Consider the following 56,644-nt stretch of genomic DNA (forward strand, 5'->3'; position numbering starts at 1 on the left):
AGCGCCCACTGCGTGGCCGTCTCGGCTGATTCGTGTTGGTCACTTCGGACTCCTTCGAGACTCAGGCGGAATGGTTGTTCGTCGTGCGGTCACGGGCGGCTGCTGCCGCGATCCCGTGGCCCCCGTCGGGAGGCTCGCGCGCGGTTCCGGTGCTTCGAAGCGGTCGAGCTCGCCGTACCAGCGGTCGACGCGGTCGGTGAGTCACGTCGATACCGGCGGGCCCTTTTCCGGGGTGTTCTCCGGAGATCGCCGCGTTCGACCGGCCAGGGCGTCGCAGATCTCGGTGGCCGCGGGCGGGGCGTCCCGGCGGATCGCCCCGACCGCGACGAACACCAGCATCGACACCAGGACCGGCGAGGCCACGGTGATCGCCTCGCTCATCGACCACGCGTACTTGGTCAGGCCGTAGGTGATCAGTCCGGCGGCCCACGAGGTCAGCGCGGCTGTGGGGCCGATGTGGCGGAACGGGCGCAGCATTCCCAGCATCAACGGGATCGAGATCGGTCCGATGAGCGCTCCGACCCAGGTCAGGATGATGCCGAGCACGCCACCGAGCGCCTCGGCGTTGACGGCGATGACCACGCTGAGGAACACGAACACCACCGTCAGCACGCGGCCGGCCAGCAGGCCCTGCCGGTCGGTGAAGCGCGCGGCACGGTGCGAGATCTTCGGCAGCACGTCACGGGTCATGACCGCCGAGATCGCGGTGGCGTCGGAGGCGGCCATGGCCATGGTGTGGGAGAAGAACCCGACCAGGACCAGCCCGAGCAGCCCCGAGGGCAGGAACTCCAGAGCCATCCGGGCGTAGGCGTCCTCGGAGTTCGCCACGTCCACCAGCAGTGGCGCGGCGAACATCGGCAGCATGAGCACCAGCGGCCACACCAGGTAGAGCGCACTGGACAGCAGGGCGGTCCGGCGAGCTTCGATCGTGCTGCGGGTGGCGATGTAGCGCTGGGCCAGGTTCCACATGCCGCCGTTGTATTCGAAGGTCTTGACCAGCATGTACACCAGCACGAAGTAGCCCGGGTAGGAGCTGGTGGTCGGGCTGGTGTGCCCCTCGGGCAGCGCCTCCCAGAACGTGACGTAGTTCAGACCGATGTCGGACAGCGCGGTGCCGACCACGGCGAGCATGGCGAAGGCGGCCACGGCCTGGATCACGAACTGGCCGAGTTCGGTCAGCGCGTCCGCCCACAGGCCACCCGCGGTGCAGTAGACCAGGGTGACCGCCGCGGTGGTGACGATGCCCCACACCAGGGGAATCCCGGCGAACTCGGTCATCAGCAGGGCCACCGCCGACCACTTCGCCGCCACGTCGAAAACCTTCAGCGTCGACCCGCTCCAGGCCAGCACCTGCTGCGTGCTGACGTTGAACCGGCGGGCGAGGTACTCCAGAGGGGAGGCGATGTCGTAGTGCACGCGCAACCTGTTCCACTTCGGAGCGAACAGGAAGGCTCCGATCCCGGTGCCGATCGCCAGCGGGAACAGGAACACCACGTACGAGACGATGCCCTGGTCGTAGGCCACCCCGGCGTAGGCCACGAAGATGACGGCGCTGTACCCGGACATGTGGTGCGAGATCCCGGCCAGCCACCAGGGCATCCGGCCGCCGGTGGTGAAGAAGTCCGCCGCGTCGGAGACCTGGCGGTGCGACCACACGCCGATGACGAGCATCACCAGGAGATAACCGGCTATGACCGCCCAGTCGAGTGCGTGCATGTTCCCTTCCCTTCCGCACGCGGTCGTGAGAGGTCCCGCGTGCGGTGTCGGCGCTGCGAGCGTCGATTCCCGGCCGTTACAGCCGGAATGCCTCGCGCGGTTGGCGAACGACGAGGTCGTGCAGTACCTCCGCCGCCGCGTCCTCGTCGATGAGGTGTTCGGCGACCAGCCCGGCCAGGTGGGCCGCGTCGACCCGCCGTGCCGTGTCGTGCCGGGCCGGGATCGAGCAGAATCCACGAGTGTCGTCGATGAATCCCGAGGTGCGGTGGAATCCGGCGGTCTCGGTGACCGCGTCGCGGAATCGGCGCATCGCCCGTGGCGCGTCCAGGAACCACCACGGAGCGCCGAGGTAGACGGACGGGTAGAAACCGGCCAGCGGAGCGAGTTCCCGGGAGAACACCGTCTCGTCGAGCGTGAACACCACGGTCCGGAACCGGGGGTGCGTGCCGAAGCGCTCCAGCATCGGCCGCAGGGACCGGGTGAACTCCGCGGCGAGCGGAATGTCGTGGCCGGTGTCGGGACCGTACCGGCGCAGGGTCTCGGGATGGTGGTTGCGCCCGCTGCCGGTGTGCAGCGCCAGCACCATGCCGTCCTCACTGGACATGCGGGCCATTTCGCCCAGCAGGTGCCGCGAGAGCGTCGCCGCTTCCTCCGTGTCAGCGGTTCCGGCGCGCGCCGCGTCGAACAGCCGGGACGCTTCGGCTTCGTCCAGGAACTCCATGCGCGCGTCCGGGGCGCTGTGGTCGGTCGTCGTCGCCCCGTTCTCCCGGAAGAACTCGCGACGGGACTCCAGCGCTCGGAGCGTTCCGCGGTAGTCACCGGTGTCGATCCCGCCGGCGGCGGCGAGCCGGTCGAGGGCGCGCGGCCATTCCGGGTTCGTCGCGTCGAGGTAGGAGTCCGGCCGGAAGGTCGGGACCACGCGGCCGTGCCACGTGGGGTCCTCCGCGAGAGCCCGGTGATGCCGGAGGTCGTCGGCCGGGTCGTCGGTGGTGGCGAGCACTTCGATGCCGAAGGACTCGTACAGGGCGCGGGGGGACAGTCCGGGTTCGGCCAGCTTGGCGACCAGTTCGTCGTACAGCGCGTCGGCGTTGTCCGCCGACGGTTGCACGGTCACGCCCAGCACGTCGTGGAGTTCGGCTTCCAGCCATTGGCGTGAAGCCGTTCCCAGGAAGAAGTGCCAGTGCGAGCAGAACCGTCGCCACACCTCGCGCGGCGCGGCGGTTTCGGTGCCGTCGCGGTCGGCCAGTCCCAGCTCGGACATGGTGACGCCGTGCGCGTGCAGCAGCCGGGTCACGTAGTGGTCCGGCGTGACCAGCAACGTGGCCGGGTCGCCGAACGGCTGGTCGCGGTCCAGCAGCGCCGCGTCGATGTGGCTGTGCGGGCTGATGATCGGCAGGTCGCGGACCGCCTCGTGCAGCCGCCGCGCGATGGCGCGTTGCTCGGGTTCGGCGGGGAAGAGCCGGTCCGGATGCGGCCGGAGGGGCTTGTTCCCGGACATGGCCCGCGACGCTCCGGAACGAACGGTGGGGTCTGCCTCGGACCGCGCGGCCGGGCTGGTGGTGTGAGCCATGCCGGGAAGGATCGGACGCGAAAGTGACCCCGACAACAGTTTGCCATTATGTGCCATCGCGGTCACGGAAGAGGCGCTACGCCGTTACCGGCGCGGCGGAGCGAATCACCTCCGGTGGCGCGGGTCCGGCCGTGGCGGGCAGGGAACACCCGTCTCCGAGTCTGCCACGAACTCGAGTGGTGCGGTCCTGATCCACCGGATCGGCCGCCGCGGTCGACGACCGCGGCGGCCGATCCGGCTCGAGGCTCGATCAGTCGGTGAGAGCCAGTTCGGTCAGCAGCGCCCGCACCCGGCGGTCGATCTCGTCGCGGATCGGGCGGACCTGGTCGACGGGCTTTCCGGCGGGGTCGTCGAGCTGCCAGTCGAGGTAGCGCTTGCCGGGAAAGACCGGGCACGCGTCGCCGCAGCCCATGGTGACGACCACGTCGGAGGCCTCCACCGACGCGGTGTCGAGCTTGGTGGGAGACTCCCGGCTCAGATCGAGGTCGAGCTCGGCCATGACCTCGACCACGGCCGGGTTGATCTCCTCGGCCGGGGTGGATCCGGCCGAGCGCACGGTCACTCGGCCTCCGGCGTGGTGAGCCAGCAGGGCGGCGGCCATCTGGGACCGGCCGGCGTTGTGCACGCAAACGAAGAGCACTTCCGGGCTGGACACGCGGTCTCTCTCCTTGGGTTCTCGTCGGGCAGCGTTCATCACGTGCTCGGACGCATCATGGGCGCGGGGCGTGCTCGGTGTGTCGGGTCGAGGTGAACCACCGCCGGGCGGCCAGGGAGACGTAGACCAGCGCCACGAGGACGGGGACTTCGATGAGGGGACCCACGACCCCGGCCAGGGCTTGGCCGCTGGTGACGCCGAAGGTGGCGATGGCCACGGCGATGGCCAGTTCGAAGTTGTTGCCCGCGGCGGTGAACGCCAGCGTCGCCGAGCGGTCGTACGGCAGGCCGAGGCCCTTGCCGAGGGCGAACGAACCGGCCCACATGATCGTGAAGTAGGCCAGCAGCGGCAGCGCGATGCGGGCCACGTCGAGCGGCCGGCTGGTGATGGCCTCGCCCTGGAGGGCGAACAGCACGACGATGGTGAACAGCAGCCCGGCCGGTGCCAGCGGGCCGACCTTGGGCAGGAACCGGGCCTCGTACCACTGACGTCCCCTGCCGCGCTCGCCGAACCGGCGGGACAGGTAGCCGGCCAGCAGCGGGATGCCGAGGAAGATCAGTACGGACCGGGCGATGGACCAGGCCGAGACGTCCAGGCCGACGGTGTCCAGCCCGAGCCAGCCGGGCAGCGCCGACAGGTAGAACCAGCCGAGTCCGGCGAAGGCGATCACCTGGAACACCGAGTTCAACGCCACCAGCACGGCGGCGGCCTCGCGATCACCGCAGGCCAGGTCGTTCCAGATGATGACCATGGCGATGCAGCGCGCCAGCCCGACGATGATCAGCCCGGTGCGGTACTCGGGCAGGTCCGGCAGGAGGGTCCAGGCCAGCGCGAACATCACCGCGGGGCCCACCAGCCAGTTGATCACCAGTGAGGACACCAGCAGCCGCTTGTCGCCGGTGACGGTGTCCAGCCGGTCGTAGCGCACCTTGGCCAGCACCGGGTACATCATCACCAGCAGGCCGATGAAGATCGGCAGGGAGACCCCGGAGGTCACGTGCAGCGAGTTCAGCGCCGTGTTCATGCCGGGCACGAACCGCCCCAGCAACAGCCCGGCGATCATGGCCGCGCCGATCCAGACCGGCAGGAACCGGTCCAGCAGGGACAGCTTGCCCACCACCGAGCTCTCGGCGGTGCCGGCCGACTCGGTCCGCGTCTCGGTCCGACTCATGACGACACCACCGATTCCTCGGCCGGAACCAGCACCTCGGACAGCACCGCCAGCATCTCGGTGCGCACCCGGTAGTAGATCCACGTGCCCCGGCGCTCACCGGTGATCACTCCGGCCTCGCGCAGCACCTTGAGGTGGTGCGAGATCGTCGGCCCGGACAGCTCGAACGCCCCGGTCAGATCGCACACGCACGCCTCACCACCGGCGTGCGAGGCGATCAGCGACAACAGCCGCAGCCGCACCGGCTCGCCGATGGCCTTGAACGCCCGCGCCAGCTCCCCGGACTGCTCGGCGCTCAACGGTTGACGCATCAGCGGTGAGCAACACAGCTCCCGCTCGTCACCGGATTCCTGCTGATTCGACATAACTCTATATTGACATCCGTCTATCCAGGGAACAAACTTGACCCCGTCCGTTGTTTCGACAAACATCTAGACAGGGGGTCCGGGATGTCCCGCACACAACTCGCCCTTCGCGTGGGCGACCTGCAGGGCTCGATCGACTTCTACACCAAGCTGCTCGGCGTCGAGCCGGCCAAGCTCCGGCCCGGTTACGCCAACTTCGCCGTGACCGATCCTCCGCTGAAGCTCGTCCTGCTGGAAGGTGAATCCGGTCAGGACACCGCGATGGACCACCTCGGCGTCGAGGTCGCCGAGACCGACGACGTGCACGCCGCCACCCGGCGGCTGTCCGAGCTCGGCCTGTTCACCCGGGTCGAGGACGACACCACCTGCTGCTACGCCACCCAGGACAAGGTCTGGGTCCAGGGACCCGGTCGTGAACCCTGGGAGGTCTACGCGATCACCGACGACTCGCCCTCCAGCGGGCAGGAAGGCCCCGCCGCCGAGCAGGTCGCGTGCTGCACCGACCAGGCCGAATCCGTCCGGTGAGCGCCTCGACGTGAAGACGTGGCCCCGTCCGCTCCGGGCGGGGACGAGCGCGGTGATGCGGTACCGGCCGGGTGCGTCCGCAGTGCCGGAGCTCACCGACCGCACCGCGGCGGTGCGGTCGGTGAGCTCTTTTTCGCGCTCTCTTTCGCGAAGGCCGTGGTGGGCGGGCTCGGTGCGGAACGGGTGCGGAGAGGCCTCCCCTCTCGAGGAAAGCCTGGCCTTGGTTAGGGTAGGCAAACCTAGCAAGGAGGGAGCGTCATGGGCGTGAGACGTCGTAGCGGGATGGTGCTGGGGGCACTGATCAGCACCGTGATGGTGCTGGCGGGCTGTTCGAGCCCGGCCTCGCAGGAGCGGAGCGGAGACCCCGGAAGCGGTTCCTGGGATCCGGTGACCGTGTCCACCGCCTTCGGGGACGTGACGATCCCGGAGAAGCCGCAGCGGGTGGTCGCGCTCGGCTGGGGTGACGCTGAGGTAGCGTTGGCGCTCGGCGTGCGGCCGGTGGGTGCCGCGGACTGGCTCGGCGTCGGTGGTGACGGCCTCGGACCGTGGGTAGAGCGGCGATACGCGGGCGAGCCGCCGCCCATGCTGGGCACGATGCGCGTGGACATGGAGCGGTTGGCGGCGCTGAAGCCCGACCTGATCCTGGACACCAGGGCCAGCGGTGACCCGGCCCGCTACGAGCGGCTCACCGCTCTCGGCGTGCCGGTGGTGAGCATCCCGAAGGGCGCGGAGTCCTACGCGACCTCGTGGAAGGACCAGCTCGCTCTGATCGGCACAGCGCTCGGCGAGAAGGCCGAGGCGCGGCGCTTGCGCACGGAGCTGGAGACGAAGCTGCGGCAGGCCGCGCGGGCGAACCCGCAGTTCGCGGGGGCGACGACCGTGGTCGGTGCGCGCACCGCCAACTCCTACAGCGCCTACGTCGAAGGCACCAGCCGCGTGAACTTCATGCGCGCCCTGGGGTTCCGCAACTCCCCGGCGGTGCAGCGGTTGTCCACCGGGAAGTTCTCGGTACCGATCTCGCGGGAACGGCTCGACCTGCTCGATGCCGATCTGACCGTGATGACGACGATCGGCGTGGGTACCGAGGTGCTGCGCGACGACCCGCTGTACCGGGCGGTGCCCTCGGTCGCGGCAGGTCACTCGGTCGTGCTGGAGGAGCCGGCTGTGAAGCAGGCGTTCGCCAGCGGCTCCGTGGTGGGGTTGTCGTGGGTGGTGGACCGGGTGGTGCCGATGTTCGCCGCCGCGATGAACCGCTGATCGACTCGTTCGGGGCCGCTCCGGTGGGCCGGCCGCGATGTCCGGACTCGGCCGCCCGGGCGCGACCAGGGCGTTTTCGCGCACCGTTCCGGCGCTGTTCGTGTGATCGCGAGAGCGCGCGGCTGTGTACGATCAAGCGAGAACTTCCGAGCGCGGTGGAACAGGACGACGATGCAGGCACTGCCCGAGGGCCCCTACAGCTACGCGCCCCGATGCGAGGTGTGCGACGAACGGGCCGCTCTGACCGAAGATCGAGCGCGGACGCTGGTTGCGGCCTCGGGCGAGCGTTTGACCTCGTACTCCTGTCCGATCGAGCTGTCGATCTGGCACGTCTGGTACCCGGCCGCGGAACACGCGAAGCAGGGGCCGACCCCGTAGCGGTCCGGGCTACGCCGGGCCCGTGGAGCCGCGGATCACGAGGTGGGCCTCGAAGTTCACCGCGGTCGGAGCCGTGTTCCGCCCGGTGATCCGGGAGTGCACGAGGTCCACCGCGCACGTGCCGAGCCGCGCGGTCGGGCCGGTGATGGTCGTCAGCGCGGGCACGGTCAGCTCCGCTCCGAAGATGTCGTCGCAGCCGATCAGGCTGAGATCCCGCGGCAGTCGGGCACCGCGGTCCTGGAGGCGCTGCAGGGTTCCGATGGCGAGCAGGTCGTTGTAGGCGATCACCGCCGTCGCCTTCTCGGCGGTGATGGCGTCGGCGGCCTCGTGGCCGCTCCGCAGGGTGGGGGCGAACGGACCGAGGAGCACCGGGTGCATGCCGAGCAGCATCGCCTCCTCGTGCATGGCCCGCCAGCGATAACCGTTCATCCACGAGTTCCGCGGGCCGGACAGGTAGGCGATCCGGCGGTGTCCGAGCGCGGCGAGGTGCCGCACGGCCTGCCGCATCCCGCTCGTGGTGTCCCAGACCAGGCTCGGAATCCCCGCGACCTCCCGGTTGAGCATGACCAGCGGGCGGTGCCGGCCGAGCCGCTGGACGATCTCGTCGGACAGCCGCGACGTCGCGAGGATGCCACCGCTGGTCGAGGCCAGCACCTGCCTCAGGTTGTTCGCCTCGACCCGTGGTGACTCGTCGCTGTCGGTCAGCGTCAGCGTGTAGTTGCGCTCGATGGCCCGCTGCTGGGCCGCCTTGATCATGGTCGTGTAGTAGGGGTTGGAGATGTCGGGGACCACCAGCATCAGGGTGCGGGTGCGTCCCGGAGCCTCCGCTCTGGCCAGCGGCCGGGGCTCGTACCCGAGCTCCTCGGCGGCGGCCCGGACTCGTTCCCTGGTCGTGGGGTTCACGCGCCCGGGGTTGCTGAACGAACGGGACACGGTGGAAGTGGCCAGGTCACATCGTCGCGCCACGTCGTGGATCGTGGGACGTTGCTGGTTCAAGTTCAACTTCTGCTCCGCCGAGATGGAGCCCCTCCGACCGCAGGAGTCGGCCGGAGGGCTCGCGGTCCGTGGTCAAAAGCCGTACATGCGGTGGCGGGCTTGGTGGTAGGTGTGCCGGATCTCGTCGCCCCGCTCGGGGTGCGTGGCCTCGTGGCGGGTGCAGTGCAGCGGCCACTCGGGTGGTGTGGCCGTTCCGGCAGCGGCCCACGCCGCCTGCTTGGCGGCTCCGAGTGCGACGTACTCGGCCGGGTCGGGGACCTCCACGTCGACGCCGAGCAGCGAGGGGGCGATCGCCTGAACGGCCTTCGACTGGGCGGCTCCCCCGATGAGCAGGACTCGCCGGGATTCGGCACCGACGCCACGCAGCGCCTCGATCCCGTCGGCGAGGCCGCACAGCATCCCTTCGACGGCGGCGCGCGCGAGGTTCTGCGGCGTCATGTTCGCGCCACGCATCCCGAAGAGGGTTCCGGCCGCGTCCGGGAGGTTCGGCGTGCGCTCTCCCTCCAGATAGGGCAGCAGCGTCAGGCCTCCCGCTCCCGGTTGGGCCTGGAGCGCGAGTTCGTCGAGCCCTGCGAGGTCGGTGCCCAGCAGGTGCGCCGTGGCGCCGAGTACCTGTGCCGCGTTGAGCGTGCACACCAGCGGCAGGTGACGACCGGTGGCGTCGCAGAACCCGGCCACCGTGCCGGTCTCGTCGAAGCACGGGTCCTCGGTGACGGCGAAAGCGGTCCCCGAGGTGCCCAGTGAGACGACGACGTCACCCGGTTGGATACCGAGTCCCAGCGCACCCGCCATGTTGTCCCCGGTTCCGGCGGCGATGCGGGCGCCGTCGAGGCCGTCGACCCCGCTGACACGGTCTCCCGTCTCCGCGGGCCCGACGACGTCCGGTAGCCGGGGCTGCCGTCCTCCCATCGCCTCGGCGAGCAGCTCGGGAAGCCACGTGCCGGAGGTGGGTGAGAAGTAACCGGTCCCCGAGGCGTCACCGCGGTCGGTCCACGCCCGATCCGGGCGTCCGGCCAGCTGCCAGCTCACCCAGTCGTGGGGCAGGAGCACCCGGTCGACGCGATCGGCGTTGCGCGGCTCGTTCTCGGCGAGCCACGCCACCTTGCTCAGGGTGAAGCTCGCGACCGGGACGGCGCCCGTGCGGTGTGCGAGGGTGGCGGCGCCGTGGTGGTCGGTGAGCGCTTCCGCCTGCTGTGCCGACCGGGTGTCGTTCCACAGGAGAGCGTCGCGCACGGGATCGCCGGCGCCGTCGACGGCGACCATGCCGTGCTGCTGACCGGCCACCGCCACGGCCTCCACGGGTCCGGGGACCCGGGGGAGCACGTCCGCGATCGCGGTTTGCCCGGCGTGCCACCACGCCCACGGGTCGACTTCGGTGCCCTCCGGGTGGGCGGCCTTGCCGTGTGCGACCACCTTCCCGGTCTCGGCGTCGACGGCGAGGACCTTGGTGGACTGTGTCGAGGAATCGATGCCCAGGACGAACATTGCTGACCTTCCCCTAGCGAGATCACCGCGGGCCGCCGGGCACCCGGCGGCCCGCGGTGATCTTCCCTCCGATCACGTGTTCTGGACACCCATGAGGTGTTCCAGGGCGAGCTGGTCGAGCTTCTCGTAGTGCATGCTGCGCTCGGCCGAGGCTTCGGGGTCGAAGCCCTCGTCGGAGTTCAGCAGCTCCTCCGGCTTCTCACCGTCGGCGGCGGTGGGCCGGGACAGCTCGGACACGCGGGAGTCCTGCAGCGCCTGCTGGACCCTCGGGTCGGCGCGGAAGGCGGCGGCGCGGTCCTTGAGGATCAGGTAGTTGCGCATGCACCCCGCCGCCGAGGCCCACACGCCCTCGTCCATGTCGGTGCGCAGGGGCTTGAAGTCGAAGTGCCGCGGACCGGCGTAGCCGGCCGATTCGAGCAGGTCGACGGTGAAGAAGGCGCTCTTCACGTCCCCGGCGCCGAAGCGCAGGTCCTGGTCGTACTTGGCGCCGTGCTGACCGTTGAGGTCGAGGTGGAACAGCTTGCCCGACCACAGCGCCTGGGCGATGCCGTGGGTGAAGTTGAGCCCGGCCATCTGCTCGTGGCCGACCTCGGGATTGACCCCGACCATCTCGGGGTGCTCGAGCTGTTCGATGAACGACAGGGCGTGGCCGACGGTGGGCAGCAGGATGTCCCCGCGCGGCTCGTTGGGCTTGGGTTCCAGGGCCACGCGGAGGTCGTAACCGCGTTCGCGGATGAACTCGCAGACCAGGTCGATGCCTTCCTTGTAGCGGTCCAGCGCGGCGCGGACGTCGATGGCGGCGTCGGACTCGGCGCCTTCACGCCCGCCCCAGGCCACGAAGGTCCGAGCGCCCAGCTCGGCGGCCAGCTCGACGTTGCGCAGCATCTTGCGCAGGGCGAACCGACGTACCTCGCGGTCGTTGGCGGTCAGGGCGCCGTCCTTGAACACCGGGTGGCCGAACAGGTTGGTGGTCACCATCGGAACGACCATGCCCGTGCTCTCCACGGCCGAGCGGAAGCGGGAGACGATCCGGTCGCGCTCCGCGCCTTCGGTACCGAACGGAACCAGGTCGTCGTCGTGGAACGTGACTCCCCACGCACCCAGGTCGGACAGCCGCTCCACCGCCCGCACCGCGTCGAGCTCCGGGCGCGTGGCGGGCCCGAAGGGATCGTTGCCGCGGAAGCCGACGGTCCACAGGCCGAACGAGAACTTGTCCGTCGGTGTGGGGGTGTAGTCGGTCATCGGTTCTCCTCGTTTCTGGTCGGCGTGGCGGCGGGCCACGCCGGGATGTTCGTGATCGTGCCGCCCGGTCACGCGGTGTCCTCGGACTCCGCCTTCTCGGTGCTGCTCGGGGCTCGGAGGGGGTCCTGGAACACCTCCTCGACGATCACGCTGGTTCCGCCGCGGACCGCGGCGGTGAAGCCGAAGGCCGAAGCGGTGATGCGGCATATCGCCGCCTCCCCCGCGATGGCCCGGCTCCGCAGCTCCCGCATCGCGGTCGGCACCACGTAGGGGCCGACCGTGGCGAAGTAGCCGCCGAGCACGACGGTGCCCGGGTTGAGCATGTTGACCGCGACCGAGATGCCGATCCCGAGCCACCGGCCGATCTCGTCGAGTCCGGTCAGGGTCCGTGGTTGTCCGTCCTCGGCGCGCCGCAGCAGTTCCTGCGCCTGTTCCTCGGGATCCCGTGAGGTCTCGGCGAGGTCCGGAGCGGCCGCACGGATCGCCGCGGCCAGGCCGATCTTGGTTTCCAGGCAGCCGGCCCGCCCGCAGCCGCAGGTCCGCCCGCAGGGGTCGACCGGGATGTGCCCGATTTCGCCGCTGAACCCGTCCGAGCCGCGCAGCAGTCGTCGGTCGGTGATCAGTCCGGCGCCGATACCGGTCTCACCGGTCAGGTACACCAGGTTGGGCGTGGCGTCGGGATCGCTGCCGAACTCGGCGAGCGCCGCCAGGTTGGCCTCGTTGTCGACGGTGATCGTGGTGTCGGCGGGCAGGTCGAGCCGTTCGCGCAGCCACTCGGCGATCGGCACGTCCTGCCAGAGCAGGTTCGGCGCGTAGCGGACGGTGCCGCTCGGCACGTCCACGAGTCCCGGAGCCGCGACGCCGATACCGGCCAGCCGCGTGTTCGAGCGCTCCAGCTCCGCGATCGCCTCGCGGGCGAGCCGGGTCAGCTCCGCGACCGCGGAGGAGGCACCCGCCCGGATCGCGTCGAACCCGATTCGGTGATCGACCAGCACCCGTTCGGCCAGGTCGACTCCGCGCACGGCGAGGTAGTTCGCGTTGATCTCCAGTCCGAGTGCGGCCACCGACCCGCCGTCGAGCTCCAGCAGTCGGCCGGGACGGCCGACGTTGCCCGCCTGCCTGCGGCCGCTCTCCCGGATCAGCCCTCGCTCGATCAGCTCGGTGACGAGGCTGGAGACCGTGGCCTTGGTCAGGCCGGTCCGCGTGGCCAGTCCGGCGCGGGAGTGCGTCCCCGGCAGTCGAACCTCGCCCAGCACCCGGGCGAGGTTGACCCGCCGAACGGCGGCCTGGTCCACGAGCCCACGCCCGATGTCGCGGGTGCTCGCATCGTCGTCGCGCACTCGACCCCCTCTCGGATAAGGATTGCCATCAAACTAACTCAGAACACACTTGTGCGCCATACCTCATGAACACGGATTACTGCGGCCGAGTGATCCGGGATCGTCGATGGCGATGGCGTTCTTATCAGGGAATATACCTTCGGTGTCTTGACATCGGGGGAACGACTTGCGACTCTCGTCACAATCCACTTGGTATATCCATTGAACTAATTGGACGCTTTTCGGTGGTGGCATCACGAGTCCCGGGTGCTCCCGGAGCGATCCCGCCGCACCGTGGACCGTGAGGAGACACGAGGTGTCAGAGCACTACGACCGACGCACGTTCCTGCGCGGCGCGAGCGTGGCGGCCGGTGCCACGATGTTGCCGCTCGCACCGGGAACCGGACATGCCACCGCCGGCGATCCCGATGCCTACATCACCGACGAGGCGGGGCCGGGACGCTTCCCCCTCGTGGCGGACGGGCAGGCCGCACCACTCGTCGTCAGCGGAAGCGATCACCCGGGTGTGGTGCGGGCGGTCGACGACCTGCGGGCCGATCTGGAGGCGGTCACGGGGGCCGACCCCACCGTCCTCACCGACCGATTGCCGCGGCGGGAGGAAGTCGTTCTCATCGGGACCGTCGGCACGAGTCCGCTCGTCGACGCGCTGGTGTCGGCGGGCAAACTCGACGTGGGCGGCGTCGCGGGGGAGTGGGAGACCGCTGTCGAGCAGATCGTGCAGAACCCGTTTCCCGGTGTCCGGCGCGCCTTCGTGGTCGCCGGGAGCGACCAGCGGGGGACCAGTTTCGGCATCTACGACGTGTCCCGGCAGGCCGGGGTCTCTCCCTGGTACTGGTGGGACGACGTCGCGCCCCGGGAGCACGAGGCGCTCTACGCCCTGCCCGGACGGCACACCCAGGGGCCGCCCGCGGTGAAGTACCGCGGGTTCTTCGTCAACGACGAGGCCCCGGCGCTCGCCCGTTGGGCGCCCGAGTACTTCGGCCCCGGTCACGCGCCGGGGCACCCGGGCGGATTCACCCACGAGTTCTACGCCAAGGTCTTCGAGACCATGCTGCGCCTCAAGGCCAACTACCTCTGGCCCGCGATGTGGGGCAAGGCCTTCGCCGAGGACGATCCGCGGAACTACGCCACCGCGAAGCACTACGGCATCGTGATGGGCACCGCCCACAACGAGCCGATGATGCGCGCCATCGACGAGTGGAACCGGCACGCGGTGCCCGCCGAGCGCGACAGCGACGGCACCGTCGTCGAACCCGGCCACGACCCGTACGGCGGGACGGGGGAGTGGAGCTTCCGGCGCAACCGCGCCGCGGTCGAGGCGTACATGGCCGAGGGGATCCGCCGGATGCACGAGCGGGGTTTCGAGGGAGTGGTGTCCCTGGGAATGCGGGGCAACGGCGACTTCGCGCTCGGCGACGACGCCTCCAAGGAGCTGATGCGCGAGATCCTCGACAGCCAGCGCCGGATCCTGCGCGCGGAAACCGACACGCCGCTGACGGAGATTCCGCAGGTGTGGACGCTCTACAAGGAAGTGCAGCGGTACTGGGACGAGGGCCTGCGTCCACCGGACGACGTGACGGTGCTCATCTCCGACGACAACTGGGGCAACATCCGCAAGCTGCCCGACCAGGACCTCCCCGAACGCGCCGGCGGCTACGGGTTGTACTACCACTACGACTACGTCGGCCGCGGTCGCAACTACAAGTGGGTCGACACCACCCCGCTGCCCAACGTCTGGGACCAGCTGCACCAGGCGTACAGCTACGGCGTGGACCGGCTGTGGGTGGTCAACGTGGGTGATTTCAAGGGCATGGAGCGGCCCCTGCAGTTCTTCCTCGACTACGCGTGGAACCCGTCGCGCTGGCCGGCCTCCCGGATCGAGGAGTGGGAGCGGTCCTTCGCGGAGCAGAACTTCGGGCCGCGCCGGGCGAATCCCGTCGCCGAGGTCCTGCACACCTACGCCGCGCTCCAGTCCCGGCGGAAACCGGAGCTGCTGAACCGGCGCATCACCGTCGACCCCGACAAGGACCTGGCCACGGACCCGGAGGCGGTGGTCTACGACGATGCGGCCAGCCCGTTCAGCCTGACCAACTACCGGGAGCTGGAACGGGTGACCGAGGAGTGGCGGAACCTGGCGGAGCGGAGCCGCCGCGTCGCCGACTCGTTACCCCCTTCCCGGCGCAGCGGGTACTACGAGCTCGTCGGGTACCGCGTGGAGGCGACCGCGAACCTGTACGAACTCCGCGAGGCCGAATTCACGAACATCCTGTACGCCGAGCAGGGCCGCACCGTCGCCAACGAGCTCGCCGCCACCGCCGAAGCCCGCTTCGCCGACGACCGGGCGATGTCGGACCACTACAACAGCACGCTCGCGGGCGGAAAGTGGCACGGTTTCCAGACGCAGCCGAAAATCGGTTACGGCGACGTGGAGCGCTACGGTCCGCAAGCCTCATGGCAGCAGCCGCAGCGCGACAACAAGGCCATCCCCGACGCCATCTTCCCCCCGGTGCGACGCCTCGAAACGCCCGCGGCCGCGGAGATGGGCGTGGCCATCGACGGGTCCGCGAAGTGGTGGCCCCGTGCCGCGGAGGATCCGGTGCTGCCCGCTTTCAGCCCGTTCCAGACGCAGCCGGCGCAGTACATCGAGGTCTTCAACCGCGGTACCGCCGCTTTCGACTACGGGATTCGGCCCTCCGTGCCGTGGGTGACCGTGACGCCGAGCCGCGGTCGCATCACCGAGCAGGTACGCGCCACCGTGCACGTCGACTGGAAGCGGGCGCCCGAGGGAACGACTCACGTGCCCATCGAGGTCACCGGATCCGACGGCCGCAGCGTCGAGGTGCGGGCCGTCGTGGAGAACCCGCGCCTGCCCCGGGGAAAGCGCGGAGGATTCATCGAGGCCAACGGGTGCGTTTCCGTCGAAGCCGAGCACTACACGCGCGCGGTCGACACCCGCTCGGTCTCCTGGAAGCGAATACCGGGGCTCGGCCGGAACGGATCGGGAATGGAACCCCTCCCGGTCACCGCACCGCGTCAGCGACCCGGCGGCAACGGCCCCCGGCTCGAATACGGCATGACCCTGTTCACCACCGGCCCCGTCGACGTCACGGCGTACCTGTCCCCGCGAAACGACGCCCTCACGACGCGGGGGCCGCGGTACGCGATCTCGATCGACGACGCGGAACCCGCGGTGGTGGACATCGTCACCGCCACGGGTGCCGACGCGACGGAGATGAACCGGCAGTGGCAGCGCAACACCTCCGACAACGTCAACCGCACCACCACGCGGCACTCGATCGCCGAACCGGGAGCCCACACCCTGAAGTTCTGGATGGTCGATCCGACCGTGGTGGTGCAGAAGATCGTCGTGGACACCGGTGGGGTCGAGTTCAGCTACCTCGGGCCCCCGGAGAGCCTGCGTCATGACTGATCACGCGGGCGTCCGCACCCACGACTTCGGCACCGCGCATCGATAAGCGCTTTTCCGGAAACACGTTTCGCCACGACGGGCAGGAGCCTCACATGACAGCAACCGCCGACACCGCCACCGGCACCATGCGTGCCGCGGTCCTGACCGGACCGTCGACTGTCGCGGTGCAGCACCGTCCCGTACCCGTACCCGCTCGGGACGAGGTGCTCGTCCGGGTCGGCTCCGTCGGGATCTGCGGTTCCGACGTGCACTACTACCGGCACGGTCGCATCGGCAGCATGATCGTCGACGGTCCGCTGGTGCTCGGTCACGAAGCCGGGGGACGCGTCGTCGACACCGGCGACGACGTCGACACGGCCCTGCTGGGACAGCGCGTCGCTCTCGAGCCCCAGCGGCCGTGCAGGCGGTGCCACCACTGCAAGGGCGGGCGCTACAACCTGTGCCCGGAGATGGAGTTCTTCGCGACACCGCCGATCGACGGCGCTTTCTGCGACTACGTCACCGTTCCCGCCGACTTCGCCCATCCGGTCCCCGACACCCTCTCCGACGAGGCCGTCGCGTTGCTGGAGCCGCTGTCCGTCGGGGTCTGGGCCTGCCACAAGGGCGACGTCGGGCCGGGATCACGGGTCTTCGTCACCGGAGCCGGTCCGATCGGGGCGGTGACGGTCCAGGCCGCACGTGCCGCCGGAGCCACCGAGATCATCGTGTCCGACCCGGTCGCCTCGCGCCGCGAACGCATGCTCGATTTCGGCGCGTCCCGGGTCGTCGACTCGGGCACGTTCGTGCCCGACGACCTCGACGCCGACGCGTTCATCGACTGCTCCGGAGCGACTCCCGCCGTGCTCGGCGGCATCCGGGCGGTGCGCGGCGGTGGGGCCGTCGTCCTCGTCGGTCTCGGAGCGGAGGAGATGCTGCTGCCGGTCCAGTACCTGCAGAACAAGGAGATCACCCTGACGGGGACCTTCCGCTACGTCGACACCTGGCCCGCGGCGATCAGCCTGGTCACGTCCGGTCGCATCGACCTGGATGGGATGGTCACCGCCCGGTATCCGCTGGAGCGGGCCGAGGACGCCCTCGCCGGTGGCGACGACCCCCGCGGGATGAAAGCCGTCGTCACCGTCAGCGAGGAAGGGGCCTGATCCCCGGGGGTGGAAATCCGGTTTCGCGCGAGACCGGGTAACCACCCGACGCGGGCGAACGGTTGCTTCGGTGGCCGTGACGACGGAAGTGCCGCGTCGCGACGGTCGGGTGGTCCGGTGGACCGAACGGTCAGACCGCGGGTTCCCCGCGGTAGTGGCCGAAGGACCAGAGGTTGCCCTCGGGGTCCGCGATGCAGAACTCGCGGTTCCCGTAGTGCTGGTCGGCGATCTCGCCGACGATCTTGGCGCCGGACCGCTTCACGCGGTCGTAGAGCGCGTCGACCTGGCTGGTGACCACGTACGTTCCCGCCGTGCCGGGTTCGCGCGACCACGTGCCGTGCGGCTTGTGGGAGCCGAGCATGATGCCTCCGCCCTCGGGCCAGTCGAGCTGGGCGTGAGCCACGCGATCCCCGTCGGCGTAGACGGCGGTCCTGACGAAGCCCAGCGTCTCGACCAGGAAGTCGATCAGGGTCGGTGCGTCCTCGGCCTGCAGCGTCGGCCAGACGGTGGGGGCTGGGATGTTCTCCGAAGCGCTCATGTGCCCCAGTCTTCGCCGTCGCGGTGCGCACCGGCTTGGATGTTTCGGCGTTCCTCGGCCAGCCATCGGGTCGGACTGGTGCCCACGTACTGCTGGAAGTCGTGGACCAGGTGGGCGTGGTCGGAGTACCCGCACGCGTGGGCCGTGGCCGCGATGTCGGGCGGCAGGCCCCGTCTGCTCGCCCGCGTCACGTGCTGGCGAGCGTGCTCGAAGCGCATCAGCCGGGAGGCCGCCTTGGGAGTCAGGCCGAGTTCGGAGTTGAACACCGTGGTCAACTGACGTGGACTCAACAGCACGTGCCGAGCCAGCTCCGACATGGACCCCGTTCCGCGGTGTCGGGCGATCCAGCTCCATGCCGCTGCTACTTCGGCGCGGGGCTGCGCGCGGGGTTGCGCGGCGACACGATCACGCAGGTAGCGGGCGAGCGCGGCGAATCGTTCGTCCCAGGTGGTCAGCTCGGCGAGCTGTTCGCGCAGCCTCGCGGCCGACGCCCCGAGCACGTCGACGCCCTCGGTGGTGAGATCCCTCAGCTCACCGGCGGGGACGCCGAGCAGAGCTCGGGCCGCCAGGGGCCGGACGGCCAGCTGGACGCCGGTCTGGACCGTCGGTTGCACGACGTAGGCGGGGCGGGTGTGCAAGCCACCGAGGACGACCCGGTTGCGGAACGCGTCGGGGCCGTTCGCGTGCTCGGGCGACAGCCCCGCCACGATCGGGTCGTCCAGGCTGAACACCACCGTCAGCGACGGGGACGGCAGTCCGCGGTGGATCACCGGTGCCGAGTCGACCGTCCGGTATCCCACCGCCGAGACGACAGCCTCCGGCAGCAGCCGCGCGGTGCTGACGAACTCGTCTCCCCGGTCGGAACCCGCCACGTTCGCAGTATGCTCCGGTGTCGCGAGAAGTCGCCAGCAGGACGCGGCGCGACGGCTGGACGCACCGGGTCGGGTGGAACGGTCAGCGACCGGCCGTCGCGGTGGCCGAGCCGGACTCGCGGCGGGACGCCCGCGAGCGACCGAAGCGCACGGAGCCGTCGGCGACCCGCCCCAGCCGGATGGTCAGCAGCTCGACCGGGTAGTTCTGCCGCAGGACCCACGGCCACTCGTGCCCCTGCTTCGGCAGGGATCCGGCCGCGCGCAGCACGTACCCGGACGAGAGGTCGAGGATCGGACGCAGCTTCGACGACGCGACACCGGTGGGGCCGGTCTCGGGCGTGCAGCTGGTGTAACCGCGCCGGTCCATGTGGTTGAGCAGCCGGCAGACGTACTGCGAGGTGAGGTCGGCACGCAGGGTCCACGAGGCGTTGGTGTAGCCCAGGCACCAGGCGAGGTTGGGGACCCCGTTGAACATCATGCCCTTGTAGGCCAGGGCCTCTCCCGGCTCGACCCGCTCGCCGTCCACGGTCAGCTCGATCCCGCCGAAGGCCGTCATCTCCAGCCCGGTCGCGGTCACGACGACGTCGGCCTCCAGCTCCTCGCCGGAGGTGGTCCGGACCCCGTCGGGGGTGAAGGAGCCGACCCCGTCGGTGACCACTCCGGCCCGTCCGCTGTTCATCGCCTCGAACAGGTCCGCGTCGGGAACCACGCACAACCGCTGGTCCCACGGGTTGTACCGGGGAGTGAAGTGCGGGTCGACCGGGACCGACTCGGGAAGCTTCTTGGCGACGCCGCCACGCAGGAGCCCGGCCATCATTCGTGGCCACCGTCGGCACAACTGGTAGTTGAGCGTGGCCAAGGCGATGCTCCTGCCGCGCAGGAGGAGGTGGGCGAGCCTGGCGGGCAACTTCGCGTGCAGCCGGTCGGCCAGCCGGTTCCGCGAGGGCAGCGACAGCATGTAGCCGGGGGAGCGCTGGAGCATCGTGACGTGGGCGGCCTGCTCGGCCATCGACGGGACGAGCGTCACGGCGGTGGCACCACTGCCGATCACCACGACGCGCTTGCCGCGGTAGTCGAGGTCGGTCGGCCACTGCTGAGGGTGCACGATCCGCCCGCGGAAGTCCGCGCTGCCGGGGAAGTCGACGGTGTGCCCGTGGTCGTAGCGGTAGTAACCACTGCACAGGTAGAGGAAGGAGCAGGTGTAGGTCTCCGTCCGGCGCTCCGCGCCGACCTCGACCCGCACCGTCCACAGGGACTCCTCCGAGGACCACGACGCGCCGACGACCCGGTGGTTGAAGCGGATCGCGCGGTCGATGCCGTTCTCGCGGGCGGTCTCGCGGATGTAGTCGAGGATCGAGGCGCCGTCGGAGATGGACGTGCCGTTGCGCCAGGGGCGGAACGGGTAGCCGAGGGTGTACATGTCCGAGTCGGAACGGACACCGGGGTAGCGGAAGAGGTCCCAGGTACCCCCGATCGCTTCGCGGGCTTCGAGCAGCGCGTAGCTCTTGTGCGGTGCCCGGGTCCGGAGGCGGTAGGCCGCACCGATGCCGGAGAGGCCCGCGCCGACGATGAGGACGTCCAGATGCCTGGTGGTCATGACTGCTACTCCGATGCGGGGACTTCTCGACGGCCCTTCCTGCCTGGCCACTGCTATTGTTCGAGCATTAACTCGTGTTTGACAACTCGCGTTCGTGCCTGCTCGACCGCGCCTTTGCTCGCGTTCGGCACGGAGAGGAGTGGGAATGTCCGTCGACGGTCCTCCCGGCGCCGGACCGGTGTTCGCACCCGGCCGGCGCCGCGTGCCCAAGCAGGCGCGCAGCCGTGAACTCGTGGACCGGATCCTGCTCGCCGCGGGCGAGCTGTTCGCCGAGCGCGGTTACGCCGAGACCAACACCAACCTCGTCGCCGAGCACGCCGGTGTCTCGGTGGGCTCGCTGTACCAGTTCTTCGCGAGCAAGGACGAGATCCTGGCGGCCCTCCAGGAGGAGTGGACCACTCGGCTCGGTGCCGCCCTCGACGAACGGCTGCGAGCCGGTATGACCACCGATCCCGCGGAGACGATCGGGCACGTGCTCGACGTCCACGCCGCGTACAACCGGGATCCCCCGGGGTTGCTGGGCTTCCTGCTGACCTCGTCGATGGCCACGCCGTCGACGGTGAACGTGGTCGAGACGATCAAGAAGCGCCTGGTCGAGACGCTCGAGGTGCTCGCGCCGACCATGGAGCCCGGACGGCGCGCCGTCGTGGCCTCGATGATCGTGCACATCAGCAACGGGCTCTACACGGTCGGCCGCGGCGCCGGGGCCACGGACACCGCCGTGCGAGCGGAGGTCGAGCAGGCCCTCCTCGCCTACATCCGCCCACTGCTGGACGACGGAGCATGACGAGCGAGGACGAGGCAGCGGGGGAATCCGCCCACCGCGGCTCGAACAGGTCGGTGACCGCCAAGGTCCTCGCGCTGCTGGAAGCCTTCACCCCCGAGATGCCGGAGCACACGCTCAGCGAACTCGCGCGGCGCGCCGAGGTATCCCTGCCCACCGCGCACCGGCGGGTCGCGGAGCTGCTCGAGTGGGGTGCGCTGGAGCGCGGCACCGACGGCCGCTACCGCATCGGCCTGCGGCTGTGGGAGCTGGCCTCGCTGGCGCCCCGTGGTCCGGGACTGCGCGCGGCGGCGATGCCGTTCCTCGAGGACCTCTACGAGGTCACCCGCGAGAACGTGCAGCTCGCCGTCCGCGAGGGCACGGAAGTCGTGTTCGTCGAGCGGCTCGCCGGCCGCCACGCGCTGCCCGTTCGCACGCGCGTCGGCGGCCGGTTCGCCATGCACGCGACCGGAGTCGGTCTGGTGCTGCTGGCCCACGCGCCCGTCGAGACCCAGGAGGTAATACTCGGCGGAGGCCTGGACCGATACTCGCCCAGGACCGTCACCGATCCGGTGGTGCTCCGGGAGAAGTTGGCCAGCATCCGCCGGCACGGCTTCGCCGTCAGCGACGGCCAGGTCACCGTGGACGCCGTTTCGGTCGCGGCACCGGTGCTGGCGCAGGACAACTCCGTGGTCGCCGCCGTGTCCCTGGTGGTTCCCGCCGACAGCGCTCAGCCGGGGATGCTGGCCCCGGCCGTCCGCTCGGCCGCTCGCGGGATCACGCGGGCACTGGCCCAGCAGCCTCCGGGGTGACCAGCGGCCTCCGGGGGATCAGCCCCAGATCTCCTCGGCGGTCTCGACGATCAGCTCCAGCTTCGCCCACTGCTGGTCCTGCGTCAGCGAGTTGCCCTCGGCGGTGGAGGAGAAGCCGCACTGGGGCGACAGGCTGAGCTGGTCGAGGGGGACGAACTTGGCGGCCTCGTCGACGCGGCGCTTGAGCTCGTCCTTGCTCTCCAGCTCCCCGCGCTTGGTGGTGACCAACCCGAGCACGACCTGCTTGCCCTCCGGCACGAACCGCAGGGGTTCGAAGCCGCCGGAGCGGGAGTCGTCGAACTCCATGAAGAAGCCGTCCACCGCCAGCTCGTTGAACAGCACCTCGGCCACGAACTCGTAACTGCCCTCGGCCGCCCAGGAGGACTGGAAGTTGCCTCGGCACATGTGCGTGGTGACGTGCAGTCCCTCGGGGCGGTCGGCCAGCGCCGCGTTGAGCTGCCGGATGTAGCGCTCGTGCTGGTGCTCGGCGTCGCCGCCACGGCTGGCGACCATCTCGCGCTGCCGGGGATCGTTGAGGTAGGCGAGGCTGGTGTCGTCGAGTTGCAGGTAGCGGCACCCCTCCTCGGCGATGCGGCGGACCTGCTCGGCGTAGGCCGCGCTGAGGTCGGCCCAGAACTGGTCCTCGTCCGGGTACACGGCCGGATCGATCGCCGCCCGGCCACCCCGGTAGTGCACCATGCTGGGCGAGGGGATGGTGAGCTTCGCGGTCGCGTCGGTGTTGTCCCGGAGGAAGCGGAAGTCCTCGGCGAAGATCGCCCTGTCGAGGCTGATCCTGTCGTTGACGCGCAGTGCGGCGGGGGAGAACTCCAGCGTGCCCTCGTCGTTGCGGAACTCCACGTGCATGTGCTCGTCGGACTGCGTCGTGATGCCGCCGAGCTGGTGGATGAAGTCCATGTGCCAGGAGTTGCGGCGGAACTCCCCGTCGGTGGCGCTGCGCAGACCGATGTCGGCCTGCCGCTGCACCGTCTCGCGGATCGCCTTGTCCTCGACGGCGTGCAGCTGTTCGGCACTGATCTGCCCGGCGTCGTACTGCTTGCGGGCTTCGAGCAGGTAGGGCGGCCGGAGCAGGCTGCCCACGTGGTCGGCGCGGAAGGGAGGTGTGGTGCGGGAGTCGGACATGCGTATGACCTCACAAACTCGACGGCGTCGGCAACTCGTGTTCGGTGACCCGACACGTCACGCCGCGCCCGCGCCGAAGCGGGCGTCGGCTGTGACGACTGTCGTCGGCCCGACCGCCCGTGGTCGAGCCTCCTTTCACTGAGTGAAACACTCTTCCGTGCAGGGCGGGCTCGACCAGGGGTGCCGACTGTGACGAGTTGGTTCGTCACCGTGTCCGGTTCGGTCAGCCGAGCAGGAAGGTGGCCCGTTCCCGGTCGGCTCGCCCGCGGGGACGTCCGGTGGTCAGCCTCCCGTCGTCGTGGACGACGTAGGTGTCGTCGGAGACCCGCAGGGAGACGCCGCGCCGGTCGGCCAGTCCCGGTGTTCGGACGAACCCGGTCGCGCGCCCGTAGTCGTCGCTGTCCTGGTACGGGGAGATCTCCAGGGAGCCTCCGCGCACGCGGACGTGGTGGTCGGGGAGGTCGACGGACTGCAGCGCCACGCGGTCCGGCCCGAGAAAGCCCGGAACGAACCGGAACTGCGTGTCGGCGAGCGGCCCCGCACCGCCGACGCGGAGGCGCTGCTCGTGGTGCCGCACGTACGCGTCGGGCGCGTCCAGCGGGGAGAACCGCAGCGCCGTTCCGCCGTCACCCACCGGTACGCCGAAGGCGGGCGTGCCGTCGTCGTTCCAGTGGAGCCGCTGCACCCGGGCGTGCCGGTTGGGATCGTACAGCGGGTTGCCCTCGATCTCCCGGTAGTCGCGGCAGTGGTAGACGAGGACGTCGGTTTCGCCGTCCTCGGCGACGGTGAACGTGTTGTGCCCCGGCCCGAACCGACCGGTGTTGTCGTTGGTGGTGAAAACCGGCTCGGGCGACTTGCTCCACGATTTCGGGTCGAGCAGGTCGGACCGCGCGTCGGCGGTCAGCAACCCCATGCAGTAGTTGGCGTCGGTGGCGCTGGCCGAGAACGTCATGAAGACCCGTCCGTTGCGGACGATCACCGCCGGGCCCTCGTTGACCGCGAACCCCCGCGTCTCCCACTCGCGCGTCGGCACGGCGATGCGCACCGGATCACCCCTGATCGCCAGGGGGGAACTCATCTCGGCGATGTAGAGGTTGCTGTTGGTGTCGATGCCCTGCTCACGTTGCGCCCACACGTAGTAGCGCTTGCCGCGGTGCTCGAAGGTGGTGGCGTCCAGGGAGAAGCTGTCCCAGCCGGTGGTGATCCGGCCGCGCAGCGACCAGGCGTCCTCGCGCGGGTCGGCGGCCGCTGACTCCAGCACGTACATGCGCATCCGGGTCTCGTCGTCGGAGTCGCCCGCGGCGAAGTAGATGTACCACCGGCCGTCGATGCGGTGCAGTTCCGGCGCCCAGATGTGGCCGCCCGTGCGGCCGGATTCGGGGCGTCGCCAGACGGTGCGCTCGCGGGTGTGGGCCAGGCCGTCGATCGTCGGGGCGCCGCGAACGACGAGGCGGTCGTACTCCGGTACGGAACCGGTCATGTAGTACATGCCGTTCACCGGAGGGGTGATGCACGGATCGGCTCGTTGCTCGACGAGCGGATCGCGCGTCGTGAGCTCGGTGGCTCCGGAGGGGTGGTGCGGGTCCGTGGCGGCGGTGGCGGATGCCGTGCCCGTCAGCGGTGCGGCGGTGGCGGCTCCGGCGGCGAGGAGGCCACCTCGGCGCAGCAGGCTGCGGCGGTCCAGTGAGGAATTCAAGATCTGCTCTTTTCGTGCTGGGGGGGGGAGGATTCCGGGGCGTCGAGGTGTCAGTACACGTACGGCCAGCCCTGCTCGTCCCATCCGAGGAGGTTCAGGCCGAGCCGCGGGGCTCCTCCCGCGTTGGCGTCGTAGTAGTGGTAGACGAGGAGGTCGCCGTCGGTGTCGCCGAGCACGCTCTGCCCGCCGGGGCCGATGACGTCGTCGTGCGTGGCGAGGATTTCGGTACCGCCGCCCGAGAGCATCGGCGTTCCGCTCCGGTCGACGTAGGGGCCGGTGGGGCTGCTGGAACGTCCGACCACGACCCGGTAGGTGCTGTCCGTGCCTTGGCAGCAGCGCCCGAAGGAGACGAACAGGTAGTAGTAGCCGCCGTGCTCGACGATGTAGGGGGCCTCGACGGCGTGCGAGGCGTCGTTCGGGCGCGAGGCCAGGTGGTGGAGCGTGCTGTCCTGCGGTGACCGTTTGCCCGTCGCCGGGTCGAGCCGGATCATTCTGATGCCGCTCCAGAACGAGCCGAAGGACAACCACCATCTCCCCTGTCGGTCGACGAGCAGGGCGGGGTCGATGGCGTTGTGGTCGTCCCCGGAATCGGAGCTGTGGACGATTCCCCGGTCGGTCCAGCTACCCGGGCGTCCCGTCGCGCTGGTGGCCAGACCGATGGCCGAGTGGTTGGAACCGTAACTGGACGCGGAGTAGTACATCCAGTAGCGCCCGTTGTGCTGGGAGACGTCGGGAGCCCACACGTCACCCGAGGAGTTGTATTCGTACACCCAGGAGGGAATGGTTCCCAGCGCCGATCCGGCGCGGGTGAATCCGGTGCGGTCCGGCGAGGTGCGGGCCTCTATGCGGTCGTGCGTGGAGTAGAGGGCGTACCCCTCGGACGTGCGGACCATCGAGGGATCGTGGGCGGCCACGTCACCCGTGACCTGCCCGGGGTTCGGGTAGTCGGCGGCGACGGCGGGTTGGGCGACGCCGAGCGTGACGCACACCGTGCTCAGCGCCACGGCGGTGTGCAGAAGTCCTCGGGGTAATCGGATCACGGCGTGTTCTCCTTGCTGGCGGATTCGCCACCGTCCGCGCCTCTTCGGAATCCCGGTGATTCCGAAGAGGAACGCCTTTCGAAAAAGGGGAACTCCGAAAAGGAGCCGGCGGTGGTTCTCGGTGGTCGCTACGCGGACTGGACCCTGATGCGCATGAACGTGATCGAGTGGGCGGGGAAGACGTGCGTGAAGGAGTTGCTCACGTCGGGCAGCGTCGACTGGCGCGGCCGGATCGGCTGTGCGTCGGCGGTGTTGACGGCGTCGGGGTCGCCCTGCAGGGTCGTCAGTCGCGCGACGGGGGAGACCCGCACCTGCCGACCGAGGTCGATGTTGCTGCGCGCCACCGCGTCCTGGGCGTTGACGACCTTGACGATGAGCTCACCGGTGTCGCGGTCGTGGGTGACCACCTGGCGGAACGGTTCGGCGATCTTGTCGTCGGTGAACTCGCCCCACTTCCGCCCGTCGAGGAAGAGGGCGACCCGCCGCCCGCGGATCTCGATGCGCAGGTCGTACTCGCGACCGGTCTCGATGCTGGTGTCGTCTCCGACGAGCGTCCGCCGGACACCGTCGGTGGCCTTTTCCACGACGGAGCGGGTGTTTCCCCAGCCGCCGAGGTTCCACCAGTAGTAGTTGTCGGCGTCGGTGACGCCGAAGGCGACGAGAAAGCCCTCGCTGCCCGAGCGCTTCGTGGCCCTGACGTGCAGGTCGTAGTCGCTCCACGCGGAGTCGCCCGCGATGACCAGGGTGTTCTCGGCGCTGGTGTCGTGCTGGACGTAGGCGCCGTTCGAGACGCTCCAGGAGCCGCGCTCGCCGGTTTTCCGCCACTGCGACGCCTCGCCGGAGAAGTCGTCGCCGAACAGGGCGCTCCCGTCCGCGGACGTGACCGCGACGTCGTCGTAGGCGACGCTGGTGGCCCAGGTGGACAGTCCGACCGATCCGGTGATCGGCGTGCTCGGCACGGGTGTCGACGAGGCGGTGCTGGGCACGACCTCGTCGCCGATGTTGTTCATGAACAGCTTCTGGGTCTCGTAGCTGGTCGAGCCCCACGAGGTCGCGTTGTCGAACCAGATCATGTCGGGTTCCCACTGCACGTAGTCCTCGTTGGCCAGCAGCGGTGCGTAGGAGGTGAGCCGGACGATGTCGGCGTTGCGCTCCAGTCCCGTCATGTAGGCGGCCTCGGCCAGCGAGTTGTAGAAGCGGTTGCCCTCCGATGCGTACTCGCCGAGGAAGACCTTCGGCCCCTTGCGGTCGTAGGAGTCGTAGCGGTCGTTGTTGGTCAGGAACCACTCGGGGTCGTTGTAGTAGTGCTCGTCGATCATGCCGACGTCGGCCGAGCGGCCGAGTTCCCAGGCGCGATCGAAGACCGGCCCGCTGTCGTCGGGGCCCGAGTTGCTGATCACGGTGACCTCGGGGTGCGCGGACTCGACGGCCCTCCTGAACTTCAGGAAGCGCTCGAAGTACTCGTCGACCAGGGGTTCCTCGTTGCCGATGCCGATGTGGGTGAGGCCGAACGGTTTCGGGTGACCCATCTCGGCCCGCTTGCGCCCCCACGGGGTGGTGGCCGAGCCGTTGGCGAACTCGATCAGGTCGAGGGTGTCCCGAACGTACTGCCGCAGGAGCTCCGGGTCCTCGGTGACGTGGTTCTGGCCGCATCCGGTGACCAGTGAGGGCACGACCGGCAGCGGCATCGCGCCGATGTCCTCGGCGAACTGGAAGTACTCGTAGTAGCCGAGCCCGTAGGACTGGTTGTAGCCCCAGAAGTTGGCGTTGGTCGCCCGCCGCTCGACAGGACCGATGGTGTCCTTCCACTGGTACGAGCGCGCCCGCGGCCAGTCCGGTGCCCGGTACGGGTACATGCTGCCGGTGTTGACGATGCAGCCGCCGGGGAAGCGCAGGAAGGACGGCCGCAGCGCCGCGATCTTCTCGGCCAGGTCCCGGCGCATCCCGTTCGGCCGGTTCATGAAGGTGTCGCGGGGAAACAGCGAGACCATGTCCAGGCGGACCGTTCCGGCACCTCCGGCGGCCACGGTGAGTCTTCCCGTGGTGCTGGAGGCGCGGGCCACGAAGGTTCCGGTGTACTTGCTCCAGCGGTCCCCGCGGAGTTCGACGCGCAGCGGCTTGGCCGCCAGCGACGCTCCGGACTCGTCCGTCGGGGACACCGTCAGCGTGGTGCCCCGGGCCTGATCGGTGCGCGCCCAGACCGAGAAGTCGTACTTCTTCCCCGATTCCAGGAACATGCCGGAGTTGTAGCCGGAGTTGACGACTCCGTAGGTCCCCGCGGCGTCACCGCTGCCGTCGAGACTCAGTCGCAGGTAGTGACGGTTGTGCTCGTTGAGTCTTTCGGCGTCGTCGACGACCTCGGCCGTGCCACTCGCCCCACCGGTCGACACGGTGCTCCACGCGGTCAGCGGGGTGTATCCGGAGTTGTCGACGGAGGAGTACTCGAACGAGCGGTTCTGGACGAGCTCCGCGTAGAGGCCGCCGTCGGCAGCGCGGTTGATGTCCTCGTAGAAGATCCCGTACATCGTGTCGCTGATCGTCGGCCCCCGGCGGGTGGGGTCGATCTTCAGCGAGTACTCGTGCGCGCCGTTCGCGACCGCGCCGTCCGCGGCTGTCGCGGTCGAGGTTCCCAACGGCGCCAGCGCCGACGTCATGCCGAACACGGAGGCGAGGCGCAGGACGTCGCGCCGAGAAAAATCGTCCATGGCGGTACAGACCTCTTTCGACGGTGCTCATCGGTGTCCGAAGCGCCCGAACGAGGAGTCGTTCGCCGAACGCGGGCCCGTCCGCTTCGGAAGCCCGCCGCGTGCTCGTCACCGAGCTCACCTCGCCCGGCTGTGCGTTCGGTATTTCGGACGTTGTTCGGGTGTGCTTGGTATTCTCCCGATGCTCCGCCGTGTCGCAGCCCCCAAACGGGCTAACTTTCGACATTCGTGTCCGTTTTCCGCCCGGCCGTGGTAGTACCGACCGCCCGGCCGCGCCTCCTCGCGGGACCGGCTCCCGCCCGCGCCGTCGGGCGGTCGGTGGTCATCGCTGTTGCCGGTCATCCCTGTTGCCGGGGAGCGATCCGGAAGTCGGCGACCCGGATCGGCGAGGGAGTCGTGCCCGAGGAGCGCTGCTGGTACATGACCGAGAAGGTGCCGTAGGTGGTGATCCGCACGGAGTCGACGAGGACCTCGCCGAAGGCGCCGAGCTCACGGGCGTCGAAACGCGGGGTCCAGTCGGTCCACCCGCTGGCCCGGGACGCGGTGAGGATGCGTCCGCGCGGCATGACGACGTGAGCGTTGTCGTGGCGGTCGAAGACCAGCCGGGAGCGGCCGAAGGCGTTCAGCGGTACCGGCAGCCGGGTCCCGTGCCAGCGACCGGCGGAGTCCCGGTACTGGTGGTACCGATTTTGTAGCTGCTTCACCTGCGAAAACAATGGCGCGTGGTGCGTGGGTCAGCACCAAGTCGGCACGGTCGATCCTGGTCAGCACCGACCGGCCGCAACGCATCCTGCGTGCGTCTGTCGCATTCGCTCGGAAGCGTCCCCGTTACGCCCGGACGCGTGTTTCGTCGAGAAGTTCTTCGCTGCGCAGAGCCTCGCCGTGGTCGATCTCCATGCGGTTGGCGATCGCGCACGGACAGATCAGGATGCCGGCGAGTTCTTCGTCCACGGTCCGCGAACCCGCGCTCGATCTCCGTGCTGGAGACGTGGTGTCGGAGATCGGAGGGCGTCGCACCGTTCGACGGTGGTTCCCCCGGCCCTCCTGGCGTGATGAGTGGATGACGCGCTCTATCCGGCCCGCTGCCACTGCACCCTCGCGGCGCGGACTCGAACCCCGAAGGGCTGCAGCGAGGCCGACCGAGCCTCTGCGGAGGTGTGCGGAGCGTTGGACCCTCCCAAGGAGAGCGTCCCCGACGTCGTAGCGCGTGCTGCGATGGACTGACGCCGGCCAGGCCTGGTAAGGCCCTGCACGAGGGAGTGGGCGACGGCCTCGCCGGGTCGTCACGACCACGTGTGGACCCCCACTCCGCTCTCGCGGCGAAGTGGGGGTTTTGCGCTTGGGGAGGTGCTGAGGCTTTCGCAGGTACACGCCTACGCCGTGGCCAGGTAGCGGCGGGCTGCCTCGGGATGCACGTGCCGGAGCAGCGCCTCGGCGTAGTAGTAGTCGCCGTAGGGCAGCGACACCTCGACGCCCCGCTCCTCGGGGCGGTTGCTCGTCCCCCTGCCGAGCGCTCCTTCGGCCCGCTCGGAGCCCGCGGTCGAGCAGGTCGCCTCCAGCGCCGTCAGGATCTCCACCGCCGTGTCGCGATACCTCGCCTCGCCGCTCACCGCCGCCAGGTCCAGCAGGCCACAGGCGGCCACAGCTCCGGCCGAGGAGTCCTTGACGTCGTGCGGGGCGTACGGCGAGCGGTAGTCCCACACCGGGACCCGATCCGCGGTCAGGTTCCGCACGAGGTGATCGGCCACCCGTGCGGCCACGTCGAGGAACCTCCGCTCGCCGGTACGGCGGAAGACGGTGGTGAATCCGTGGACCGCCCACGACTGTCCCCGCGACCAGCAGGACGTGGCGCTGTACCCCTGGGCCGTACGCTGCCGGATCGGTCGTCCGCTGGCCGGGTCGAACTCGAAGACGTGGCATGTCGATCCGTCCTCGCGGACGAGGTGGCGTGCCGTGGTGTCGGCGTGCGCCGTGGCGATATCGGCGTACCGCCGCCGTCCGGTCCGCTCCGCGGCGAACAGCAGCAGATCGAGGTTCATCATCGTGTCGACGATCACCCAGCCCGCCCGGTGGGGATCGTCGAGCGCGCCCCAGGCCCGCAGGAACCGGCCGCGCTCGTTGTAGCGCTCGGTCAGCGTCTCCGCCGCCGTCAGCGCGCCGTCCGACCAGCCCCGGTCACCCGTGACGCGCCACGCCGTGACCCAGGACGGCGAGAACAGGAAACCGAGATCGTGCGTGGAGGTGTCGGTCCTGCGCGCCTCCAGGCCGGCGGCTGAGCGCCGCGCACGGCGCCCCAGTTCGGCGTTTCCGGTGTGCAGCTGTGCGATCCACAGCTGTCCGGGCCAGAAACCACCGACCCAGCCTCCGTCGTCGTTGTAGACCCACTTCTCGAACTCGGTCCGCTCCGGATACCCGGTGACCTCGGGAGCCAGGGCACGGATCCGCTCGACGCTGAAGTCCAGCGCCGCCGCGAAATCGGCGGGCCGCGCCGAGGCCGTTCGCGGTAGGGCCACGGTCGCCGCCCCCGAGGAGGCGGCGGCGAGCAGGGATCGGCGAGTGACCATTTCGCTCCTCTCGATCATCACGGCACCATCCAGCCCAGGGCCGGGGTGGACTGCAGGAACACCAGGACGCACACGGCCAGCAGCAACAGCAGGCTCCAGCCGAAGATGCGGCGGAACAGCACGCCCTCCTGGCCGACCAGGCCGACCGCTGCGGTACCGACGGCCAGGTTCTGCGGTGAGATCATCTTGGCCATCACGCCGCCGGAGGAGTTCGCCGCGCCCAGCAGGACGGGATCGGCGCCGATCTGGGTGGCTGTCGTGGTCTGCAACTTGCCGAACAGCGCGTTCGCGCCCGCGTCGGTGCCGGTGATCGTGACGCCGAACCAGCCGACGATCGGCGACAGGAACGCGAAGAACGACCCGGTGGTGGCCAGCCACGCTCCCAGCGTGGAGATCTGCCCGGACAGGTTCATGACGTAGGACAGCGCGAACACCGCCAGGATCGCCAGGATCGCCCAGCCGAACTGACGCACGGTCCGGCCCCACACCAGCGCCGCGTCGCCGGGGGCGACGCGCAGGAACGGAAGGGACAGCAGCCCGGAGAGCAACAGCAGGGTTCCGGTCGCGGATCCGATGGCGAACTCGTAGTCGGTGCTGACCTCCGCACCCGTGGTCGAGACGACGTCCAGACCCGGCCAGGCGAAAGTGGTGCCGACGGCCTCCAGCGGAGCTCGGAGCGCGTCGAACTGCACCAGCGAGAAGACCAGGATGATGATCGTGTACGGGGCGAAGGCGCGCAGGACCTCCGAGCGGGAGTCCCGGGTGGGATCGGGTTCCTCGACCGCACCGCCGCCACCGGCGATCGCCGCCGCGGTCACGGGCTCACCCGCGGGGCTCCATATCCGGAGCAGCAGCAACAACGCGGCTGCCGAGGCGACCGCGGCGACGATGTCGGCGAGCTGATAGGCCAGGATCGACGTCACGAACTGTGCCACCGCGAACGTCACACCACCGACGAGGGCACCCGGCCAGGCCTGGCGCAGCCCACGCTTGCCGTCGGCCACGTACAGCAGCACGAACGGGACCGCGATCGCCAGCAGCGAGACCTGCCGCCCGGCCATCGCTCCGAACTCCCCGGCGGGAAGACCGGTGACCTCGCCGAGCACCGTGATCGGGTTGCCCATGCCCCCGAAGGCCACCGGCGCGGTGTTGGCGATCAGCGCCAGCGTCGCCGCCTTCAACGGCCGCACGCCCAGCGCGATGAGCATCACCGAGCAGATCGCGACCGGACCGCCGCCTCCCGCCAGCGCTTCCAGCAGCGCACCGAAGGAGAAAGCGATGACGATCGCCTGTATTCGAATGTCCTCCCCGACGGAGGAGAACGCCCGCCGCAGCACCGAGAAGTGGCCACTATGGACGGTCAGGTTGTAGATCCAGATGGCGTTGAAGGTCAGCCACAGGATGAGCAGCACGCTCTGCGCCGCGCCGTAGAGCCCCGCGTTGATCGCCATGAGCGGCGGCATCCCGTACACGCCGACGGCGATCAACAACGAGACCCCGAAAGTCGCGACACCGGCCCAGTGCGCTTTCCACCGGAACAGTCCCAGCAGTCCCAGCAGGACGAGCAGGGGGGACAGGGCCAATAGGGCCGATAGCAGTAATGATCCGGTCGGATCCGATTCCTGGTGGTAGGGCACGACGACCTCCGAATCCCCCGAATGGCGGTTGTTCCGAAAAACAGAACGATGTTCCATATTCCGTGACAAACATCGTGGCGCGGTTCACAACGAAGCGCTATAGACCGCATGGACGAATCCCGACTCCGCCGAAGGGACAGCGACATGGACGTCAGGCACCCCACGCACCCCACCCAGATCCCGACCTGCGACACCGAGGCGATCCGCGGGCACTACCTCGTCGAGGACCTCTTCGTGCCGGGAGAGATCCGCACGGTCTACTCCCACCAGGACCGCATCGTCCTCGGCGGTGCCGTGCCGGAACCGGGATCCCCACTGGAACTGACCGCCGAACCACCCCTGCGCAGCGAGTACTTCTGCGAGCACCGGGAACTCGGGGTGCTCGCGCTCGGCGGGGGGACGGTGACCGTCGACGGCGACACCCACGAGCTCGAGCACCGCGACTGCCTCTACATCGGCCGCGGCGCGACCTCGGTGTCGTTCGCCGGTGACGAAGGCGCCCGGTTCTACCTGGCCTCCGCGCAGGCCCACACCGCGTACCCGACCCGCGTGGCCCGCCACGCGGACACGACCCCGGCCAAGCTCGGCGACCCCGCGACCGCCAACGTGCGCGAACTCCGCAAGTACGTCCACCCCGACGGAATCCGTTCCTGCGAGCTCGTCATGGGCGTCACCGAACTCGCCGAGGGCAGCATCTGGAACACCATGCCCTGCCACACCCACGACCGGCGCACCGAGTGCTACCTCTACTTCGACCTCCCGGCCGAGCACCGCGTGATCCACCTGCTCGGCCGACCCCGCGAAACCCGCCACATGGTCGTGAGCAACGAACAGGCCGTGATCTCGCCGAGCTGGTCGATCCACAGCGGAGCGGGCACCCACAGCTACGGTTTCGTGTGGGCGATGGCCGGGGAGAACCAGTCGTTCGGCGACATGGACCACGTCGCGATCGACGACCTGCGCTGACCACCGCTGACCACGAGGCATCATCGAGATGAGTACCGAACTGTTTTCCCTGCGCGGACGGACCGCCCTGGTGACGGGTGCGCGCACCGGCATCGGACGGGCCGTCGCGCTCGGCCTGGCCACCGCCGGCGCCGACCTGGTCCTGCTCGGACACAACGACGACCTCGACGAGGTCACCGCCGAAGCCCGCGCCCTCGGCAGCACGGTGCGGCAGGTCGTCGCCGACCTCACCGACACCGAACGCGCGCGTGAACTGCTGGAACCCGTCGTCGCCGAGCACGAGATCGACGTGCTGGTCAACAACGCCGGAACCATTCACCGCGAACCCGCCGCCGACGTCGACTACGCCGACTGGCGCCGAGTGCTCGGGATCAACACCGACTCGGTGTTCGCCCTCAGCCAGCTCGTGGGGTCGGGGATGGTCGACCGCGGCCACGGCAGGATCATCAACATCGCGTCGTTGCTGTCGTTCCAGGGCGGCGTGGGCGTCCCCGCCTACGCCGCCTCCAAGCACGCCGTGGCGGGCCTGACCAAGTCGCTGGCCAACGAGTGGGGGCCGCACGGCGTGCGGGTCAACGCGATCGCTCCCGGTTACATCGCCACCGACAACACCAGCGCCCTGCGCGCCGACCCCACTCGTGAAGCCGAGATCAGGTCGCGCATTCCCGCCGGCCACTGGGGCGCTCCCGACGACCTCGCCGGAGCCGCGGTGTTCCTCGCCTCGGACGCCGCGAACTACGTCAACGGCCACGTCCTCGTCGTCGACGGTGGTTGGATGAGCAGGTGAACAACGACGATTCCGAGGGGCCCGGGGCGGCGCGAAAGACGCTGCGCGTCCTCGAGGCCCTCACCGAGCACAGCCGCGTCAGCGACCTGGCGAACGCCACCGGACTGCCCAAGTCCACGGTGCACAGACTGCTGCGGGTGCTCGTCGAGATGGGCTTCGTCGGCACCGACGAAGCCGGGGAGTACCGGATCGGAAGCCGAGCGGTCCGGCTGGCGAACCGTGTGATCGACCGCTTCGACCCCACCGCGCAGGCCGAACCCGCGCTCTCCCGACTGCTGCACGAAACCGGCTGCACGGTGCACTTCGCGCTGAATTCCGGCGGCGAGCTGTTCTACACCCGCAAGAAGGAACCGGACAAGCCGTACCGGATGAGCTCCCGGGTCGGGATGCGGCTGCCGTGGCACAGCAGCGCCATCGGCAAGGCCGCGCTCGCGGCGATGCCACCGGGCGAGCTCGAAGGACTGCTGGACACGCTGGCGTTGGAAGCCAGAACGCCGTACTCGCTGACCACGCGCGAAAAGCTCGTGGCACGGATCGAGGACGCGCGCCACACCGGCTACGCCCTCGACGACGGCGAGAACGAGGACGGCGTCCGGTGCGTGGGAGCAGCGGTGCGGGACCACACCGGGGCGGTGATCGGCGGGATCAGCATCTCCACGCTGACCCTCGAACACAGCATGGACGATCTCATCGCCCTGGCCCCCACCGTGATGAGTGCCGCCAACGCGGTTTCCACCACGCTCGGCCACCTGGCGTGACCGGCGCCGGGGCAGGCGGTTCCGGGGTCCGTCTTCACCGGGGCGGCGGCCCCAGGGCGGGCTCCTCGGTGAGGTGGGTGGTGAGGTCGAGGCGCCCGGTCGCGGGGACCTGGCGGGAGTTCGTCGAGGACGACGTCGTGGCGGAGTCCCTCGACTCCGCCGGCGGCGGTTTCGATTCAGGACACGTCGATGCCCTCATCGAGGAGCTCGCCACGGGCTGGAACCTGCACGAATCCCTTCACCGAAGGCGAGCTCCCCGGTGGCCGCGGGGCGTCACTCAAACCCGCCGTGCGAGCAACTCGACCGCGGGGCTGTTGAAGTGACGCTGCCGAACGGCCAGTTCGACCTCGACGAACCCGGCCGCCACCGCGTCGGTGCGAAGTTGCTCCGGCCGGACGCTGAGGACGTGCCGGTGCACGGTGACCACGAGCCGTCCGCCCGGCTTGAGTACCCGGTGGACCTCGGCGAACCCCGCCGGCCGGTCCCAGAGCATGACGTTGTTGACCGAAAGGGCGACGTCCATCGAGGCGTCCGAGCAGTGGGTGCGCTCCGCGCCGCCTGCCCGCAGCTCGACGTGGTCGGCAACGCCCCGGGACGAGCAGCGGTCAGCAGCCATAACGCGCATGGCCTGCGAGGGATCCACACCGATCACGCACCCGTCGGGCGGGCGCACCGCGGTCGCGGCCAGGACGACGCCGACGCCGGGGCCGTGTCCGACGATCAGCACCTGGTTGTCGGGCCGCAGTTCGGCCTGCCGCACCGCCCGACGTTCCTGTTCCGCGTTTTCGCGCGCCATGATTTCGCCGCCCACCCGGCCGACCACTCCGCGCGGATGTCCGAAAGCCATGTCGAGCACCCGCATGAACCTCGCCGCCACGGGGCCAGCTCAGCACGCGAGCCGGCAGCCCGCATCAGGGACGACCCCGATACCCGCGCCGGATCGCGGTGTCCCGCACCCCCGACCGCTACGATGCACCAAGGACGGAGTCAGTGTGTCGTGGCACCTCCACGGTCCTCTCCCCGGAGTGCCCGGAGCGAAATCGATATGCGTCGAGTCCGTCACCTGCCAGCCAGCAATCGCGCGGGAAAAGCGCGTACGCATCGCGCCGTGCCCGATTCGACGGATTCGTCGCGGTCTTCGCTCGTGTAGTAGGTCGAGACCGAAAAATCGACGCCCCGGCACAGGGTCGCCACGCCGAACTGCTCGCGGTGGGCGTCCGCGGCCGAGTCCGACTCCGGCACGCTCTCCCCGGAGGAGCGGGTGCCCTCGTCGTCCTTGCGCACCCGGTTTGCGCGAGCTCCCCGGGATCCGTCCTCCTCACAACCCACCACCTCCGCCCCGGGGAGCCCACCTACTCCCCGGGAGCCAGCTCGCCCAACACCTGGTGGGTCCGGTTGGCACGGACGGACAGCCGCTGCTCCCTGGCGGTGACGTCGATGTAGGTCTGACTGGAGTTGATCGACGCGTGACCGAGCAACTTGGCGATCTCGGCGGCGCTGGCTCCGTCCTCGGCCAGCCGGGTGGCGAAGGTGTGCCGGAGCGCGTGCACCATCGCGCCGCGGTGCACGCGGTCGGAGATTCCCGCCGCCCGCAGCGACTGACGCACCAGGTACTGCAAACCACCCCGGCGCAGCGGCTGGCCACGGTGATCGACGAACAGGGCCTCGTCACCGGGGAGGCGTTCACCGAAGCGCTGCTGCCGGCTCCGCAGGTAGGACCGGATCACCTCGTCGAGCGCGTCCTCGATCGGTATGGACCGGCTGGTGCCCCCCTTGCCCCGGACGTGCAACCGCCGTTCACCGGGCCGCCCCGCCAACGAGGACACGGTCAACGACAACAGCTCGGCGGAGCGAAGACCGGTGCAAAGCAGTGTCGACAACACGGCCAGATCCCGCTCCGGCCAGGGATCGCGCGCCCGGCGCGCGCCCTGGGACACCAGGCGCAGCAACCGCTCGGGGGTGTCCTCGCCCTGCAAGGGCTTCGGAGAGGCCTCCGGCACGCGCGGTTTGGGCACGACCGCCATGGGGTTGCCGGACACCGCCCCCTCCACGACGAGGAAGCGGAAGAAACCGTTCCACGTCGACCACGAGCGGGTGACCGACGACGCCGCGCGCACGGCCGCGTGTCGCGCGAACGCCGAACGCAGCCGCGTCGCCGTCACCGACTCCATCGCCAGCTCGTCCCGGGACGTCCCGGTGAGCTCCGCGAGCTCACCGCCCACGGCCTCCAGATCACGCCGATAGGCGCGCAGCGAGTTGGCGGCGAGCTTCCTCGCCTGGAGGTGCTCCAGGTAGGTCTCCGTCCAGTGCGTCACCGAACGGGTGTCCGTCTCGTCCTCGATCGATCGCGACACCGTGTCACCTCCCACCCGGTGATCATCCCAGGTTCGGGAGACACGGGCACCCCGCCTCAGCTGGCGCGCAGGAAGCGATCCAGCACCCTGGTGCCGAATCGCAGCGCGTCCACCGGGACCCGCTCGTCGACACCGTGGAACAGGGCGCTGAAGTCCAGGTCGGCGGGCAGCTTCAACGGAGCGAACCCGTAGCAGTTCATCCCGAGACGGCTGAACGACTTCGCGTCCGTGCCCCCGGACATCATGTACGGCAACGTCCTGGCGGCGGGGTCCTCGGTGCGCAGCGACTCGGCCATCAGGTCCACGATGCGACCCTCGAACTTCGTCTCCACCGGGGGCAGGCCGACCCACTCGCGCTCCACGTCCGGACCGAGGACCTCGGCGAGCTCCCGGTCGAAGGCCTCCTCCCGCCCCGGGAGGATCCGGCAGTCCACGGAGGCCTCGGCCACCGACGGGATCACGTTGGTCTTGTAGCCGGCGTTGAACATCGTCGGATTGGCGGTGTCGCGCAGCGTCGCGCCGACGATGCGCGAGAGGTTGCCGAGCTTGGCCACCGAACCGTCGAGATCGTCGGCGGGGAAGTCCCAGCCGGTCAGCTCGGTGACCCCGTCGAGGAACTCGCGGACCGAGGCGGTCGGCATCAGCGGGAACTGGTGCTCGCCGAGCCGGGCCACCGCTGCGGCGAGCTTGGTCACGGCGTTGTCGTCGTGGACCATCGAACCGTGGCCCGCGCGGGCCCGCACCCGCAGCTTCAGCCACCGGATACCCTTTTCCGCGGTCTGCACGAGGTAGGCCCGGACGTCGTCCTCGAACGTGACCGAGTACCCGCCGACCTCGCTGATCGCCTCGGTGCAGCCCTCGAACAGCTCGGGATGCCGATCGACCAGCCACTGGGCGCCCTGCAGGCCACCGGCCTCCTCGTCGGCCAGGAACGCGAAGACGATGTCGCGGGGCGGAACGATGCCCTCGCGCCGGAAACGGCGGGCCACCGCCAGGCTCATGCCCAGCATGTCCTTCATGTCCACCGCTCCGCGTCCCCACACGTAGCCGTCCTGCACGACGCCGGAGAACGGGTGCACGGACCACTCGGAGGGATCCGCCGGGACGACGTCGAGGTGGCCGTGAACGAGGAGCCCCCCACGCTGGCTGTCGGCCCCGGGCAGGCGAGCGATCACGTTGCCGCGGCCGGGCGTGTCGCCGGACTCCACGTAGGTGACCTCGTAGCCGGCCTCGCTCAGTTTGCCCGCCACGTATTCGGCCGCATGGCGCTCACCCGTCAAGGTCGCGGGATCGCCCGTGTTCGTCGTGTCCATCCGGATCAGCTCGCTGGTGAAGTCGACGGCCTCGTCCTGGGCGCGCTGCAGTCCGGGGTCGGAGGTTGTGCTGGATGCTTCGAAGTGCTCGCTCACCTGGCTTTTCTATCACCTCGCAGGCTGAGGTGGGGGGTGGTTTGGAGGCCGCTGTGGCGATCGGTTAAGCTGTTTACACAACAAAGCGGGGCCGACCGTGAAGGTTGGTTGCGCCGCGACGTCGGAGTGGCGGAAAGGCAGACGCGCTAGCTTGAGGTGCTAGTGCCCTCCGGGGCGTGGGGGTTCAAGTCCCCCCTCCGACACGTTTGGGTGGGATCAAACCCACAGTATAACAGTAATTTGATGATCGAGGCCAGCAAGACTGGCGGCGCGTGGAGCGCTGTCGTCGTGCTGGCCTTGTTGTGTTCCCCGGCGGGTGCGGCTGGGGGTGAAGGCCGTGGCTGAGCGGTCAGTACCTGGGGTGGTGCCGCCGGCGGAGTCTCGTCCGGGGATGGGTTCCCGGATGGTCGTGTCGGGACCGTTGTCGGTGGTCGGGTTGGAGCCGGACCCGCAGCCGCAGTCGGTCTCGCGGCTGTATCGGATCGTCGCGGTCGATGACCGTGGTCGGGTGGCCGAGCAGTCGGTGATGGCGGCGGTGGGTTGGTTGCCGGGCCAACGGTTGTCGATCGGTGTGGTGGCTGGTTCGATCGTGGTGCGCTCGGATCCGGCTGGGGTGTTCCGGCTGGCTCGGCGGGGGCATTTGCCGCTGCCGGCCACAGCGCGTCGCTGGACTCGGCTGGAGCCGGGCCAGCGGGTGTTGCTGACGGCCGATTCGGAGCAGTCGGTGGTGGTGGTTTCCACGCTGGCCTCCTTGGAGCGGATGCTGTCCGAACACCACGCCGCAGTCCTTGGGGGTGGTGCTTCGTGAGTAGTCCGGAATCGGCGGGTGCCTCCGAGCTGGAGGCGGCGCGGCTGTTGCTGGCCCGCATGGGCATCGCTCCTGAAGACCTGGTGACCACCCCGCCGGAGAAACCAGTGGCACCGACCTTCGGCGAGTACGTCCCGCGGGTGGCTGAGGCCGTGTCTGAGGGTACGCGGCGGGTGTATCGCTCCTACTGGAACAAGATCGTCGCCGTGTGGGGTGAGCGTCGGTTGGATGAGCCGACGGCGTCGGAGATCAAGCAGTTGACCGAGCAGGTCCGCACCCAGGTCGTGCAGCGCCGCAACGCCCGCGGCGGACGGAGTGCGGCCGAGCACTGCATCGCCGCCCTGCGGTGCGTCTACAACCACGCGGTGGCCGACGGACTCATCAGCGAGGCTGACAACCCCGCCCGGCGGGTGCCCAAGCCGCGTCGGTTGCCGTCGACGCGGCGGGGCTTGCCGGATGCCCGGTTGGCTGAGGTCAACGAGGTGGCTGCGTCGACGGGTAATGATCCGGCGTTGGACACGTTGTTGTTGCGGTTGCACACAGAAACGGCGTGTCGCCGCGGCGGGGCGCTGGCGTTGACTGCCCGGGACTTGGATGTGGATCAGTGTTTGATCCTGCTGCGGGAGAAAGGCGACACCGTGCGCTGGCAGCCGGTCTCACCCACCTTGATGCGGCATCTGCAGGCCCATGCCGACCAGCGCGGCGCCGCCGCGTCGGGTGGGGCGTTGTTGCGGTATCGCAGTGGTGAGCCCATCACCCGCAGGCGCTACGACCACCTCTGGTCACGGCTGGGCCAATACTTGCCGTGGGTGGCGACCCAGCAGATCAGCACCCACTGGCTGCGCCACACCACGCTGACCTGGGTAGAACGGCACTGCGGCTATGCCGTGGCACGGGCCTATGCCGGACACACCCACACCACCGGCGGCGGCGACGGCGGCACCACCAGCACCTACATCCGCGCCGACCTCTCCGAAATCGCCACCGCCCTCGCCACCCTCACCGGAGAGAAACACCCACTGGCCACATAGCTCCTGCCCTACCGCAGGCGGGACAGGTGTGGACAGCGCCAAGCAGGGTCAGCTTCGCCAGCGCACCCAGCCTGGCGAAGCTGACCCTGGAGTCATCATCGCTCAAGATCGCAATGCTGATGGTGTCTGCACAGGTACCAGGCAGCTTCGATGAAGCCATCGGTAGCGGCATGTGTGCCGCTGCCGGATTTCCTAGTGTTGTTCCGCTGGTGTTGGCCGGTGGTGCACGTATTCGATGACGGTGCCGTCCGGGTGCCGCACGGTGAACCCACGGCCGACTGGTGGGGTGAACGGTTCCTGCACGAACGTCAGTCCTTCTGCGCGGAATCGAGTGAGGTAGGGCTCGAGATCGGAGACGAGCAGCGTGCCCGTCGTCGACTGGAACGGTGCCAGTGCCGCCGGGGTGCCGCCGATGATCAGGAATCCGCCGACCGCGTGCAGCGTGAGGTCCTTCTCGGGATACGGCATCACCAGGTCCCGGTCCATGCCGAGGGTTCGTTCGTACCAGCGGGTCGCCTCCTCCAGTTCCTCAGGGCCGACGAAGACCCTCACGAAGGTGCGAGGCTCGGTGAGCGCGGAGGAATCCGGGGTGCGCCGCCAGAGTTGAGCCGACATGACGATGCTCCTTTTCGGTGCCGGGTCCGGCCGGATCGGGCCGGTGGAGCGATCGTGCGTGGCGCGCGGTGGGTCGAACCAGTGCGTGCTTGTCCGGTTAGTCCGACACACACCCACGGAGGTGGGCCGATGACCGCCGCGTCGACGCGTACCGAGCTGGGCGCGTTCCTGCGCGCCGCGCGTGCTCGACTGGCTCCGGCCGAGCTCGGCTTGGCCGCCACCGGCAGGCGGCGCACGCCGGGACTGCGTCGGGAGGAGGTCGCCGCCGCGTCCGGTGTCGGGGTTTCCTGGTATTCCTGGGTGGAACAGGGGCGGGTCAGCGCGTCCCGAGCCGTCCTGGACGCCGTGTCGGCGACGCTGCGCCTGACGCCGGACGAACACGCGCATGTGCTGGCCCTGGGTGGATTCGCGGCGGAGCCGATCACCGAGGACGGTGACGAGGTCGTCGAGTTGCTGGCGAGCTGGCCGTCGGCCCCGGCGCTCGCGCTGGATCACCACTTCGGCGTACTCGCTGGCAACACACCCAGCCGGCTGCTCTGGCCGGACCTCGCGCCAGGCGAGAACCTGCTGCTCCGACTGGCGCAACTGCCCGGCTACGAGCAACCGCTCTACGAACTGCTCCTGCGGTTCCGCGCCCTCGCACAGCCCGACGACAACGGGGTGCGGCAGGTGCTCGACGAGTTGCCCCGACTGCGGCCGGACCTCGCGCACCTGTGGCGCTGCCGCGCCGTGCGCCGTTCCAGTAGCTGGCCGGTGGATATCGAGGAGGCAAGCACCACTCTGCACCTGCGGTGCACCATGTTGCGCCCCCACGGCGACGACCTACGCACCATCCTTCTCGGCACCCCACGCGATCCGGCCACCCACACGTGGTTCGCCACCCATCCGAGTCTCCGCTCCTCTTAGCTCTCCCTCCAGCGGGAGACCTCTCGAACAGTTGAGACGTGAATGCCGCAGATCGATCCCTCAGCGTCACGCGGGTCGGTGTTCAACCGGCTTGCCCACTGGACCGGTGCGCTTCAGATGGTGGGCAACGGTAGTCCGAGAACCCGGTTTGCAGGACTCGGGCGATCTCACGTTTTGCTCTGCGCCAACGTCTACCTGAGACAACGTTGTGTTGTCCACGGAGGTTTTGATGGCAAGTCGGCGCCCGCTGCTTCAACACACTGCCGCGCATGCAGCCACGTTTCTCGACGACCTCGCACAACGCCCGGTGGGAACGAGTGCGACGTTGACGCAGCTGCGCGAGGCTCTGTCACGAGCATTGCCCGAGGAGGGCTCCGACGATGCGCAAGTCATCGACGAGCTCGTTCGTGACACCGACGCAGGCATTCTCGCCAGTGCCGGAGGCCGGTTCTTCGGCTGGGTGATCGGCGGCGGGACTCCGGCGGCGCTGGCCGCCGACTGGCTGACCTCGACCTGGGATCAGAACGCCGCTCTGCATGCCTGCGGGCCGGCTGAGGCAGTCATCGAGGAGGTGGCGGGAGACTGGCTCAAACAGCTTCTGAGGCTGCCCCCGGAGGCGTCGTTCGCCTTCACCACCGGAGCGCAACAGGCCCACGTCACCGCGTTGGCCGCTGCACGCACCAAGGTCCTGGCCGATCGCGGCTGGGACGTCGAACGCCGGGGCATGGCGGGCGCACCCACATTGCGCGTGCTTACCTCGGGCACCCAGCACGCCTCCATCGAACGGGCCGTTCGCCTACTGGGCCTGGGCGCGGACTGCCTTCACCCCACAGACACCGATGACTACGGGCGTATCGACCTCACCTCGCTCCAGCGGCGACTCGCCGAGCAGGACGCTCCGACGGTCCTGTGCCTGCAAGCCGGAGAGATCAACACCGGCGCTTTCGACTCTTTCACCGAGGCGTGCCGACTCGCCCACGATCACGGTGCCTGGGTCCACGTCGACGGTGCGTTCGGTCTGTGGGCAGCTGTAAGCGAGCGTCATCGCCACTTGCTGGCGGGTGTCGACCACGCCGACTCCTGGACCACGGACGGCCACAAGTGGCTCAACGTCCCGTTCGACTCCGGATTCGCCTTCGTTCGTCACCCCGGAGCACATCACACCGCCATGTCCACCCGTGCCAGCTACCTCGTCCACACCGCCGACGTCGACGACGATTCCGCCACCCCACCGGCCCGCGACCAAATCGACTGGAACCCGGAGTGGTCCCGCCGTGGGCGGGCAGTACCGGTCTACGCTGCCATCCGCGCCCTGGGGCGACGCGGAATCGCGGACATCATCGAGCGTTGCAGCGACCACGCCTATCGCCTCGCGATCGAAATCGGAGCGTTGAACGGCGCGGAGCTGCTCGTCACGCCCCGGATCAACCAGGGCCTCGTACGTTTCCTCGCCGATAACGGCGACCACGATGCCCGTACCGAGCATGTCATCGACCACGTCCAACGGTCCGGAGAGGCATGGTTCAGCGCCACCACGTGGAACAATATGCGCGCCATGCGCATCTCCGTCGTCAACTGGCAAACCAGCGCTGACGACATCACCCGCGCCATCACCACCGTCCACACGGCTCTGGACCTCGAGCTAGCAGCGAAGAAAGCCTGATCACGCCACCATCCACACGCTCACGCCCCGTCAACATACGCTCCAGGACGACCGGGCAAAGTTTGACTGAGCAGCCACAAGAACCGTGGCTGCTCAGCGAGTAGCTAAGCGGCGGACTCAATACCGAAGGGGACCGAGCCGGTCTTCTGTGTCGTGGTGGTGTCGCGTTGGATCCATGCTTTGCCTTCGGCGGAGATGCCTTCCAGGACGTGGAGGGCGTGGGTGAAGCCGGTGGCGTCGAGGCTGATCTGAGCCAGTCCCGGCTCATCTGAGCTGGCCTGTTCGAAGTTCCGTTTGGGTTCGGTGACGTCGATGATCCGGGCGGGCCCGTTGGTGAGGGTCAGCTCCAGGGTGTAGTCGTAGTCACCGGATTCGACCACGCGGAGCGAGGAGACGGCGTCGAAGCGGAAGTGGCCGCGTTCGTTCCCGTGGAAGGTTCCCTGTTTGACATCGAGTTGCCTGGTCAGTTCCCGCACGCCTTCTGCGGTGATCAGGAACAGTTGGAGGTCGTATTTCGAGTAGCGCCACGGGCCGCCATTGACGCGTGCTCGCTTGCAGCTCTTCGCGGGGATTTGCACGATCGTGTGGGCGGTGATGTCGCGCCAGGCGAGGCGGTAGTGTTGTAACGCCTCCTCGATGAGCAGGACCCTGTCGCACCGCAGCCAGCTTTCCATCTCGTCCTCGGTGGGGCAGGTGGCATCCAGCTTGTCTTTCCACCGCTGGTACTCGGCTTCGCGGGCTTCCAGCTTGCGTGCGCGCTCCTGGGTCTCTTCGGCGATTCGTCGGCGTTCGGAGAGGATGCGCCACCACCGGGGCGTGGCGATTCGTCCGCTTACCGCTGCGATGAGTACGCCGGCCAGCGCCGGCAGCGGGTCCGTTCGCACGGCCGCGTCGACGACGACACAGGTCGCGAGGACACCGACCGCGAGAGCGGACAGGCACCAGGCCTGTGTGGACAAGGGGGTTCGGTACTGCTGGCGGTGGGCGAGCAGGAGGTTCTGGCGCCACTGTTGTCGGACATCACGGACCAGGTACCGGATGAGCCAGGTGACTCGACGGTTGGGGATTCTGCTTTCGCGGTAGATCTCGACGATTTCGTCGCGCAGTGTGGTGCGGATGCCCCTGGTCTCGGCCAGCCAGACCGAGCGGTCCACGCCCTTCGGCGCGTATCTGTGGGCGTAGTGATGGAAGTCGTGATCGACTTGTTTGGCGAACCCGGGTTCGGGTGCCTCGTGGTCAACGAAACCACCAACGTGCTCGAGCTCCTTGGCGTGGAGGCGTTGTGTCCGGTACCGCCACTCGAACCCCGTCCTGGCCGCGACCACTGCCCCGGCCAACGTCATCAAGTAAGCGATTACCGATGCCGGGGTCGGGCGCTGCAGCAGAATCCATCCGAGGACTCCCAGGGAACCGGCAAGCAGTGCACTCGCGAGGACGGCGCGAAGCCAGTCCTCGGGAGTGGCACCGTTCGGGGCGGGGTGCCGGGCCCGTGCTGAGATCGGTTTGGGCTCGAAGTAGGCCCACACGCGGTTGTCTCGGTCGCCGGCGAGTTGTCCCTGTTCGGCAGCGTGTCGGGTCTCCTTCCAGAGGCTGTCTTTCATCCCGCCGGTCAGTACGAGGTCGCAGTGGCGCACGATCTTCTCGCGTTGCAGGACTGGGAGATCCTGCAGTTTCTTCAGCGCCGGTGTGGGATCGCGGTCGGAACTGTCGAGGTGCTCGAGCAGCTCGCATAATGCTTCGAGCGCCCGCGCCCATGCGCTGTCCGGATGCGTGGCGAGGTGGTCAGGCAGCCCTGCGAGCTGTCCTCGCTCATCGGTGGTCAGTTCGCGGTAGGAGCGTTTGCTGAGCAAGGCCAGGGCCCAGTGGAAGCGCACTTCGGCGCCGTCGTAGTCGCGGGCGATGGCGTCGTCGATCCACTCGCGGGCCCGCAGTGGCACCCCGTTGTCCAGGTAGTTGACACCGACCTGGTACTTCCGTTTGGGCGGGTCGTCGGAGGACGCTATGTAGACGGTGGAGTTGTGCACCCATTCGGCCTGGATGCCCACGGTGGAACCGGATCCGGTGGTATTGGTCGTGGTGGTGGTCTTGGTCTCACTCATGACAGGCCGTTCACCGCCGTGATCAACGCCGCGACCTTGGCGGCCACCTCGGCGGCCTCGTCGATCATCCCGCGCAGGCGCTTGAGCGCGCGCACGGACTTGCTCTTGCCCTCGGGCGTGTTCTCCTTCAGCGCCTTGTCAGCGAGGTCGAGTTCGGCCTCCGCTTCCTCGTAGGTGGGGGAATCGAGCGTGCCAACCGAACGTGCGCGGGCCAGCTCGTCGCGAACCGCGGTGAGCTCGGCGGCAAGATCAGTGGTCGTCGCGGCCGGTTGTGCCGCACCGACCGTGACGGTGCTGTTGGTGACGTCTCTGGCCTGGATTCCGACTGTGCTGCCGTGCGCGATGTTGGTGACATCGCCGCTGCTGGGCTTGTTCCGAGGCTGCATCGGGCTGTTCTCCTGTTCGGTGATGAGTTCTTCGGCGAGACGCGTGGCGAATGCCGCGGCGTTGTCGGCGGCCTGCGGCTGCCAGGTGCCGTCGCCGTCGGTGTTCTTGGTTCCGTCGGCCTTGTCGCTGATTCCGCGCACGATGGCCACCGGGGAGCCGTTGAGGTGCCCGGCCTGGGCCACACCGGCGGATTCCATCTCGATGGCCAGCGCGTCGTTGTAGTGTCGGCGGATCCACTCCGCCTCGGAGGAGATCCGGGAGTTGTGCACGATCTCTCCGGCAGCGATCGGCCCGAAGCGCACGCTCGGGTGGTGTCGGCCGGAGTCTGCGTTGTCCGTCCAGTTATCGGTGCGGGCCACGTGAGCGGCGAGTTGGCTGAGCCCGTGTTCGGCTTCCCACGCCCGAGGTCTGGCCTTGAGTCCGTCGTCCTCGCTGGTGCCGCCGTGGTAGGCGTAGACGTGCGTGGCCACCACGACATCGCCCAGCGGCGTGGCATCCCACAACGCCCCGGCCACGCCGACGAACAGCACGGCCGCCGGATCGAACTCGTGGATCGCCCGCTCGGCCAAGACCGCCGCAGAGTGATTTCCTTTGCTGGTCAACGCAAGCGCGACCTGACAACCCGTATCGCGCAGGGAACCGACCTCGAACCGGGTGCCTCGTTCGTGCCGCTGAAGCTGTGGGTTGAGCAGTCTGCGCCGCACGGCGTCGTACTCGAGATTCAGGGCGGTGAGCACCACCACCATGTTCTCCGTCATCGTGCTCCTTCACTGTCGGTGGATTCCGGTCTCACCAGTGGCGGATGCAGCACGGTCGTCGGCCCGGCCTGGAACAGCCGCGCCGGGCGTCCCTTCGTGGCCCTGCGCTCCTGTCCGGTCGGCTCGATGAACCCGGGGACCTTCTGCACCTTCCGATAGAAGTTCCGCGGATCCAGCTGCACCCCCCACACGGCCTCGTAGACCTGCTGCAGGTCAGCGATCGTGAAGGTCTCCCGGCAGAACGCGGTCGCCAACGCCGAATGCTCCAACTTGCCCCGCGCCCGATCAATACCGTCGGTCACGATCCGGAGGTGATCGAAGGCCAACTTCGTCCGGCCGGACAGCACATCCGCCGCCGACTCCCACCCCGCGTCCGCCGCATCGGTCCCGGCCACGGGATCCGGAAGCTCGGGCGCGATCGCCAGGTATGCCACCGAAATGACCCGGCCTCGCGGATCGCGACCAGGAGCCCCATAAGTGCCCAGCTGCTCCAAATGCAGCCGCGCCACGTCCAAGTCCGCCTCTTCCCGCAACTCCCGATGGGCGGCATCGAGGATGTCCTCGCCGGCATGGTTCAAGAACCCACCGGGTAACGCCCGCGCACCCCGATACGGGTCCACACCACGCTCGACCAGCAGCACGCGAAGCTCCTGCTCCCGCAAGGTGAGGATCACCAGATCCACAGTGACCAGAACTTCCGGCGGCGACCACGACTCATCGATCACGACGACTACGGTATCTTAATGTCAAACAGACAGAAAGGGGTTTCAGCTCAGTGCTGCAAGAGCGAACCGGACCCCGGTCTCGATGGTCAGCGACGGGCCGCGCTGGGCTACCTTGGAGCTGGGAGCAGACTCTGACACGCCTGCCACCACCGGACAGCGAAGCCGGCGATGGCAGATCTGCTGGTCCAGCAACCGCTTCGGTAATCAGATGCGTGTGGGGGTGTTGTGCCGAGGGAGTGTTCATAGTGAGGCAACGACGACCGAGCGTGCAGACTTCTCCAGATTGCTCGTGTGCGTAAACGTGATTGCAGCGAACCGGCCGTTGTCGCCACGCTGGGCCGCGTGTGCCGTGTGTAAGTCATCTGAGTGCAGAGAACGGTCCCGCACCTACTGCGACACAGCCTGGTGAGCTATCTGTTGGGCAGTCATCGAATGCGGGTCCAATACGCATCGGGCTGCTTCCGTGCCAGTGGTGCTGAGCAGCATCACCCGTTCGCCGTCCGCGCTGCACGGTGATGGTCACCCCGGGTGCCCATACGGTTTACCCGTTGCGGAATGGTGTCCGGGAACGGCACGAATGTATACAGCTTCACGAAAGTTCCGGCTACTCGCGTCCCCTTCGACGTTCTGAGGTCGAGCTCGTGCTGACCCTACGACATGGTGATCCACTGCGGTAGGTTATTGATCACCAACCGTTCGTGAAGGGGGATCGATGTTCGCTGCACTGCGACGATCACACACGCCTCGTCCACGCCCCACCGGTTCGTGGGCCGTGACGGCGGTCAACATGAGCGTGGTCGTGTGCGCCTCGGTGATCACCGCGTCGCTGGCGCTGGTCGTCGAGGACCTGATCCCGCACCAGGCCGATGACGGTCGCGTCGTGCCGCTGCGCTGGGTGGTGTTCGCAGGCGCGCTCCTCGGGCTGTTGCTGGCCCTGTGGGTTCGTACCGTCGTCAATCGCAGGCGCGGCACCCTGTTCCACATCCACCTGCTCGATGAGGCGATGCCCGACCTGCGTCGCACTTCCGTGGCGCTGGCGGGTGCGCGTCGCATGTCGATGCGAGCGGTGACGCGGTGGATCGACCTCGGCGCGCACGCTCACGACGATGTCATCGACCTCGCCGAGCACTGCCGCGAGGTCGCCACCACGGTCGAGGACGCCGTCAATGAGGACCGGGACGACACCGGTTCCGTGCTTGCTCCCAACATGTTGTGGCCCACAGCGCTCGCGGTCGGTGGATACCTGCCCCGAGCCGACCAGCTGCGCCTGTTGGAGCTGCCTCCGAACGATACCGCCGACGAGATCGAGTTCGACCTGAACCCGCAGGACACCGACGCCGTCGTACGCCACGACGAACCCGATCTCGAGCAGTGCACCGGCCGCGTCGGAGTCTGGCTCGCCTTCACCCCGGCGGCCGCGCACTTCTCGCGGGAGCGCTTCGCCGAACTCGGCGTCACCACGGTCCACACCCTGTCCTACAAGGGCCGGATCCCGCCGCCGAAGTCCACATCGCTGACCGGGCAGGACATGACCACGATCAGCCGCGAGATCGCCCAGTACCTCGAGCGGATCAAAGCCCAGGCGGGTGAGCGTGAACTCGTCGTGATCGCGATGATCCCCAAGGCGGTCGCCTTGGCCCTGGGCTGGCATCTGGCTCAGAGCCGGTTTCGGTTCTTCCGCGGTACCCACTTGATGCACTACGACAGGCCCCGGGATCGGTTCTTTTCGATGCGAGTGCGCCCTTCCCAACCCACACACCCGCCACGCCCCCTTGCACGCCCGGCCGCACACCGCGAGTCTCCGCTGCGCAATCTCACCCCGTATCAGCTGGACATGGTTACCCAGCACGGCACGGTCACCCTGCCACCCACCGAACAGGCGCCCCGCATCACCGAAACCACCGGCGAAGCCGAGGCCGTCACGGTCGGCGGCACGGCCGTGCCCGTGCTGCACGCTGCCCAGGGGGAGGTGGCCGATCTGCCCGATCCCGAACCAGGTGTGCTGCTCGTCGTGTCCCGGTTCGTGGCGGCACTCTTCCCGGACCGCGACGACCTGCTCGTGCCGGTCGACGAAGTCCGCGACGGCACCGGCCGCATCACCGGATGCCGCTCCCTGGCGCGGTTGGTCACCACCACCACCGCACCCTGCTCGGCTGCGAGCGGCCACGGACAGGAGCAGCCGGATACCGACAACGATCCAGCGCGGACTTGACTTGTCCACCAGCGCAGATCCATCCAGCGCGGCTGCACGGTGCCGTCTGCGTCCTCTTGGGAACCCCGGGTAATGACCAGCTCCGGCAACGCCTGCTGTCCGGCCCGGTGCGGGGTGGTGGTTTCGACCGCTCATCGCGTTCTGGTGGGCCAGCATCTGCCCTGGCTGACCTTCTGGGGCCGGGCCACCGGTGAGCTGCTGCGTCGCTGCGAGCGCGACCTCTGCCGGTGAGCTGGTCCACGCCGACGTGAAGAGCTCGGCCGGTTCCCGGCGGCGACCCAGCGCTGTGTGGCCGCCGCCGGACGGGCCATCCGGACCCGTGTGGGATTGCTTGCTGGGCCGGCCTGGTGTGTTCCGTGGCCGGGGGCTGTGGATCAGTTCATCGGCTGGAACGTCTGGATGCGACTGATCTTGTCGTCGACGAACGTGTACGCCTCGGCGGAGACGAAGGGCATGCCCTCGCTCTCGCCGTGGGGAACGAAGCGGCCCCGGTTGAGGGCGACGACGGCATCCCCTTGTTCCACGAAGCGCTCGATGGTGACCTCCGCTGCCCCGGAGGCCAGATCACGGGCCATCTGCTCTTCGAAGGCCGCTTTGCCCTGGCCGACCTGCTGCCCGTTGAACTCCCAGACGAGGTCGTCGCTGACGCAGGACAGGATCCGCGCCAGGTCGCAGGTGGCGAACCCGCTGGTGTAGGTCCGGATGATCTGCTGGTGTCGACTCATCGGTCGGCTCGTTGCTCCTTCGATCGCGTCCCGCGGCGGAGCTGCCGCGCACCCGGCGCCGGCGTGCTCGCACGGTGATGACCAGTGACGGTGAGAGAACGTACCGGACCGGGACGACACACAGCGGGACACGAACTCCACCCGGACAGCGAGCCACCACGCCCGCCGTGCCCGTGTCCGGTGCTGTCTCAGCAGCCTCATCCGATGAAGTCCTTGGTGAACACCGTGACCTGCGCTTTGGCCCCGATGGCGCAGGACGGGTGCCGGAGCCGCGAAACTGCCGGCGGTGGAGGCTCCGGAGAGCGTCGTGGATACACGGTCCACGCGTTGTGCGCACCCGGAGCGCACTCGTGACCTCGAACTGCTCACCCATCAGGACTGCAGAGAGAGAATTCGATGGGTTCCCCGGGGGATCGAACCCCGAACCCGTGGATTACCGGCCCACGTTTGTCGATGTCTCGCGTTGATCGGGGACGCCCGTCACTGCCTGGCCGGACTCCGAAAGCGACTGACCACTGAGGATGGTCGTCATGCGTCGCTTGTCGTTGTTTTGTGTGGGAAAAGTATGGTGCTGATCTTGCTGGACGCACTCCCCGCATCATCCCGACACGGTGCTGCTTCTGCGGTCGGTGGTGCCTCGTCAAGGTACTCTTTCCCGCCTTGACGTCGTGGCGCCGACCGTGGTTCGCGTCGTGGTGTCGGGGTGATGCTTGGTTATGTCTGCGGGCGTGCTTGTGCGGTACTGTGCGTGTGGTGATCGTGATGTCGCTGCTACAGGAGGCCACATGGCGTGATCGGCTCGGGTCGGTTTCAGCACGCCGCAGCGTGTGCGTGTCCGACTTCCGGCGCGCTGCTGCGGACGGGCTTCTCAGGCGGGTTGAGTGCGCTGTGACCTGCGATTTTACTCTCGGGTCCTCATTGCCCCTACGAGGGATCGCAACTTGGGGTCCACGACGGTCTCCTTTCCGTGGTCCCTACGTCCTCATTGCCCCTACGAGGGATCGCAACACCCACGCGTGTCCGTTCAGTGCGTCTTTGAGGATCGTCCTCATCGCCCCTACGAGGGATCGCAACTCCAGCAGCCACTCGCGCATGTCCTGGATCACGTCTTGTCCTTATCGCCCCTACGAGGGATGACAGTGGTTTCAGAGGTCCGAGTGCACTTGAGGTGACCAGCGGAGTTCCGGGGCAAGGCTGTGGTCAGCGCGGATCGCCCCGCGATCCCCGATGTCCACGGCCGCGGCAGCGATCGCCAGGATCAGCGGTTTCCTACTGGCCTGTGAGGGCCAGGGGCTGTTGATCGTGAGAAAGGATCACGAAAGTGGTGCTGATGATCTAGGGTGTGCGATGGCCGTGTGTCGTGGAGGGGAGCGGTGTGGCCGACATCGTCAGTGGCCAGGGCTTTCGGGTCGATGTGGACGCCCTGATGGATGCGGGGATGGGGGTCTCCGATGTCATCGACGGGGTGGCCAAGGAGAAGATCGAGCGCGCTGATGGCCCGCCGGAGGCCTATGGGCATGATGGTCTGGCCGCAGAGTTGGCCGAGTTCTGCGAGCAGGGCCAGCAGGCGGCGCAGTACCTGACCGAGGACGGCATGTTGCTGGCGCGGGTGCTGCTGGACAGTGCCGGTGAGTACGTCTCGGCGGACGAGGCTGGCGACGCAATCCTGCGGGACGTGGCCGTGGAAGAAGCCTCGCAGTGGGACGGGTGAACTCGTGGCTGTCGAGTTGGGCAGCACGCAGGACCCGCGTGCGTTGGTGCCCGGTGATCCACAGGTCATTCAGCACACGGCGGACCGCCTGCGCCACTATGGCGAGGTCTTGGTCGATGCCGGTCAGGGGCTCAAGCGCATCGATGACGGTGGGTGGCAGGGTCAGGCCGCCGAGGCCTTCCACGACTTCTTCGACGGGCATCCGAAGGAGTGGCTCCGTTCCGGAGACGGGTTCCTGGCCGCAGCAGAGGCGGTGCAGGCGTACCAACCGGTGATGGAGTGGGCCCAGCGGGAAGCCGGGGAAGCCATCGCGTTGTGGAACGAGGGCCAGGCGGCGACCGAGCAGGCCCGCCGGGACTATGAGCGTGAGGTCGCCGCCAGCGAGCAGTCCGGTGGCCGACCGCCGGGCCCGTTTCAGGATCCGGGCGAGGCTCAGCGTGAGCAGGCCCGGTCGATGCTGACCTCGGCGCGGGAACAGGTGCATACCGCTGGACAGGACGCCCAGGCCGCGGTCACGCGGGCGAAGGGCCAACTGGTGGAGGACCGCAGTTGGCTCGGCAAGCTCTGGCACGGGAGTGGTGACTTCGTGGAGAGTGCTTGGGGCGAGCTCGCTGAGTTCGGCACGACGGCGTGGAAGCTCGATCCAGCGCGGTTGTGGGCTGAACCAGGGGAAGTGTGGGACGACGTCACGGAACTTCCCGCCGACATGCAGCAGGCCTGGGCCAACGCCTCGCCCGACGATCTGATCGATCTGCAGCAGCTGCAGCAGAACCCCGGGCGAACGCTCGGTGAAACAGTCATGCGGTTTGGCAAATTGGCCAACCCGATCACAGGGATTTATCAGGTCGTCAACGAGCTGCGCGAGTTGAGCAAGGAACCACCCCAGCATCACATCTTCATCAGCGAGGACCGATACCCCGAGTCGGCCGCCCACGCCGAGGACGCTCAGAACGGCATCATGTGGAAGGGCGGGCAGTCCGAGTCCGGTGAGCCGCATCCGAAGGAAGTCACGATCGAGAGGGAAGGGGCGCGGGAGCGGCGTCAGCAGGCGACCAGCGTGGTACCGCCACAGCCCAGAGAGCTGCGGATCGATCGAGACGAGTACCCACCCGCCGTGTTCCAGGAGGGCGGTCGTGGTGCGAGCGTGCAGTACATCGACCGCAGCGACAACAGTGGTTCCGGAGCCTCGATGCGGCACCAGATGAAGGGGCTGGACAACGGCACGACGGTTACGATCAACGTGAGGTAAGCGGCACGTGGACAGCGAAGCACAAGCGACGTTGAACGAGCTGAACGCTCTGGCGCGTCAGCGTGAGGACCGGGAAACCGCGTGGCGAGCTGCGGACACCGCGATCGAGGTACTGGTGTGGCGCGACGAGATTGGCAGCGCTGCCGACCTTGCCGAGTACACGGTGCTCGATCCTGAACTGCATGAGACCGGATTGGTCGATGAACGTGTGCCCTCCGGTTTGGTGCTGGTGGCAGCGGAGGTGTATGCCGGTGTTCCTGTTGTCCCTCGTTTGCATGAAGCTGCTTCCGTTCTCCCGGCGGAGTCAGTGCTCGGTTCGCACGTGTCTTGGATGGTGAAGGAGATCCAAGATACTTCGGCGCGGGAATTTCTCGCACGTCATCGGCCGTGGCAGAAGCGGGCGCGTAAGGCAGCACGGATCGATCGAGAATTGCTCGCACGAGACTGGAGCACGCTGTCCTACAAGGAAACTGACCTGCTGTGGTCGGCGGCCCGGCGCATGAACGACCTCGACTTGGCCCGTCAAATACTCAGCAGCACAGGTGTATATCCCACGCGGTGGCAGTTCGTGAGCTGGTTCGCGACCTGGCTCGTGCACAGAGAGCGTGTTGATGAGGCCTCTGACGTGCTGCTGGCATGTCGCGAATCCTTCCATCCCGCGACTCGTTGGGAAGTGTTGCCGGTGACCGCGCCCATGGACCCTGACCTGCGCCGTGCTGTAACTCCGGAAGTTCGGCGGGCGTATCTGCGCGACGTCCGGAACCCGTTCCCACTGGAGCAGGTATGACCTCGCCGGGATTGGAAACGCTGCTGGCGGCGGCTCGAGGGCCGCTCGGTCCTGCCGTGAACGTCGACCTGGGCACGGAGGAGGGGCCGCTGGGGGAGCTGGTCTGGATGCTGGGCCAGTGCAACGGGTTCTTCCTCTACAACGCCAGCGTGCAGGTCTTTCGCGCTGGCTCGGAGGGGCTGGGGCCGGAGTTGGCAAGTTGGAACTACGAGGACACCTGGAAGGACGTCCACGGTCGTCGGGCTGGCGAGTTGTTCTGCTTCGCCCAGGACGTCTTCAGCGTCCAGTTCGCCGTGGTCGACAATGCCGCTGTGGTGACCTTCGACCCGGAAACCGGCGAGGTGACCTGGATAGGGGAGTCGCTGGAGGCCTGGGCGCAGTGGCTGCTGGCCGAACCCGCCGGACGCACCGGCGGACCGCTGGCCACCGCGTGGCAGGAGGAGAACGGGTCGCTGGAGCCGGACCAGCGGTTGATGCCGTACCGCCCGTTCGTGTTCGGCGGCAGCTACGAACTGGCCAACCTCCGCGCGGTGAACGCGGTCGAGGCGATGCGCGCCCGCGGGCCGATCGCCCAGCAGCTCCGGCTGCTCCCAGAAGGATCCCGTGTATCGATCATGGTACGATAAGAACGGGCGGGACAAAATTACTCCGCCTTTCTAGGGTTTGTTTCAGAAGCGCTTGAGAGCTTTCCATCGGAACTTACGGACGATATTGAAAATAATTACAAGGGATTTCCGTGAGTGACAACCACTCCGTGGTGTTGGTCGAGGAGTTGCGTCAGGTGTTCAACGAGGCGTTGGACAGTCTGCGTGAGTGGACGGGAGATACCGTCGGGCTCGGCGAGGACTTCTTCTGGTCCATCCAGCCGGAAGCGACTTACGACCTCTACACTCCACCGGAGGCGGACCAGTTGGCTCTCGGTCGACTGTCGGTGAGCTGGGACAATCTCGTGCGGGTCCGCGCTAGCGGTGGTGGGGTTCCTGCATGTGCTCTCGTGTGGATCGCCGAAATTCTCCGGGTACTGGGATATCGGGCATCCTGGTGGTGTTCTGGCTGTATGGCCTTGGAGGGTCGGTGTCCTCTGCATGGGACCAGGAGGTGAGTGGCTGGCTTCGGCAGCAGTGTGCGGGCTGCTGTCGCCCGAAGGGACCTGCGCTTCGGTCGTGGTGCGGTGAGCGGCGATGAGTGACTCGGGTGGGCCGCTGCTCCTGGTGTTGTTCCAGTGGCGGCTGAGGGGTTTTCTCGACGAGTTGTGCCAGTTCACCGTCTCCGACGGCGAGGGGTTCACCTGTGAGCCGTCGCGGCAGTGGATCGAGGACCTGATGCCGCCGCGGATGCTGGCGGTCACCGACGGAGTACTGGCGGTGGGCACCATCAGCTCCATGGATGTGCCGGTGACCATCCAGTGGTGGAACCAGGACCCGGGTGATACTGACTGCGAGTGGTGCCCGGTCACCCTCCTCAAGCAATATCCTTGGCGCCAGGGCTGCTGATCATCGTGGTGGAAGTCCGGCCAGGACGGGGGTGTCGTCGGGGGCGACTGTCACCCGCCCTGACCGGGCGCGGTCCCGTGCCGGTTCGGGGCACGACACAGGACCGGGCCTGAAAAGGTGGCGGAGCGCTACGCCACGAGACGGATTCGGGACCGAGCGGCACACGAACGGGGACGGGCCCGTGATGGAGCTGTGCGTGTGCTCCGGTATCGCCGGGGGCGTAACTCCGTGGGGCGTTGCGTGCGTTCCCTGCGGGGGAGGCTGGTGACATCTCGGTCGAGTGCGGCCTGCAGCGGGGGGAAGCGTTCCGTCGGCTGTTCGCTGAGGCTGGTCAGCAGCTCTGCGGCGATGTGGTGGCAGGTTCCGCAGGCCGCTGCGAAATGGTCGCGTGGTGGCGTGCCGATACGGCGGTGAATCCGTCCGAACAGGACGTGACCGCACTGGGGCATCAGCGGAGTGCCGCCCACCGTCGCCCCGACGATGAGGTGCCACTGTGCTGTCGTGGTGCTGGTGACCCAGTTCAGCGTGCTTGCGTGCGGCTTACTGCTCGGGGCGGTCATTCCAGATT

52 protein-coding genes, 1 tRNA gene and 1 pseudogene (2 of these 54 running past the window's edge) are annotated in these 56,644 nt (G+C 68.6%); 24 read left to right on the forward strand and 30 right to left on the reverse strand.

The features are described 5' to 3' along the window. The 6 genes from FHX42_RS05245 to FHX42_RS05270 form a co-directional block, all read right to left on the reverse strand. A protein-coding gene (locus FHX42_RS05245) for a sugar porter family MFS transporter (protein WP_182542990.1) crosses the window boundary here: on the reverse strand, positions 1 to 43 show its beginning. The gene continues 1,364 nt to the left of window position 1, outside the view; only the first 43 of its 1,407 coding nucleotides appear in the window; its start codon is at positions 41 to 43; its stop codon lies beyond the left edge, outside the window. 158 nt (positions 44 to 201) lie between these two features. Further along, complete coding sequence (locus tag FHX42_RS05250; protein ID WP_182542991.1) at positions 202 to 1,716, reverse strand: sodium:solute symporter family protein; 1,515 nt, start codon at positions 1,714 to 1,716, stop codon at positions 202 to 204. A gap of 76 nt (positions 1,717 to 1,792) precedes the next feature. After that, a complete protein-coding gene (uxaC, locus tag FHX42_RS05255; RefSeq protein WP_182542992.1) occupies positions 1,793 to 3,286 on the reverse strand; it encodes a glucuronate isomerase in 1,494 nt (497 codons plus the stop codon). Between the two features lie 250 nt (positions 3,287 to 3,536). Next, complete coding sequence (locus FHX42_RS05260) at positions 3,537 to 3,941, reverse strand: arsenate reductase ArsC (protein ID WP_182542993.1); 405 nt, start codon at positions 3,939 to 3,941, stop codon at positions 3,537 to 3,539. A 55-nt stretch (positions 3,942 to 3,996) separates the two neighbouring features. Then, entirely contained in the window at positions 3,997 to 5,112 is a 1,116-nt protein-coding gene (gene arsB, locus FHX42_RS05265) for an ACR3 family arsenite efflux transporter (protein WP_220479508.1), read from the reverse strand. Then, positions 5,109 to 5,477 carry an ArsR/SmtB family transcription factor gene (locus FHX42_RS05270; protein WP_182542994.1) on the reverse strand — a complete coding sequence of 123 codons (369 nt, stop codon included), beginning with the start codon at positions 5,475 to 5,477 and terminating at the stop codon, positions 5,109 to 5,111. The genes arsB and FHX42_RS05270 overlap by 4 nt, the downstream gene beginning before the upstream one ends. Before the next feature lie 84 nt (positions 5,478 to 5,561). Between FHX42_RS05270 and FHX42_RS05275 the strand changes: the two genes are divergently transcribed. From FHX42_RS05275 to FHX42_RS05285, 3 genes are all read left to right on the forward strand, one after another. After that, entirely contained in the window at positions 5,562 to 6,002 is a 441-nt protein-coding gene (locus tag FHX42_RS05275) for an ArsI/CadI family heavy metal resistance metalloenzyme (RefSeq protein WP_182542995.1), read from the forward strand. A gap of 258 nt (positions 6,003 to 6,260) precedes the next feature. After that, complete coding sequence (locus FHX42_RS05280) at positions 6,261 to 7,259, forward strand: iron-siderophore ABC transporter substrate-binding protein (RefSeq protein WP_182542996.1); 999 nt, start codon at positions 6,261 to 6,263, stop codon at positions 7,257 to 7,259. Between the two features lie 171 nt (positions 7,260 to 7,430). Beyond that, positions 7,431 to 7,637 (forward strand): hypothetical protein, encoded by a 207-nt coding sequence (locus tag FHX42_RS05285; protein WP_182542997.1) that lies wholly within the window; start codon positions 7,431 to 7,433, stop codon positions 7,635 to 7,637. Between the two features lie 9 nt (positions 7,638 to 7,646). Here FHX42_RS05285 and FHX42_RS05290 read toward each other — a convergent pair whose 3' ends face one another. The 4 genes from FHX42_RS05290 to FHX42_RS05305 all read right to left on the reverse strand — a co-directional run bounded on the left by FHX42_RS05290 (position 7,647) and on the right by FHX42_RS05305 (position 12,700). After that, on the reverse strand, positions 7,647 to 8,639 hold the full coding sequence (locus FHX42_RS05290) for a LacI family DNA-binding transcriptional regulator (RefSeq protein ID WP_235986893.1): 993 nt from the start codon (positions 8,637 to 8,639) through the stop codon (positions 7,647 to 7,649). Positions 8,640 to 8,705: 66 nt separating this feature from the next. Continuing rightward, a complete protein-coding gene (xylB, locus tag FHX42_RS05295) occupies positions 8,706 to 10,118 on the reverse strand; it encodes a xylulokinase (protein WP_182542998.1) in 1,413 nt (470 codons plus the stop codon). Between the two features lie 72 nt (positions 10,119 to 10,190). Beyond that, positions 10,191 to 11,360 (reverse strand): xylose isomerase, encoded by a 1,170-nt coding sequence (xylA, locus tag FHX42_RS05300; RefSeq protein WP_182542999.1) that lies wholly within the window; start codon positions 11,358 to 11,360, stop codon positions 10,191 to 10,193. Positions 11,361 to 11,428: 68 nt separating this feature from the next. Beyond that, on the reverse strand, positions 11,429 to 12,700 hold the full coding sequence (locus FHX42_RS05305) for an ROK family protein (RefSeq protein ID WP_182543000.1): 1,272 nt from the start codon (positions 12,698 to 12,700) through the stop codon (positions 11,429 to 11,431). A 295-nt stretch (positions 12,701 to 12,995) separates the two neighbouring features. Here FHX42_RS05305 and FHX42_RS05310 point away from each other — a divergent pair, with 295 nt between their 5' ends. Together FHX42_RS05310 and FHX42_RS05315 are read left to right on the forward strand one after the other, a co-directional pair. After that, the gene (locus FHX42_RS05310; RefSeq protein ID WP_328795910.1) at positions 12,996 to 16,130 is read left to right on the forward strand and encodes a glycosyl hydrolase 115 family protein; all 3,135 of its coding nucleotides are present in this window, start codon (positions 12,996 to 12,998) and stop codon (positions 16,128 to 16,130) included. A gap of 92 nt (positions 16,131 to 16,222) precedes the next feature. Beyond that, positions 16,223 to 17,269, forward strand: coding sequence for an NAD(P)-dependent alcohol dehydrogenase (locus FHX42_RS05315; protein ID WP_182543001.1), 1,047 nt, complete (start codon positions 16,223 to 16,225; stop codon positions 17,267 to 17,269). 130 nt (positions 17,270 to 17,399) lie between these two features. Here FHX42_RS05315 and FHX42_RS05320 read toward each other — a convergent pair whose 3' ends face one another. From FHX42_RS05320 to FHX42_RS05330, 3 genes are all read right to left on the reverse strand, one after another. Then, the gene (locus FHX42_RS05320) at positions 17,400 to 17,807 is read right to left on the reverse strand and encodes a VOC family protein (RefSeq protein ID WP_182543002.1); all 408 of its coding nucleotides are present in this window, start codon (positions 17,805 to 17,807) and stop codon (positions 17,400 to 17,402) included. After that, positions 17,804 to 18,679, reverse strand: coding sequence for a helix-turn-helix domain-containing protein (locus FHX42_RS27250; protein WP_220479510.1), 876 nt, complete (start codon positions 18,677 to 18,679; stop codon positions 17,804 to 17,806). Before FHX42_RS27250 ends, FHX42_RS05320 begins: the two co-directional genes overlap by 4 nt. An 82-nt stretch (positions 18,680 to 18,761) precedes the next feature. After that, a complete protein-coding gene (locus FHX42_RS05330) occupies positions 18,762 to 20,276 on the reverse strand; it encodes a flavin-containing monooxygenase (RefSeq protein WP_182543003.1) in 1,515 nt (504 codons plus the stop codon). Between the two features lie 145 nt (positions 20,277 to 20,421). On the opposite strand from FHX42_RS05330, the gene FHX42_RS05335 reads away from it, so the two are divergent. Continuing rightward, positions 20,422 to 21,063 carry a TetR/AcrR family transcriptional regulator gene (locus tag FHX42_RS05335; protein WP_182543004.1) on the forward strand — a complete coding sequence of 214 codons (642 nt, stop codon included), beginning with the start codon at positions 20,422 to 20,424 and terminating at the stop codon, positions 21,061 to 21,063. After that, positions 21,060 to 21,851 carry an IclR family transcriptional regulator gene (locus tag FHX42_RS05340; RefSeq protein ID WP_182543005.1) on the forward strand — a complete coding sequence of 264 codons (792 nt, stop codon included), beginning with the start codon at positions 21,060 to 21,062 and terminating at the stop codon, positions 21,849 to 21,851. The genes FHX42_RS05335 and FHX42_RS05340 overlap by 4 nt, the downstream gene beginning before the upstream one ends. A gap of 18 nt (positions 21,852 to 21,869) precedes the next feature. Here FHX42_RS05340 and FHX42_RS05345 read toward each other — a convergent pair whose 3' ends face one another. The 8 genes from FHX42_RS05345 to FHX42_RS05375 form a co-directional block, all read right to left on the reverse strand. Further along, entirely contained in the window at positions 21,870 to 22,991 is a 1,122-nt protein-coding gene (locus tag FHX42_RS05345) for a 5-methyltetrahydropteroyltriglutamate--homocysteine S-methyltransferase (protein WP_182543006.1), read from the reverse strand. Positions 22,992 to 23,214: 223 nt separating this feature from the next. Beyond that, positions 23,215 to 24,687: a family 43 glycosylhydrolase gene (locus FHX42_RS05350; protein ID WP_235986894.1), complete on the reverse strand. Its 1,473-nt coding sequence runs from the start codon at positions 24,685 to 24,687 to the stop codon at positions 23,215 to 23,217. 50 nt (positions 24,688 to 24,737) lie between these two features. Continuing rightward, positions 24,738 to 25,727, reverse strand: a complete 990-nt coding sequence (locus FHX42_RS05355) for an arabinan endo-1,5-alpha-L-arabinosidase (protein ID WP_182543008.1) — start codon at positions 25,725 to 25,727, stop codon at positions 24,738 to 24,740. A gap of 128 nt (positions 25,728 to 25,855) precedes the next feature. Beyond that, positions 25,856 to 28,432: an alpha-L-arabinofuranosidase C-terminal domain-containing protein gene (locus FHX42_RS05360; protein WP_235986895.1), complete on the reverse strand. Its 2,577-nt coding sequence runs from the start codon at positions 28,430 to 28,432 to the stop codon at positions 25,856 to 25,858. A gap of 338 nt (positions 28,433 to 28,770) precedes the next feature. Next, complete coding sequence (locus FHX42_RS05365) at positions 28,771 to 29,136, reverse strand: hypothetical protein (RefSeq protein ID WP_182543009.1); 366 nt, start codon at positions 29,134 to 29,136, stop codon at positions 28,771 to 28,773. A gap of 124 nt (positions 29,137 to 29,260) precedes the next feature. Further along, positions 29,261 to 29,383: a hypothetical protein gene (locus FHX42_RS26965; RefSeq protein WP_268898312.1), complete on the reverse strand. Its 123-nt coding sequence runs from the start codon at positions 29,381 to 29,383 to the stop codon at positions 29,261 to 29,263. A gap of 422 nt (positions 29,384 to 29,805) precedes the next feature. Continuing rightward, positions 29,806 to 31,014: a glycoside hydrolase family 88 protein gene (locus tag FHX42_RS05370; protein ID WP_235986896.1), complete on the reverse strand. Its 1,209-nt coding sequence runs from the start codon at positions 31,012 to 31,014 to the stop codon at positions 29,806 to 29,808. Continuing rightward, on the reverse strand, positions 31,014 to 32,633 hold the full coding sequence (locus tag FHX42_RS05375; protein WP_328795911.1) for an L-lactate permease: 1,620 nt from the start codon (positions 32,631 to 32,633) through the stop codon (positions 31,014 to 31,016). Before FHX42_RS05375 ends, FHX42_RS05370 begins: the two co-directional genes overlap by 1 nt. Positions 32,634 to 32,777: 144 nt before the next feature. Between FHX42_RS05375 and kduI the strand changes: the two genes are divergently transcribed. Genes kduI through FHX42_RS05390 form a run of 3 tightly spaced genes read left to right on the forward strand, consistent with a single transcriptional unit; the run spans position 32,778 to position 35,144 of the window. Further along, positions 32,778 to 33,599, forward strand: a complete 822-nt coding sequence (gene kduI, locus FHX42_RS05380; protein ID WP_182543011.1) for a 5-dehydro-4-deoxy-D-glucuronate isomerase — start codon at positions 32,778 to 32,780, stop codon at positions 33,597 to 33,599. Positions 33,600 to 33,627: 28 nt separating this feature from the next. Beyond that, on the forward strand, positions 33,628 to 34,386 hold the full coding sequence (locus FHX42_RS05385; protein WP_182543012.1) for a glucose 1-dehydrogenase: 759 nt from the start codon (positions 33,628 to 33,630) through the stop codon (positions 34,384 to 34,386). After that, entirely contained in the window at positions 34,383 to 35,144 is a 762-nt protein-coding gene (locus tag FHX42_RS05390) for an IclR family transcriptional regulator (RefSeq protein ID WP_182543013.1), read from the forward strand. The genes FHX42_RS05385 and FHX42_RS05390 overlap by 4 nt, the downstream gene beginning before the upstream one ends. A gap of 277 nt (positions 35,145 to 35,421) precedes the next feature. Here the strand turns inward: FHX42_RS05390 and FHX42_RS05395 are convergent, their stop codons facing one another. The 4 genes from FHX42_RS05395 to FHX42_RS05410 form a co-directional block, all read right to left on the reverse strand. After that, a complete protein-coding gene (locus FHX42_RS05395) occupies positions 35,422 to 36,021 on the reverse strand; it encodes a methyltransferase domain-containing protein (protein WP_182543014.1) in 600 nt (199 codons plus the stop codon). Between the two features lie 182 nt (positions 36,022 to 36,203). Further along, positions 36,204 to 36,428, reverse strand: coding sequence for a hypothetical protein (locus FHX42_RS05400; RefSeq protein WP_182543015.1), 225 nt, complete (start codon positions 36,426 to 36,428; stop codon positions 36,204 to 36,206). Positions 36,429 to 36,496: 68 nt separating this feature from the next. Next, a complete protein-coding gene (locus FHX42_RS05405; protein ID WP_328795912.1) occupies positions 36,497 to 37,498 on the reverse strand; it encodes a tyrosine-type recombinase/integrase in 1,002 nt (333 codons plus the stop codon). Positions 37,499 to 37,554: 56 nt separating this feature from the next. After that, positions 37,555 to 38,907 carry a M20/M25/M40 family metallo-hydrolase gene (locus FHX42_RS05410; RefSeq protein ID WP_182543016.1) on the reverse strand — a complete coding sequence of 451 codons (1,353 nt, stop codon included), beginning with the start codon at positions 38,905 to 38,907 and terminating at the stop codon, positions 37,555 to 37,557. Positions 38,908 to 39,027: 120 nt separating this feature from the next. On the opposite strand from FHX42_RS05410, the gene FHX42_RS05415 reads away from it, so the two are divergent. The 3 genes from FHX42_RS05415 (at position 39,028) to FHX42_RS05425 (ending at position 40,746) form a co-directional block, all read left to right on the forward strand. Next, positions 39,028 to 39,110, forward strand: a tRNA-Leu gene (locus FHX42_RS05415). Between the two features lie 188 nt (positions 39,111 to 39,298). Beyond that, the gene (locus tag FHX42_RS05420; protein ID WP_182543017.1) at positions 39,299 to 39,715 is read left to right on the forward strand and encodes an AbrB/MazE/SpoVT family DNA-binding domain-containing protein; all 417 of its coding nucleotides are present in this window, start codon (positions 39,299 to 39,301) and stop codon (positions 39,713 to 39,715) included. Then, positions 39,712 to 40,746 carry a tyrosine-type recombinase/integrase gene (locus tag FHX42_RS05425; RefSeq protein WP_328795913.1) on the forward strand — a complete coding sequence of 345 codons (1,035 nt, stop codon included), beginning with the start codon at positions 39,712 to 39,714 and terminating at the stop codon, positions 40,744 to 40,746. The genes FHX42_RS05420 and FHX42_RS05425 overlap by 4 nt, the downstream gene beginning before the upstream one ends. Before the next feature lie 192 nt (positions 40,747 to 40,938). Here the strand turns inward: FHX42_RS05425 and FHX42_RS05430 are convergent, their stop codons facing one another. Next, positions 40,939 to 41,361 carry a VOC family protein gene (locus FHX42_RS05430; protein WP_182543018.1) on the reverse strand — a complete coding sequence of 141 codons (423 nt, stop codon included), beginning with the start codon at positions 41,359 to 41,361 and terminating at the stop codon, positions 40,939 to 40,941. A gap of 129 nt (positions 41,362 to 41,490) precedes the next feature. Here FHX42_RS05430 and FHX42_RS05435 point away from each other — a divergent pair, with 129 nt between their 5' ends. Further along, the gene (locus tag FHX42_RS05435; protein WP_182543019.1) at positions 41,491 to 42,267 is read left to right on the forward strand and encodes a helix-turn-helix domain-containing protein; all 777 of its coding nucleotides are present in this window, start codon (positions 41,491 to 41,493) and stop codon (positions 42,265 to 42,267) included. Between the two features lie 325 nt (positions 42,268 to 42,592). Continuing rightward, on the forward strand, positions 42,593 to 43,930 hold the full coding sequence (locus tag FHX42_RS05440; RefSeq protein ID WP_235986898.1) for a pyridoxal phosphate-dependent decarboxylase family protein: 1,338 nt from the start codon (positions 42,593 to 42,595) through the stop codon (positions 43,928 to 43,930). 104 nt (positions 43,931 to 44,034) lie between these two features. Here FHX42_RS05440 and FHX42_RS05445 read toward each other — a convergent pair whose 3' ends face one another. The 3 genes from FHX42_RS05445 to FHX42_RS05455 are packed head-to-tail and all read right to left on the reverse strand — an operon-like array spanning position 44,035 to position 47,896. Next, a complete protein-coding gene (locus tag FHX42_RS05445; protein ID WP_182543021.1) occupies positions 44,035 to 46,029 on the reverse strand; it encodes a hypothetical protein in 1,995 nt (664 codons plus the stop codon). Continuing rightward, a complete protein-coding gene (locus tag FHX42_RS05450) occupies positions 46,026 to 47,174 on the reverse strand; it encodes a 5'-methylthioadenosine/S-adenosylhomocysteine nucleosidase family protein (RefSeq protein WP_182543022.1) in 1,149 nt (382 codons plus the stop codon). Before FHX42_RS05450 ends, FHX42_RS05445 begins: the two co-directional genes overlap by 4 nt. Continuing rightward, positions 47,171 to 47,896: an NUDIX hydrolase gene (locus tag FHX42_RS05455; protein ID WP_407926206.1), complete on the reverse strand. Its 726-nt coding sequence runs from the start codon at positions 47,894 to 47,896 to the stop codon at positions 47,171 to 47,173. The genes FHX42_RS05450 and FHX42_RS05455 overlap by 4 nt, the downstream gene beginning before the upstream one ends. A 790-nt stretch (positions 47,897 to 48,686) precedes the next feature. On the opposite strand from FHX42_RS05455, the gene FHX42_RS05460 reads away from it, so the two are divergent. Both FHX42_RS05460 and FHX42_RS05465 read left to right on the forward strand, forming a co-directional pair. Further along, positions 48,687 to 50,111: a hypothetical protein gene (locus FHX42_RS05460; RefSeq protein ID WP_182543024.1), complete on the forward strand. Its 1,425-nt coding sequence runs from the start codon at positions 48,687 to 48,689 to the stop codon at positions 50,109 to 50,111. Between the two features lie 105 nt (positions 50,112 to 50,216). Further along, positions 50,217 to 50,364 (forward strand): annotated as a pseudogene (locus FHX42_RS05465) (IS481 family transposase); the annotation flags it as partial. Between the two features lie 121 nt (positions 50,365 to 50,485). Here the strand turns inward: FHX42_RS05465 and FHX42_RS05470 are convergent. Then, positions 50,486 to 50,836 (reverse strand): nuclear transport factor 2 family protein, encoded by a 351-nt coding sequence (locus FHX42_RS05470; protein WP_182543026.1) that lies wholly within the window; start codon positions 50,834 to 50,836, stop codon positions 50,486 to 50,488. A 1,375-nt stretch (positions 50,837 to 52,211) separates the two neighbouring features. On the opposite strand from FHX42_RS05470, the gene FHX42_RS05475 reads away from it, so the two are divergent. From FHX42_RS05475 to FHX42_RS05505, 7 genes are all read left to right on the forward strand, one after another. Further along, entirely contained in the window at positions 52,212 to 52,547 is a 336-nt protein-coding gene (locus tag FHX42_RS05475) for a hypothetical protein (protein WP_182543027.1), read from the forward strand. 4 nt (positions 52,548 to 52,551) lie between these two features. Beyond that, a complete protein-coding gene (locus FHX42_RS27255) occupies positions 52,552 to 53,796 on the forward strand; it encodes a putative T7SS-secreted protein (protein WP_182543028.1) in 1,245 nt (414 codons plus the stop codon). A 7-nt stretch (positions 53,797 to 53,803) separates the two neighbouring features. After that, on the forward strand, positions 53,804 to 54,583 hold the full coding sequence (locus FHX42_RS05485) for a hypothetical protein (protein WP_182543029.1): 780 nt from the start codon (positions 53,804 to 53,806) through the stop codon (positions 54,581 to 54,583). Next, positions 54,580 to 55,209 carry a DUF2625 family protein gene (locus FHX42_RS05490; protein WP_182543030.1) on the forward strand — a complete coding sequence of 210 codons (630 nt, stop codon included), beginning with the start codon at positions 54,580 to 54,582 and terminating at the stop codon, positions 55,207 to 55,209. The genes FHX42_RS05485 and FHX42_RS05490 overlap by 4 nt, the downstream gene beginning before the upstream one ends. A 110-nt stretch (positions 55,210 to 55,319) precedes the next feature. After that, positions 55,320 to 55,685, forward strand: coding sequence for a hypothetical protein (locus FHX42_RS05495; protein ID WP_182543031.1), 366 nt, complete (start codon positions 55,320 to 55,322; stop codon positions 55,683 to 55,685). 79 nt (positions 55,686 to 55,764) lie between these two features. After that, complete coding sequence (locus tag FHX42_RS05500; protein ID WP_182543032.1) at positions 55,765 to 56,076, forward strand: hypothetical protein; 312 nt, start codon at positions 55,765 to 55,767, stop codon at positions 56,074 to 56,076. 501 nt (positions 56,077 to 56,577) lie between these two features. Continuing rightward, on the forward strand, positions 56,578 to 56,644 hold the 5' portion of the coding sequence (locus FHX42_RS05505; protein WP_182543033.1) for a hypothetical protein. The gene runs 122 nt beyond the window's last position; only the first 67 of its 189 coding nucleotides appear in the window; it begins with the start codon at positions 56,578 to 56,580; the stop codon falls past the right edge of the window.

It is taken from the genome of Halosaccharopolyspora lacisalsi, from assembly GCF_014137975.1.
GTDB classification, from domain to species: domain Bacteria; phylum Actinomycetota; class Actinomycetes; order Mycobacteriales; family Pseudonocardiaceae; genus Halosaccharopolyspora; species Halosaccharopolyspora lacisalsi.

Bases quoted from the DNA above. Each gene is read 5' to 3' on its own strand.
- FHX42_RS05250 (WP_182542991.1), bottom strand. From the start codon at position 1,716: ATGCACGCACTCGACTGGGCGGTCATAGCCGGTTATCTCCTGGTGATG.
- xylA (WP_182542999.1), bottom strand. From the start codon at position 11,360: ATGACCGACTACACCCCCACACCGACGGACAAGTTCTCGTTCGGCCTG.
- FHX42_RS05285 (WP_182542997.1), top strand. From the start codon at position 7,431: ATGCAGGCACTGCCCGAGGGCCCCTACAGCTACGCGCCCCGATGCGAG.
- FHX42_RS05315 (WP_182543001.1), top strand. From the start codon at position 16,223: ATGACAGCAACCGCCGACACCGCCACCGGCACCATGCGTGCCGCGGTC.
- arsB (WP_220479508.1), bottom strand. From the start codon at position 5,112: ATGAGTCGGACCGAGACGCGGACCGAGTCGGCCGGCACCGCCGAGAGC.
- FHX42_RS05420 (WP_182543017.1), top strand. From the start codon at position 39,299: ATGGGTTCCCGGATGGTCGTGTCGGGACCGTTGTCGGTGGTCGGGTTG.
- uxaC (WP_182542992.1), bottom strand. From the start codon at position 3,286: ATGGCTCACACCACCAGCCCGGCCGCGCGGTCCGAGGCAGACCCCACC.
- FHX42_RS05470 (WP_182543026.1), bottom strand. From the start codon at position 50,836: ATGAGTCGACACCAGCAGATCATCCGGACCTACACCAGCGGGTTCGCC.
- FHX42_RS05490 (WP_182543030.1), top strand. From the start codon at position 54,580: ATGACCTCGCCGGGATTGGAAACGCTGCTGGCGGCGGCTCGAGGGCCG.
- FHX42_RS05370 (WP_235986896.1), bottom strand. From the start codon at position 31,014: ATGATCGAGAGGAGCGAAATGGTCACTCGCCGATCCCTGCTCGCCGCC.
- FHX42_RS05270 (WP_182542994.1), bottom strand. From the start codon at position 5,477: ATGTCGAATCAGCAGGAATCCGGTGACGAGCGGGAGCTGTGTTGCTCA.
- FHX42_RS05280 (WP_182542996.1), top strand. From the start codon at position 6,261: ATGGGCGTGAGACGTCGTAGCGGGATGGTGCTGGGGGCACTGATCAGC.
- FHX42_RS05385 (WP_182543012.1), top strand. From the start codon at position 33,628: ATGAGTACCGAACTGTTTTCCCTGCGCGGACGGACCGCCCTGGTGACG.
- FHX42_RS05275 (WP_182542995.1), top strand. From the start codon at position 5,562: ATGTCCCGCACACAACTCGCCCTTCGCGTGGGCGACCTGCAGGGCTCG.
- FHX42_RS05460 (WP_182543024.1), top strand. From the start codon at position 48,687: ATGAGCGTGGTCGTGTGCGCCTCGGTGATCACCGCGTCGCTGGCGCTG.
- FHX42_RS05330 (WP_182543003.1), bottom strand. From the start codon at position 20,276: ATGACCACCAGGCATCTGGACGTCCTCATCGTCGGCGCGGGCCTCTCC.
- FHX42_RS05360 (WP_235986895.1), bottom strand. From the start codon at position 28,432: ATGGACGATTTTTCTCGGCGCGACGTCCTGCGCCTCGCCTCCGTGTTC.
- xylB (WP_182542998.1), bottom strand. From the start codon at position 10,118: ATGTTCGTCCTGGGCATCGATTCCTCGACACAGTCCACCAAGGTCCTC.
- FHX42_RS05445 (WP_182543021.1), bottom strand. From the start codon at position 46,029: ATGAGTGAGACCAAGACCACCACCACGACCAATACCACCGGATCCGGT.
- FHX42_RS05320 (WP_182543002.1), bottom strand. From the start codon at position 17,807: ATGAGCGCTTCGGAGAACATCCCAGCCCCCACCGTCTGGCCGACGCTG.
- FHX42_RS05345 (WP_182543006.1), bottom strand. From the start codon at position 22,991: ATGTCCGACTCCCGCACCACACCTCCCTTCCGCGCCGACCACGTGGGC.
- FHX42_RS05450 (WP_182543022.1), bottom strand. From the start codon at position 47,174: ATGACGGAGAACATGGTGGTGGTGCTCACCGCCCTGAATCTCGAGTAC.
- FHX42_RS05500 (WP_182543032.1), top strand. From the start codon at position 55,765: ATGAGTGACTCGGGTGGGCCGCTGCTCCTGGTGTTGTTCCAGTGGCGG.
- FHX42_RS05340 (WP_182543005.1), top strand. From the start codon at position 21,060: ATGACGAGCGAGGACGAGGCAGCGGGGGAATCCGCCCACCGCGGCTCG.
- FHX42_RS05335 (WP_182543004.1), top strand. From the start codon at position 20,422: ATGTCCGTCGACGGTCCTCCCGGCGCCGGACCGGTGTTCGCACCCGGC.
- FHX42_RS05430 (WP_182543018.1), bottom strand. From the start codon at position 41,361: ATGTCGGCTCAACTCTGGCGGCGCACCCCGGATTCCTCCGCGCTCACC.
- kduI (WP_182543011.1), top strand. From the start codon at position 32,778: ATGGACGTCAGGCACCCCACGCACCCCACCCAGATCCCGACCTGCGAC.
- FHX42_RS05435 (WP_182543019.1), top strand. From the start codon at position 41,491: ATGACCGCCGCGTCGACGCGTACCGAGCTGGGCGCGTTCCTGCGCGCC.